Here is a 44,269-nt window from a genome sequence, read left to right as displayed (position 1 = left end):
TCTGCCTAGCGTCAGCCATCGGTAAATTTTGGGAAATTCGCCCAAAATTTGAGTAAAAAATAAAAATTTAGATTGGACTAGTGCAAACTGTCTAGAAATAATATTAAAACTAGAAAAAAGTGGGGTTAATCATAAACCTCTAGATATTTAATAACAGAGTGATTTTATGTCTAAAATCTTAATAGTGGAAGATTATAAAGATTTATCTGAATTTTATCAAGAATTTTTAGAAGGAGATACTTTATTTACTGCTTCAGATGGGGAATCGGCCATATCTATTTACAAAGAACATAAACCAGACATAGTGCTTATGGATTTAAAACTTCCAAAGAAAAGTGGAATTGATGCAACTAAAGAGATTATCCAAATTGATCCTAAAGCAAAAATAATTGCAATCACTGCTTATGGCTCTACTATAGGTTCTAAGGCTTTAGAAGCAGGAGCAAAAGAAGTTTTGAGAAAGCCAGTTAGATTTAATGAGCTAAAAGATATAATAGAGAAATATAAATCTATTTAGTTTTTTAGATATTATTATGCACGGGGTAATGAATTGGTCTCTAATAATGAGGAAAAAGTCTATGATGCACTATGGGACAATACTACCTATAAGACGATAACAAATTATCGAGAAGGTAAGTACAATGAAGCTGCAGAGCTTGCAAAGCTTTCTATCGATATTGCAAAAAAAATCTACGGGAAAGATAGCACTAAAGTTGCCATTTCTATGAACAATCTTTCATTGATATATGATGTGCAAGGAAAGTTTGCCGAGGCTGAATCTCTTTCTATAAATGCATTGGAAATATGGGAAAATAATCTAGGGCCAGAAGATCCCGAAATTGCTACATGTTTAAACAATCTTGCAGGCATATATGTGTCAAGAGGCAAATACAAAGAAGCAGAACCTTTGTACAAAAGATCTTTAGAGATTAAAGAAAAAGCTTTTGGTCAAAATCATCTAGAAACTGCCACAGGGTATAATAATTTGGCTGATCTTTACCGCTTAGAGAAGAGATTTAATGAAGCAGAGTCTCTTTATAGAAAAGCCATAGATATTTTTGAACAAAATAAAAATGTTAAAGATCCAAATATCGGCTCTTCTTTGAACAATCTTGCAGAAATACACAAGATTAAGGGCCAGTATGACGATGCCCTAAAACTATATAAGAGGGCATTTGAAATATGGAAGATTGCCTGTGGTCCCGATCATCCTGACATTGCAACGGCCATAAATAATATCGCTGGAATCTATTATCTCGAGGGAAATTATGAAGAAGCTGAAAAACTTTACAGAGAAGTATTGAAGATTGATGAAAAGACGTATGGGGTAAATCATCACTATAACGCCATGACTTTTAATAATATTGCTTTGGTAAAAGAGGGGTTAGGACAATATGATGATGCAGAGCGTTATTTCAAAGAAGCAATTAATATATGTCAAAATACTTTGGGTGAAAATCATCCTTCTTTTGTAACTTTCTTAAACAATGTTGCAGGATTATACAGGGCAAGAGAAAGATATGAAGAAGCAGAATTTTATTTCAAGAAAGGACTTCTAGTATTAGAGAAAGTTTTTGGCAGTAATAATCCTGATGTAGCAATGGCAATGTTAAATCTTGCTGAGATGTATGAATCTCAAGGTAGAACAGAAGATGCAAAAAGATTCTCTGAAAGTGCAAAAAGTATATACAAAAAAGCCCTTAAGAATAGTTAATATTTTCTATTTAACAAATCTACATTTTGAACTAAGTGGACATTCTTTGCAATTTGGATTTTTTTTCCTACATATGTTCTTTCCCAATAGTACTATGAGGCCATGAAACTCCTGGTAGAGTAGTACTTCTCCAGGGATCTCTCTTATTATATGATTCTTTAGATTATCATATTCAATTTCTTCTTTAATAATCTCTAATCTTGAATATATTCTCTTTGTATATGCATCTACAACAAATTCATTTTTTTCAGCAGCATAAAGAATAATGCTATCGGCAGTTTCTTTACCTATTCCTTTTAATTCTAATAGTTCTTTTCTTAGATTTTCTCTATCTTTGGCAAATAATAAATCAAGATTTCCATTATATTTTTCAATTAGATATTCAGAAACTTTTCTAAGCCTATCTGCCTTTTGATTAAAAAAACCACTAGGTTTAATCAGTTCTTTTAGGGCATTCAAAGGTAGTGATACTATGCCCTCTGGTGTAAGAACATTTGCTTCTTTTAGATTTCGCAATGCCTTTTCTACATTTGTCCAAGTAGATTGTTGAGTTAAGATGGCACCAATAATGACTTCAAAAGGCCCATCTTTGGGCCACCAACTGCCGACTTCGCCAAAATGATTTCTTAAAATTTTGTATAGTTCATAACTATTCATAAGGATGCGTACTCCAATGCAAAGTACGATATTATTAAATCAGCTCCAGCACGCTTTATTCCTAAAAGTAGTTCTTTGATTACTTTATTTTCGTCTATCCAGCCCATTTTTGAAGCGGCTTTTATCATTGAATATTCTCCACTAACATTATATGCCGCAGTTGGCATTTCGAATCTTTCTTTCACCCTATAGATAACATCAAGATAAGGCAGTGCAGGCTTCACCATAATAATATCTGCACCTTCTTTAATATCAAGCTCAACTTCCCTCAAAGCTTCCAATATATTTGCAGGCTCCATTTGGTATGTTCTTCGGTCTCCAAATACAGGTGCGGAATGTGCAGCTTCTCTAAAAGGGCCGTAAAATGAGGATAAGAACTTTGCAGCATAGGACATAATCAAAATATCTTCAAAAGAATTTTTATCCAATTCTGTTCTTATTGCTTTTACTCTTCCATCCATCATGTCAGATGGGGCTACTATATCTGCCCCTGCTTTTGCATGAGAAAGTGCAGTTTTTGACAATAATTTAAGTGTATCATCATTTTTTATAGTTCCGTCACAAACTACTCCACAGTGGCCATGTGAAGTGTATTGACAAAGACAAATATCAGTTAGTATAAGAAGGTCTGTTTTTTCTTTTATTGCCCTTATAGCCTTTTGAACGATTCCTTTATCGCTATATGCTTCACTCCCAAAGTCATCTTTTTTTTCGGGCATACCAAAGAGTAAGACTCCTGGAATTCCAAGATCTTCAACTTTTTTTGTTATGGATTCTAATTCTGATACAGGATATCTAAATTGGCCGGGCATAGAAGGTATCTCTTCTAGTATATTTTTTTCATGAACAAATATGGGATAAATTAGGTCACTTGAATTTACATCGTGTTCTTTAAGTAGTTCTCTCAATTTTTCATTTTTTCTTAGCCTTCTCAATCTAACTTCTGGGAAGATTCTACCGCCTCCAATTTATTGTATACCTTTTCTCTTAAATCTCTGACTGGTTTGTGGAGTACCTTAGAAACGATGGCCTTTGTCAGATCTTCTATAATCATTATATCTTTTTCATCATTGATTTTTAGCATCTTTATAGCCCTATCCACTTCTGTTTTTCTTATATACTCGGCTTTCATCCAGACATCTGCTATATATGGCTCTACAAACATCCCCTTGAGATTAGTTTCAAGTTTGTTTAACTCTTCTTCTACTAATAATGAGGCCTTTTCCGCTTCTTCTCTTCTTATTTCCATATTCTCTTTTGCTATCTCCGAAAGGGAATCAATATTATATAAGTGGACACCTTCAATTTCTCCGACCAATTCATCCACATCTTTTGGTATCGCAATGTCAATAATTACAAGATCTTTATTTCTTTCTTTTATTATTTCTTTAATGTCGCTTGCATGAATTATTGTGTGAGGTGCAGAAGTTGCAGTTATAACAAGATCTGAAACTTTAATGTGATCAATTAAATAGTCAAATTTTAATGCTTGGCCTCCAATTGTTTCTGCAATATTTTTCGCTGTTTCATAATTTCTATTAGAAACATAAACCCCTTCAACACCTTTTGATGAAAGCGACTTTGCAATAAGACAACTCATTTCTCCTGCTCCAACGATTAATATTCTTTTATCAATTAAGGATCCAAATATTTCTTCGGCAAGTTTAACAGCCGCACTGCCAACTGAAACCCCTCCTTTAGAAATATCTGTATCTGTTCTTACAAGTTTTCCTACTCTTATCGCCTGATTAAAGATAATATCTAATAAAGAATCTGTTGAACATTCACTCTTACATTCAAAATAATTATTTTTAACTTGGGATAGAATCTGATTTTCGCCTATTATTAGTGATTCTAAGCCTGAAGAAACTCTAAACAAATGCCTTATTGCTTCATTTCCACTAGAAACTTCTAAATAATTCTCAACATCTTGGCTTATGTCTTTTAAAAGGAGTATGATTCCTTCTATAGATTCTCCTCTGTCCGCTACAGCATATATTTCTGTTCTGTTACATGTATTTAATATGACACATCCTTTTACTCCAGTTTCACAGCATATTTGTCGCATAAGTTCATTTCTATGCTTTTTTGAAAAGGAGAATTTTTCCCTTACATGTACGGGCGCATTTTGATAAGTAATTTTAAAGTTTAGTAGGAACATCTATACTCCCCTCTTTATCCTTCCATAGGTCTCATCAAGGATTTCTCCTTTTTTTCTAGCATTAATCAAGATTTTTGCTTCCCTTTCCTTTCTATCGATAAATTCAGTTAATTCTTCTTTAAGTTTTTTGGAATAGTAAGGGCATTCGCCTTTGGTGGATATTGCCACAAGTAGATTTTCTCTTTCTATGACCGCTGGAAAGATTATATCTGATATGTCTTTATTGTCGACTACATTTGCCATTATATTATAGTTCTTGCATATTTTACAGAGATTTTTATTCAGTTCCTTGTTATTTAATGATAGTATAACAAAACAGATTTCTTCGTTTAGGAGTGTAGGAAAATTTTCTTCATTTATTTCCATTTTTAATTTTTCTATATTTAAATTATCAAAGTCTTTGTGAAATTCTGACGAAACAACTTTGATTTTATCTGTAAATTCTAGAAGTTTTTTTGTTTTTCTTAAGGATACATTGCCTGCACCGATAATTAAAACTTTTTTTTCTGTATTCAGAATTATTGGGAAGTACAATTAACCACGAACAAACAACGTAACCATATTATAAATGTTTTCCCAAAAATCTTTATAAGACAACATTAGAAATTTGTCCAATGGATGTTAAATTAACTCAAATAATTTCTAATGTATCGATTAATCTTGGATTTAGATATAAGGTAGTTTCAGAGTATTATTCTTATAAAAGTATAAAGAATACAGCTAGGGTGAAAAAAGGTATTTTATATGTAAGAGTTTCAGATAAATTGAGGGAGGCACCTCAGGAAGTAAAAGAATCTCTTGCATATATTCTTCTATCTAAGATTAAAGGGATTAGGGTGGCCCCAAGATACAAAAGAACATATAATGATTACATCCACAACCTCATAATAAATGAACCTTTTGATATTATAAATGGAATACATGATCCAGTTGGAAGTTATTTTGACCTAGACGAAATATTTCTTAGAATTAATAATAATTTCTTTTCTAACGAAATATCTAAGCCTTCATTAAGGTGGTCTAAAAGAAGGGCTTATCGAATTTTTGGAAGATACGACCGTTCTAAAAATGAGATAGTAGTTTCAAGTCTTTTAGATGATAAGAGAACGCCTAGATTTGTAGTTGAGTATATAATGTACCATGAGATGTTGCATATTAAATTTGGATTCATTTATAAGAGGGGCAGAAGGAAAATACATACAGGACAATTTAAAAAAGAGGAAGAGAAATTCCCTTTTTATAAAGAATCTATTGACTATTTAAAAAAGATATCTGGAAGAGAAAGGAAATTTCTTTTTTAGAAAGTCTTTTAAGTAGATTTTGAGCTTAAATTACGTATTTGGGGGTCTTTGATGAGAATTGTGATGAAATACGGCGGAACATCTGTTGGCAATGCCGATAGATTCCTTAACACTGCGAATATAGCTATTGATGCATATAATAAAGGAAATGAAGTGGTAGTTGTAGTTTCTGCAATGTCTGGCGTTACTGACATGCTTCTTGGGGCTGCTGATAAATCTCTTAAGGGAGAAGATATTGTCCCCGTTTTAAATGAACTCAGGTCTAAGCATTTTGACTCTTGTAAAAACATTAAAAATGATGAATTATTAGAAGTTACTAAAGAAGGGATTAATACTCTTTTAGTTGATTTAGAAAAAAGTTTGATAGGGGTCCATTATTTAGGAGAACTTTCTTTAAGATCAAAAGACAGAATAGTATCTTTTGGAGAAAGACTCTCGAGTTTAATATTGTCAAAAACAATTGAAGCGCAAGGTGTTTTATCAGATAAAATAGATGCCTTTTCCTTGATTGTAACTGACAATAAATTTGGAGAAGCAGCGGTATTATTTAACGAGAGCTACAAAAAAACATCAGATACTATAATACCCTTACTAAAAAAGGGCATGATTCCAGTAATCACTGGATTCATCGCTAAAAGTAAGGATGGAGATATCACCACTCTGGGCAGAGGTGGTTCTGATTACACTGCATCAATAATCGGAGCAGGGATTGGGGCTGACGAAATATGGATAATGACTGATGTAGATGGAATAATGACTACAAATCCAAAAATATGTAACAAAGCATACACAATTCCTGAAATGTCATATCTTGAAGCAATGGAACTGGCCTATTTTGGTGCAAAAGTATTACATCCCCGAACCATAGAACCAGCAGTATCCAAAAATATTCCAGTCAGAGTAAAAAACAGCATGTCCAACTCTTCAGGTACTTTAATACTTAGAGATACAAAAGCTAATCACAAAGTTGTAAAGGCTATAAGCATAATTGAAAATGCAGCAATAGTTTATGTTTCTGGCGCCGGAATGATTGGAGTTCCAGGAGTTGCTGCAAAAGTATTCAAAGCATTAGGGGACCACAATATTAATGTCTATATGATTTCTCAGGGATCCTCCGAAGCAAATATATCGTTTGTAATCTCTGAAAAAGATACAGAAAAATCTGAAAAAGCTTTGAGGGAAGCATTTCCTACAAAAGATTTAGTAAAGGATATTTCACATATAAGAGGAGTGAACATCATAAGTGTAGTGGGTAAGGGAATGAAAGGCGCAGTAGGAACTGCTGGAAGATTATTTACTGCAATTGCAAATGATAAAGTCAATATACTTATGATTTCTCAAGGATCTTCTGAAGTTTCAATATCTTTTGTGGTATCTAAAGAAGAAGGATACAAAGCAATAAGAGCAATACACAAAGCTTATCTTGAATAGTATTTGTCTAATCTTTCTTTTCAATTTCTTTTAACCTTATTTCAATAGCTTTTTTTCCCTTTTCACTAGGCGCATAAATGGGGATTTTTGTCTTAGTTTTGTAAATATTCTGTTTATCGCCAACTTCTTTTATTTCTTTAGACATGCATGCAGTTATTATGTCTCCTAGTTCCATAAATATAATCGCATCTTCTCTCGAGGAGCCTGTTGTGTGAACTCCAAAAACTAGAACATCGCAAGAATTATTCTTTTCAATTTTTCTTATTTCGGGCAATTCTTTAGCGTTTGATATGGTAACAGCAATATTCTTGTAACCTTTGGATATTGCCATTTTTAACCCTTCAATTTGATTTATCTCAGAGTCTTCAGGATTCAATACATTAGATTTACCTACAAAAGTGATTACGCTATCAATAGGATTTGTTTTAATAACGCCTGATATCCTTCCGGCTATGCCCTCAACTTTTTCGGACTCTGTTAAAATGACGGTCCCACAGCCGTCTCCCACAATAACGACTGCATCCAACAATCCTTTTTTTAATAAAGTAGACATAATCTCACTTGCACCTATGGACAAAAAATCCTGTGAAGGGAATTTTCTCTCTTCAGTGCACATGCCAAAATCTTTAATTCTAAATTCAATATTTTCTTTTATGGATTCTTTAGTTAATTTTTTTATCCCCCTATATTTATCAAAAAGTGGGCAATAATCTATAATAGGATCTTCAACACTTACAACTTTTCCATCCCTTATAACTACCTTTGATTTGCCAAGGGCTTCAATTATATGTTCTCCCATAAAAAGAAGTCAAAAAAAAAGTTTAAAAGTCTGTCGGAAATATCCATTATGATGATGAGCGACCCCTTCTGAGCATTAAGCTATGATGAGGATTTTGAGTTCTGAACTCAAATCTATTAAGGTCGCAGTCACATTAGTATATTCTTTCAAGTGAAAGACATTTTGGACACATATATATGGTAACTATATTTCCTTTTCTTTCCGGAAATTTGTCCATATCAATATGTAGTATCCCAAAATGGCCTTCGTACTCACAACTGCTGCATTTTAATGTTTCTCTTGAAACAAGTCGCTTTTTACTTATCCGATAAAAATTTTTCATATCCCCCATTTTAATGGGCTCTGATAGCAGAATTTCTATCGATTCTTCTAAAGTTTCAGCTTTAACAGTTTTAAATAAATTGAAAACGTACTCTTTCAAAAAATAGAAGAGGTATTGGGTATTGAAAGAATGGAAGAAATTGAAGGTCATATTATAATATGTGGTTACGGCAGAATTGGAAGAGTAATTGTTTCAGAGCTAAAAGAGATGAATTCAAAATTTGTCATTGTAGAGATTAATGAAAATTTAACAAAAATGATTTCTGAAACAACAGATTATAATGTTGTGCTAGGGGATGCCCGAAAAGAAGATATTTTAAGAAAAGCAGGAATTGAAAAAGCCAAAATTATAATCACAGCTTTAAATGAAGATTCCGATAACGTGTTTACTGCAATTACTGCAAAATCAATGAACGATAAAATAAGGATTATTTCCACTTCTGCCAATCTAGAGAATATGGATAAACTCTACAAAATTGGAGTGAATCAGGTTGTATCCCCTCAAGTAGTTACTGGAAAAATACTTGCATATGCCGTCAATATTCCTGATTTCCTGACATTTATTGATAGAATATTCCTCTCTAATAATGAAAATATTTGCATGGTTGCATTAAAGGAAGACCTTTATGGAAAAACTGTTAATTATGTAGGGGACGAAGTATTTGCAATTGTCAGAGATGACAAAATTATAAGAAATCCAAATACAGAAGATAAGTTGCAAAAAGGAGACAAACTCATAATTGTTCACTAGATAAATCTAAACTGGAAATATAAATTGAGAGTGGAATTAGAAGTAAAATTAATGGATAAGGGCTTATTTCTATTGAAACTATAAATATTGACAATATTAGACTGTAATAAGGTATTAATAAGGTATTAGTTTGTGTCTTCTTATATAACTTAAATAGCGATATTGATACAAATAAAGTAAATATCATTACTTCAATAATCCCGCCATCAAAAATCGCTGGACCAAATATAGTTGAAGTAATGTTGTGAGAATAATTTAGTATTTCTTGACTAATTATATACCCAGTTGTAGTTTCTGTCAATAATGAATAATTACCAAATAACTTGAATCCTATTGTAGTGCATATTTTGTCAAAAACATCGAATGTAAATGTGACTCTGTACCATAATAATTCGAAAGGATTTAGTTTCCAATTTTGGGGAAGTAATAATACTGTGATATAACCTAGTACGATAGTTATTATTGAACCGGCTAAACCAAAATACAATGTTTTTTGTTTTTTGCCTAACTGGTAAAAAGTTATCATAGTTGAAATAATTATAAGGATAATATAAGTCCTAAATCCATATAGAACAAATAATAATAATGAAAGAATTGGAAATATTAGAAAATAAGGATATTTACTTTTTAAGATTCCAAAGTTATTTGACACTAACACAAAAGAGTATCCAAGAACAAACAAAGGTGTAAGGGCTAATTCTCTAATTTCTGGATTTAATAGTGGAAGCTTACCCAAAATTAATATATTCAAAAAACATAATAACAATCCTAGAACGTATATTTCTTTGTAGTAAATAGAAAAATAATTTTTCTTAACCATAATAAGAATCATTAGGGCTAGCAAGGATAAAACAATAGAATAATATCCAAATCTTTTGAAAGTAAAAAATACTACAAGAAATAAGATTATGCCTGACAAATAATTTTCGTTTATATCGAGATTAATTTTACTTCCAACAATAAAAGCTGAAATAATTAAGAAGATATATGAAACAGTATAGAATGAAATCCCTGGTTTATAATAATCAACAAAGTAATTTTTTCCCATTAGTCCTATTACACAAAATATAATAAAACCAATGAGAAAAATATAGGGAGAAAATAATTTATCTTTAAATTTCAAAGTAGTCCCCGGGTTCTAATATCTTCACCTCTGCATCTAATTCAAGCTCTTTAACAAGCATCTTCAGTTCACTAGGATTTTGTCTTATTAGAGGTGTTGTATTATAATGCATTGGAACAATAATCTTTGATTTTAAATATTTGGCTGCATAAGCAGCTTCTATTGGCCCCATAGTGTATCTAGATCCTATTGGAAGTAGGGAAACGTCAGGTTTGTAAAGCTCACCAATTATCTTCATATCTTTAAAAAGTCCCGTATCTCCTGCATGGTAGAATGCTTTATTTCCATCCCTTACGACAAAACCAATGGGATTGCCTCCAGAATATCCTCCTTTATCTGTTACATTAATACAGCTGGAATGATCTGCTCTTACTGCAGTTATTTTTATACCCTCGATTTCAATAGTGCCCCCCATGTTCATTCCTTCAGTCTTTGTAATCCCATTTTCTTGAGCATAAAGCGTTATTTCATGTATAGCTACAAATACTGCACCAGTATTCTTACATATCTCTATGGAATCCCCAAGGTGGTCTCCGTGACCGTGAGTTGCTAAAACAATATCTGCATTTCTAATATCGCTTGCTTTTAAACAAGCTCTCGGATTTTTATTTAGAAAAGGATCAACTATTATAGTTTTTGAACCCGTTATTCTAAAAGCCGAGTGGCCCAAATATTCAATTTTCATATTGAACACCAAGTAAATATATTTTTAAGAGTATAAAAAATTTGTTACTAGAATAAGTTTAACAAATTGAAAGTATACCAAATTCCGACACCTATATCTGTTCCAATTTCTATTTGACCTTCAATAAATTTTCTAATTTCCTCTTTTTTTATTAATATTACCTCGATTTCTTCAGATGGTTCAAGTTCCTGTCTAGGTTTAATATTTTCTTTTATATTTTCATCAATTAGAACGGTAGCTATTCTAACTGTTTCATCAGTCAGCCCTGGGTTTGATTTTAAAGGAGGGCTAATAGAGATAATTTCTCCTACGTATCCAGTTTCTTCTTTTAATTCTTTTTTTATATCCGATTCTAACTCTTTTCCTTCGGAAACTCCTGCTGGGAAGCCTATGATGTAATTATTAATTGATATCCTATATTGTTTGATTAATATATACTTTTCAGAAGGAATCAATTTAGCAACAATAACGACTGTTATCTTAGATGTTTTTCTATCGACTGTTTCCCATTTAACTTCATTTCCATTGTTATTATAAAGAGTTTCCTTTAATTGAAGCCAATTTCCTTCATAAAGTATTTTTTCATAAATTTTTTTCATAAAAATTCAATCTCACTTTTTAAGAATTCAAGTTTTGCACATCTTTCAATGGCAATGATTCTATCAATGCTATCTGTATCATCTTATCTAGTATTTTACCTATTTCAAAGTTTCTAATCTCAAGAAATTTTATATCTCCTCCTTCAGAATTAATATTTTCAGACAAATGAGGGAGAACGATAAGTATGTCCTTTCCATTAAAAAGAAATAACAATACTTTTGGCGTAAATGGTAGTACTCTGATATTGTATAGGGGAGATATGTTTTTTAATTCTTTAATTAGTTCTTTATTTAGTATTTCACTTTTAACAAATAGATTTTTTGGAAAATATTTGCTTTTTAATATCAAATTGATTTTCTCAAAAGCAATTGAATTAAAAAATCCAAAAACACAAGTTAATTCTTTCGAGCCATTGCTCAACTCTTCTAATTTCTTATAAAAATTATTCCAATTTCTTTCAACATTTATTGTTGGTAAAAGTTCATATCTATTTTTATCTGAGAGATTCTCTAAATTAAGTTTAATCATTTCTGCTATTTTTTTATTCTCATTAACGTATTCATCCATCCTTTCATTAATATCGCCTAAAATGAATAGTGAAGGCCTTCCTTCTTTTTTCTTTATCCACTCTTTTTTTAGTAAGTCATTTATGGTGTCGTAAATTCTCGAGTAGGGTACGCCTGAATCTATGGAAATATCTTTTGCCGAAGATTCACTATTTTTAATTATAGATAAGAGTACCTTTGATTCATATTCTGTTAATCCAACTCTCATTAGCTGTTCTTCAATTTCCATAGTATGAAATAATACTTTTCATATATTAAAGTTGTGGAAATATTTATATTTTAAATGAAAATCTCGAAAAATATGAACAAAAGACGAATTATTCAAGTTTTGACTTTAGCTATTTCTATAGTGGCTTTTGTAGTATTTATTAAAAATAAAAAAGAATCTATTTTGCTCTTGTGGATGCTAGGATTTTCTTTATCTTCATTAATATTTGGGAAGCTATTCTGTGGTTATTTTTGTCCCTTCCACGCATTTGATAAAGGATGGAGATACATACTTAATAAATTAAATCTCAAAAAAATCAAAACACCTACCACTTTTAAGAAAGGCTTTGTTTATTACCCAATTTCAGCAATATTGCTAGCTTTGATATTATTAAAAATCTCCGGCCTAGTACTCCCAATTAAAATTCCATTTCTAATTGTTGCATTTCCTATACTTGCATTATTTACTTCTGACTTATGGCACAACTATTTATGTCCATTTGGATTAATAATGAGATTACCTTCGATAAAGAGGCCATTAATGCCCAATATAGATAATCTTTCATGCACAAACTGTAATTTATGTAAAAAAGCATGCCCTACAGAAGCAATAGAATTAAATAATGAAAAATTTGATGTAATAGGTAGCAAATGCATTTTATGCTATGAGTGTGAAAAAATCTGTAAATTTGATTCTATAAAAATATAAAGGTGATCAAATGAAAATAGTTAAAGTAAGTGAACAAAAGATAGTTGAAACCCCACATAAAGTGGATGTTAGAAAGTTATATGATTCTGAAAAAGCACAGACAATGCATATAACACTAAAACCAGGGGAGGCCCTTTTAAAACACATAACTCCTGTCGATGTATTCTTCTATGTACTTGAAGGAAAAGGAATCGTAGAAATTGGGGATGAGAAGGAAGAAGTAAGTCCTGATTCACTAATTGAGAGCCCTGCAAAGATTCCACACAGATTAATGAATCAAAGTGATAAAGTATTTCGTTTTCTTGTAGTTAAGATTCCAAGACCGACTGAGCAAACAAAATTACTTTAATAAGATTATAAGAGCGATAAAATGATTGGAAAAATTGAAGGTAAAATACTTGAAGCAATTCTTGAGACCCTTCCACTTGAATTTTCGGTCCTTGATGAAGATGATAAAGTATTAGCTTGGAATAAACATGAGACAAGAATTTTTAAAAGGCCAGAAGCTGCCCTAGGAAGAGATGTTAGACAGTGCCATCCTGAAAGGAGTCTTGACAAAGTTGAGCAAATAATTGGAGAAATGAAAGAAGGTATATGCGATAAGGCAAGATTTTGGATTGACATACCTATTGGGAAAAATGGCGAAGAGGAAAAGGTAATGATTGAATACTATGCCCTAAGAGATAAAGATGGAAACTATTCGGGATGCCTCGAGTCAAGTCAAAATATTGCCTCAATCCAAAAATTAGAAGGGCAGAAAAGACTACTCGATTAACTCCATTATAATTTTTATATTATTTTTGTTTATCAATATACTTTGATTCTAGCGTTCCCATAACAAAGAACAGCCCAAAACAAAATATTAGCGTTGTTATAGCTGTGGGAAGACCAATTAAGGATATTTTAAAGAAGGTAAGTAAGACTGCCATCAAAAATCCTCCTACTATTGTCACAGAACCTGTTAAATCCTTTCCAATATTATAGTGGAATAATCCAAAGATTAGTGGCAATAAGCAAAGTAATATGGTTGAAGATAAAACAGACAATTCAACTATGTAACTTATCTTCTTTGCTGCAAAAAGCCCAATAAATATGGTCATAATAATAATTGAGAGTCTTCCGTAAAAAATTCCCTTTTCTTTTACAATGTCTCTTGAAACCATTGAAGAAAGAGTGAGGACTATTGAATTTGCAGTAGTTATTGCAGCGGCCATTATGCTAAAAGCCAATAAAAGAGATAGCCATTCAGGCATAAGCGAAAGTAAAGTCGGTGTTACATTATCCCTGTATTGAACAACTGGAAATAATCCTTGAAATGTAAGAATCCTAAGTTGGATACCAATAAAACTAACAATAACTGTGTAAACTACGCCAAATAATCCAAAATATACAATCATCTTTCTTAAAGCAGATAAATCCTTTGGAATAAATAATCTTTGCAATACTTGTGGGTTAGTTAATGCAAAGAAAAACCAAGGTACAGTTAATCCTAAGAAAAATTTTGGGGTCCAAATAGCATTAGGAACATACATCAACTCTCCCATTGAGGAAATTGCTGAAAAATCAAATCTGTAAGCTACCCAAATTAGGGCAAATATAGAAACTACTATCATCAAAATCCCTTGGATTGAATCATTCAACGCAACTCCTCTCAATCCACCTAGAAATGCCCACAAGGCAATAAGAATTCCAACAATTAAAATACCTGTGGCAAAACTCAAATTTGCATTAGTTTCAAGTATTAGGGCAACCCCTGTTAATTGAACTGATGTGTAGGGTATTAAAGCTAATAAAGATATAGTGGCTGCTATCTTAGCTGTTTTTGGGCCATATCTTTTTTCGAGTAAGCCAGATGGAGACACAACTCCTTTTTCCTTAGCAATTCTCCATATCTTCGGACCATAATATGATAAAAAGAATAGCGTTCCAACTAGATAAGTTAATTCAAATCCTAAAGCTCCAACCCCAGTTGCATATGATAGTCCGACTAGCCCGACCATCATAAAAGCAGAATAAGTGGTTGCAGCATAGGTAAGTGCTGAAACAACTCCGCTAATATTCCTATCTCCAATAAAGAAACTTTCTTGTGTCTTGGCACCTTTGAAATACAAAGCAATAATCGTACCTATTATGGCGTAAATACCGATTAGTATCAATATGTTATTCATTTGTCCACCTTTTTGTTGAAAAAACAATATAGAATAAGTAACCAACAGTTACAGCAGTCCAATAAATAAAAGTAGTAAAATCCTCCTTTTTGATTAGGAAGAATGGAAGTGACATTATCGCTACAATTACTAATACCTCTAAATTTTTCATTAGCGTTTGTTTAGAAAAAGTATTTATAAACTTTGCTTTTGTCTAGTGGCCTAATTATTTTTGAACAATTATATCTTAGGGCTATATCGTCATAAGATATTTATATTAAAAATAATAATTATTTTTATGTTTGTCTTAGATTCCGATTACAAAACGTTCAACGAAAAAGCATATGTTAGATTAATTCTTAAGAATGATTCAAAAATTGAGGCGTTCTATAAAGACTTTGAGCCATATATTTGGGCAGTGTGCGATCAGAGAGAGATTGAATCTAAAAAGGAGCTAATTGAGGAAATAAGTAAGGGATCACATGGGAAATTCTTAACTATTAAAAAATGTATAATTGAAGAGAGATATATTTTTGGCAATAAAGTGCCTGTCCTAAAAGTAATTTTTAATCACCCCTCGGATGTTCCCAATCTTAGAAAAGAAATAGAGGATATTACAGAGATTTATGAATATGACATTCCCTTTGCTAGAAGGTTTCTTATTGATAAAAATCTTATCCCTGCAATACACTACAATTTTGAAATTGAAAAAGAGGGAGAAATCCCTATTATAAAAAATTTCCAAATAGGAGGAAATCTAAATCTATCACTTAAAGTTCTAGCATTTGATATAGAAGTATACTGCAAGGCAAAACCTGATGCCCAATACGATCCTATCATCATGGTTGGTATTTCCACTAATGATTTTGATAAGGTAATTACTTATAAAAATGTCACAGCAGATTATATCGAGATTGTTGATAATGAGATATCTATGTTAAAGAAATTTTTTGATATTCTTCTAGAGTATAATCCTGACATAATTTATACTTACAACGGGGATACATTTGATTTTCCCTACATATATGAAAGGGCAAAAAAACTAAAAATAACCCACCCCATAATTGACGATATAAGAATTGATAGAAGAGGAATTAATGACAGTAGCAAGATCCCCGGTATGGTACATATTGATCTTTATCCACTAAGTAGAAAATTACTAAGTTTAAACAAATATACTCTTGAAAATGTGTACCTCAATTTTTTGGGCAAAGAGAAAAGTAAAATTCAATTAGCTGAGATGGATCAGTTTTGGGAAGAAGGAACGCAAGAAGGACTTTTAAAAGTTGCATTATACAATAAAGAGGATGCTATAGCAGCAAAGGAAATTGGGGCAGCTATAGGCCCTCTAGAAATAGAACTCTCGAGGATAGTGGGACAGAATATTTTTGATATGTCACGAATGGCATCCTCTAATATGGTTGAATACCTTTTAATGAAAAGAGCATTTGAAGAAAAAACAATTGTTCCTAATAAACCAAAAGGTAGTGAATACCTTGAAAGGTCATCTGAAACTTATGAAGGTGGATTTGTTCTGGACCCTAAAAAAGGACTTCACGAGCACATAGCCGTTTTTGACTTTAGATCCCTATATCCCTCCATAATTATTGCACATAATATAGACCCAAATACAATAGGTTGTGATTGTTGCGATAATATCTCTCCAGAAGGAGTTAATTTTTGTCTTAATAAAAAAGGATTCATTCCTGAAATACTGAAAGAGCTTATCGAAAGGAGGGTACAGATTAAGAAAAAATTAAAGGAAGCTTCTGATAAAAATGAAAAGACTATCTATCAATCCCAACAATGGGCTCTTAAAATTCTTGCTAACTCTTTCTATGGCTATATGGGATACCCCCGTTCAAGATGGTATTCAAAAGAAGCAGCTTCAAGCATCGCTTCATGGGGAAGAGAGTATATCCACAAAGCAATAAAAATTGCCGAAGAGATGGGATTGAATGTTCTTTATGGTGATACTGACAGTTTATTTGTAGGATTAGGATCCGAAGATATGGAAAAATCGAAATATTTTAGGGGCAAAGTTAACTCGATCCTCCCTGATTTCATGGAACTGGAATTTCAAGGATATTACAGACGTGGATTTTTTGTTTCTAAGAAAAGATACGCAATCATTGATAAAGAGAACAATATTACAACTAAAGGCCTAGAAGTTGTAAGGAGAGATTGGGCCGATATCGCGAAGAAGACACAAGAGGAAGTTTTAAGAACTATATTGGAAGGCAAAGGACCAGAAAAAGCAGCGGAAATTGTTAGAAAAATTACTCAAGAGTTAATTGAAGGCAAAACTCCTCTAGATTCACTTATCATATACACTCAATTAACAATGCCCCTATCAAGCTACAAACAAATAGGGCCTCACGTCATCGTAGCACAACGTATGAAAGAAAAAGGAGAGGAAGTTAAAGCAGGTTCAATGATATCATTTATTGTAAAAAGTGGGGACGGTATGGTTAGGGATAGATCTTATGATGTAGAATCTTTCAAAAATGCAGAGTATAAGTACGATGCAGACTATTATATTGACAATCAAGTATTGCCCGCAGTTATGAGAATTCTTAAAGGATTTGGGTACACAGAAGAAAACTTAAAATATTCTAAAAATAAACAGATGACACTTGGGGATTTCTTTTAATCCTTATTTATTTTACACCCTAACAAGAATATTTATTTGAGTTCATTAGACGTTATTAATACTTTCTAGCCCTTCTTTTTTTATAGCAATCCTTACAATAAACTGGCCTTATCCCATCAGGTTTAAATGGAACTTTCGTCATATTGCCACACTCAGAACAGACAGCTTCATGCATTTCCCGGAATTCTCCTCTAAAACCTTCCATCGTTTTTTCACTCATTAATAAAAACTTCCTTTTTGATATTTTTATTCTATTACTATAGGCGAATAATATATTTAAAATTTACTGATGAGGAATTGTAAGAAATCTAACTACGAGATTTTTTGTTATCTATTTCTTGTAGTATTATGCGTTTTAATTTCTTTTTTGTTTTGTAGTCATGTATGACGTTAACTCTTTTCATGCTATTTGGATCTATCCCGGTCCAATAGATACATGTGGAATTTGTCATGGGTGTCGGTGTAAAAACCTGGAAGCTTTCAATGTTCGACAGGTAACTTATTTTTTCCTTTAATTTCATTATTTCTTTTTCATCATCACCTGGGTGGCAAATCATTAGATAATACTTGAGATACTGTTTTTTATCTTTGTTAATACTCTCAAAGAATGAAACAAATTCATCAAATCTTGAATTATCTTTATTCATAAGTGTCAAAACTTTTTCAGAAAAATGTTCAGGTGCTATTTTAAGACAGCCAGATATATGGTGCTCCGAGAGATCTTTGACATATTCCTTACTTTCTATTGCAAGGTCATACCTTATACCACTTCTGACAAATATTTTCTTAACGCCTTTAATTCCTCTAGCTTTTTTTAAAAGCGAGATTAATTTCATATGGCTTCTGTCTAATTTGTTACAGTTAATACAATCTTGGCTGCATTTATCTGCACAATCCATTCCATACATATTTGCAGAAGGACCTCCAAGATCATCTACATATCCTTTAAAATCTGGATGAGATGTTATTGATTCTATTTCTTTTAAGATTGAACCTTCACTCCTTGAAACAATTTTATCTCCCTGGTGGAGTTTAAGTGAGCAAAAATTGCAATTACCTATACACCCTCTATGGGTAACAACTGAAAATTTTGCCATCTTTAAAAGAGAATTAGGGTGAAGTCTCCTTGAATATGGTAGTGAGTATATCCAATCTAGATCTTCTGTTGTGTATTCTGGATAAGAGTATTGAAGAAGGTAGTTATTATCATAGAACTGGGCTAAATTCTTCTTATTTGAAAGTAGTTTCTGCATTTTACAAAACTTTAGAGGATCTTCTTTTACTTCTTCAAACGAAGGAAGCAGCTCGAATCCTTCCTCTAAAATTTTACTTATGATACACGTCCCTGGAATCCCTTTAAGTTCGATGCCTTTTCTTGATCTTTCTGCTATTTCAAGAATTTGTTTTTCCCCGTTCCCGTAAACTAAAATATTTGCTCGAGTATCAAAGATAATGCTCCTTCGGATATCATTGTTCCAGTAATCATAATGGGCAAATCTCCTCATAGAAGCTTCTATTCCGCCTATGACAATTACTGCAGACTTGAAGTACTCTCTAATCTTGTTACAGTATACTATCAAAGCCCTATCAGGCATCAAAGATAAGTTAGAGTGCGGGTCTTCTGATCTCTTTTTTTTTAATGGCGTATAATTATGGAGCATGCTATCTATGGATCCAGAAGTAACAGCAAAGAATAATTTCGGTGATCCAAGTTTTAGGTAATCTTCTTTTGTTAAGGGTTTTTCTATAATTCCAATCTTGTAACCTTTACTTTCTAGAACTCTTGAGATAACTCCTGAAGGTGACAATGGGTGGTCATCGTAATATTCTGCCGTAATTAATATTATGTCAAAGTCTTTACCTGATTTAGATATCACAAAATCCCTCAACTATAATAAAAGAGATTTAAGATATATTTAAAATCTATCTAAACATTGATTAATTTTTGAGTAAAGAAGTTAACATTCTTATTTTGACAATGACTTTGAAAATATAAAAGCTCTATTCTCAAATCCATTTTTTTCATAGAAAATATGGGCTTCTTTGCGATGAAATGCAGAATCTAGCTCTAATCTCTTACAACCATTTTCTCTAGCAATCTTTGTAATTGCATCCAATAGTAGTAATCCCACTCCCATTTTCCTGAAGTTTTTATCAACTATCAATTCATCAATATGCCCAATATTTCCTTCTTGCCACATACTATTCTTAGTACTCAATGAGATAAATCCAACAATGACATTTTTATTTCTAGCAATGAGATATTTATTTGACTTATTTTCTAATCCTTTTTGGAAAATATCTCTTATATTCTCTTTATCAACTATTTTATCTGGCCATAATTGTATTAATAATCCATGGATTTCGTCATGATCTTCATATTTTGCTGGAAGGATTTCAATTTGATCCATAACATTAATTTCTTTTGATTAGATAAAAAATTATGCTTACCTGTAATTTTAGTAAAATTATTAAGCAATTTTTTTCCTATAATTTATACGTTTTTTCTCATTATTTTTACTTCAAAAAAATAAGATTATACACTTTGTATCTCTATCAGAATCAAAATCTTTTCATTGACTGTCGCTTAATTAATAATAATTCTTGGGGATTAAAATGAAGCATAATCTAATTCAAGTTGAAAATCTTTCATTCATTGTTGACGACGTAGTAATATTGGAAAATATTTCTTTTTCAATTAAAGAAGGAGATTCCTTGGGGTTATATGGCCCTACAGGTAGCGGAAAATCAGTATTACTTAATATCTTAAGAGGTACAAAGGGTTACGCCCCTTCAAAAGGAAATGTATACTACTTTGTTTCATATTGCCCAAAATGTAAATATATCAATCTCCCAAGCTACACAGGAAAAAAATGCCTTAAATGTAATTCCGAATACATCTCCAAAAAAATAAATTTTTGGAAAGATGCTGAATTTTTCAATGTGTTGAAGAGAAGAACTGCAATAATGTTCCAGAGAACCTTTGCACTTTTCGGGCAGAGATCTGTAATTGAAAACATGTACGAAGTATTCATAGATATGCAATTACCAGAAAAAGAAATCAATTCAAGAATAATTGAAATTCTTCAGAAAGTTAACTTGATACATAGGATGACTCATGTTGCAAGAGACCTTTCTGGAGGGGAGAAACAAAGACTTGTATTAGCTAGGCAACTCGCATTAGATCCAATGGTATTGTTTGCTGATGAGCCAACAGAAACTCTTGATCCTGTTACTTCGGATATTATTGAAAAGACATTAATTAATATATTTAAAAATGATAGTAAAAGTCTAGTAGTTGCATCTCAAAAATCTTCCATAATTAGCAAAGTTACTGAGAGGACATTAGTTCTTGACAAAGGAAAAATAACTGAAGAATTAGATTCGTTCAAACTAATCGTAAAAGGTATAATCCCTTCAGACGATGATAAATTGATTTTTACAGAAACTGGAAAAGAGATGATATCACTAATCAATGTAAAAAAATACTTTTATTCTATCTCAAGGGGGGTAATTAAAGCCGTTGATAATTTCTCCCTTACTGTAAATGAGAAAGAGATATTTGGTATTGTGGGTAAGAGTGGGGCTGGGAAAACTACCGTTTCTAAGATTATAGGGGGGCTAATTCCTTTTAAAGAAGGAGAATTTAAACTTAGGATTGGTGACGAATGGATTAATATGAAAGAAGATGGCTCTTCAGGTAGGATAAGGGCAGCACCTTATATAGGAATTTTGCACCAGGAATACTCTCTCTATCCAAATAAAACTGTTTTCCACAATTTAACTGAGTCAATTGGATTAAAGCTCCCCTTAGAACTAGCAACAAAAAAGGTATCTGATGTCCTAGAGGCAGTCGGATTTAATAAAAATAAAATCGAAGAAATTATTTATAAAACGCCTGAGTCTCTTTCTGAAGGTGAGAGGCATACAGTTGCTTTGGCACAGATTTTGATAAAAGAACCAAATCTCGTTATTCTTGACGAACCAAGGGGGACAAAAGAAATTGCAGACGCAATAAGGAAATCAAGGGAATATCTAGAACAAACTTTCATTATAATAACTCATGATTCAGACTTTGTTGTCGATGCCTGTGACAGGTCTTGCTTCTTACTTGAAGGAAACATAGTAGAAATTGGACCTCCAGAAAAAATAAAAGAAAAAATGATTTCCTCAGAGCTAGAAGAAATTAGAAAGGAAACAATTAAGATATCTGAAACTATGAAGAAGGACCAAACGACTTTTGAAACAACAGAGAGACAGGATTCAGGTTACTAGAATTTATCCTCTTTCCCACTTTTCTTTATATTCTTTAAACATTGGATTTTTGGTATATTGGTATAATGAATCTAATTGGGCAATATGCATTTCATGGTAGTGATCATTTGCTATATTCCCCATTGCATCGTAGTAACTTTTTTTGTTTCTTGCATCGTATTCTGGCAAATAATGTTCAAGAGAATCTAGACCTTCAAGATAAAGTCTCTCTGCTTTTTTATCAGTTGAAATAAGATAATACTCCCTCAAACGAATAATCACTGTTATAAATCCATTAAGAACATAGGGGGGAGTTTCTTTTGCATACTCTGGGTACCACACATAATACTTGCCTTCGTCTTCTCTAATCATCCTGAGTCCGCCGTCCTTAACCTCAATTTCAAAAGCATTAAGACTTTTGTCAATCATTTGCTTGTATTTTTCGTCCTTAGAATATAAATGTGCAAATGAAAGGGCTTTTATTATTGCCGCTTGATTTAGGGATCCAGTCCAGTCTTCATTAAGATTGTAGGGAGGCCAAGGATAATCGTATGTCCAAACTACAAAAGTCCCATTACCCCTATAATCGGCATCCTCCATAAGCCAGTCTGCTAGATATAATCCCCTATTGAGATAAGATTCATTTCCCGTATCATGGTATCGGTAAAAAGCCTCTAAAGATTTCATGGCAACATTGTGCGGTGCAATCTGGTATCCAAGCTCAACACCATCAATAGTTCCATAATAAGTGAGGGGGATATTAGATTCATCTATTGAATACTTTTTTGGCGAAATAATACTATTCTCTTTAACGCTATAATTTTTTTCATTTGTTTGATTTGGAGTAAATTGTACACATGCCGAAGAAATTATGATTAGTAATAAAAAAAATTCTATTTTTCTCATAATGGCAACTCTTTTACTGCTTCTAACGGATTGGTTTATAAAATTTTATGATAAACTTCTATAAAGACTTTACTCAAACAGATATCAGGATAGGATTAAATGGATAAGAGACGTTTTTATGACTCCCTTTCTCAAGACTACGATTCAAGGTATTCTGATAATTTAAATATAAAAATGAGAATGGAAGAAGAAAAGATTCTTTCAAATTTACCTTTAGGTCTGACTTTGGATATTGGGTGTGGAACAGGGTATCATTCTAGATTATTGAAAAATAAAGGGCACAAAGTAATCTCCGCTGACATATCTTATGAAATGGTTAAAAAAGCAAAGAATGGCGAGAATGGAAACTATTACATAGTAGCAGACATGGAAAAACTTCCATTTAAGGAGAATACTTTCGATAATATTATATCGATTTTTGGCCCCTTGAATCATGCAAATATTTCAAATTTTAAAGAGTCCTCGGACTTCTGCTTAAAAAAAGATGGTTATTTGGCATTTACTGTTGGCAATATCTATAATGTCTCCTGGATAATTAAATCTATTAAAGAAGGAAAAAATCCCCTAAGGGCCATAAAAAAAAGGAAAGGAAAATTATCCGTATACGCTAGTGGAAAGAAAATATCTGTGAGGATAAGATACTATTCAAAAAAGGAAATAGATGCCATATTCAAGGATTATACAAAAAGAATTGGGTCGTTGTATCCAAAATTGACATTTCTACCGGCGCTAAATAGATTTGGGCGATATATTGTCTTCATTGGAAGAAAGTCTTTTTAATTATTAATTCTAAAATATATTTATGAAAGTAGGATTTATCCAGATGAATATAGGGTTACTTGAAGTTAAAAAGAATGTGGACAATGCAATCAAACTGATGGAGAAAAACGAGGCGTCATTGATAGTTTTGCCCGAACTTTTTAATACTGGCTATAATTTTAAAAATAAAAAGGAAGTCTTAGAAGTTTCTGAAAAAATCCCGGACGGTTACACTACAAAAACTTTGAAAGATTTTGCTGAGGATAATGATAAAACAATTGTGTTTGGATTATCTGAAAAAACAGAAAAGGGATTTTATAATTCTCTGGCCGTTGTTAGTAAAGGGGAATATTTGGGAAAATATAGAAAAATCCATCTTTTTTTCGATGAAAAAGATTATTTTCTCCCTGGAGATCTAGGATTTAAAATATTTGAAGTAGATGGAATTAAGATTGGTACAATGATCTGTTTTGATTGGTTTTTTCCTGAGTCTACTAGAACTTTGTCCCTTATGGGCGCAGACATACTATGCCATCCAGCAAATTTAGTCATGCCATACTGTCCAGAAGCGATGAAAACAATATGTCTCCAAAACAGAGTTTACTCTATTACATCAAATAGAGTTGGCGAAGAAAGGGGATTAAAATTTATTGGACAGAGCCAGATCGTAGGTCCCAACGGCAAAATTATTTTTAGAGCTTCAGAAGATAAGCAGGAGATATATGAAGTTGAAATAGATCCACTCAAAGCTAGAGATAAAAACCTTAATCCAAAAAATAACATATTTAATGATAGAAAGCCCGAATTTTATGGAATAATATAGACAAATGATAGTCTCATGCAAAAAGTTTAAAAATATGTTGACATTAAAAAAGAAGGGATAAAATGATAGCATTTATACTTTGTGTTGTACAACCTGGAACAGAAGAGGATGTAACTGAAAAGATTTCAAATATGAAAAACGTTATTGAAGTGCATGAACTTTATGGCGAATATGACATGATTGTTAAAGTCAACATAAAAGAATTAGGTGAACTTGATATTCTCACCAGCTCAATTAGAAGAGTTCCTGGTGTACAAATGTCTTCTACAATGATCAAAAAATGAGCATTACAGTTCTTAGAATTGGCCACAGACCCGAGAGGGATCATCGCATTACTACACATGTCGCATTAGTTTCAAGAGCTTTTGGAGCAGACTCAATTTCTATATGGGAAAAAGATGAGAAGATAAAAAAGAGTCTAGATGGTGTTTCTAAGAGTTGGGGTGGAGAATTCTCTGTTTATTTCGAAACTTATAAACAAGCTTTTAAAAAATTTAAAGGAATCTCCGTGCACCTGACTATGTATGGAACTCCCTTCGAAGATAAGATTGGAGAAATTAAAAATTTAGTTTTCATTGAAAATAAAGATATTATGATCGTAGTTGGGGCAGAGAAAGTTCCAAAAGATATTTACGAACTATCTAGTTACAATCTTTCTGTTACAAATCAGCCACATTCTGAAATCTCAGCACTTGCTCTTTTTTTAGATAGACTATATGATGGAAAAGAGATTAAAAAAGAATATAAAAATGCAAAATTAAAAATTGTTCCTTCTGAAAAAGGTAAAAATATTATTGAGGAACCTGTGAAGTAGCTGTATCTTGCCACATTCTCTGTTCGTATTTCCATACACCGTTTTCCTTTTTGTATAGTTCAACGAATGATCTTGTTTCAGATCCTTGATTGTTCTTTGCAATGATTACTCCTCTAGCTTCTGCGTCGTTTCCTTGAATTGTTATCTGGCTTATGTTTACAATCGTGATATTTGTTCCATCAAATGCGGCTTTGTTCAAGAGATTTGATATATCTTCTAACTTGATTCCATATTTATCTTTGGAATTTTGTGATACTAGATCGTAGTAAGCATCAATGTTTCTGGTATTATAATATTCAATGTGTAATCTGACTGCTTCTTCTACTTTATTTTTGTCACTTTCTTGAGTGTAGTAGAATGCGACTATAGCGGCAATTACTAAAACTATTGCAACTGCTCCAATAATCGCTATTTTCTTGTTTTCCTTTAAGAATGATTTTTCTTTCTTTGCTGAGACGACTTTTTTCTCAGCCTTTGGACTAACTGATTTTTTTGTAGCGGCATTTGTAGTTTTAGTTACCTTTTTCTCAGTAACATCCTTCTTTTTCTTTGTAGCTATTTTATCACCCTGAAAAGAGAGAATTAAGTAAGTTTAAAAGACTTATGTCAATTATTTATAATTCAACGCATTTTTGAGTCTATAAATTGTTGTATTTTATTTTCTTCCCTTTCTCTAAAGCATATAGGTTCTTTATTCTCTTTATATAGTTCATGATTTTCTTCAAAAGTATTTCTTTTATTAATATAGAAAATGCCAAGCGGGAACTTTTCTGTTTCAATAGATCTCTTGAAGGCTTCGATTCTATTGGAAGGGTCATGATTATCCTCAAGATAGTAAGTATTCTGTTTAAACCATTCAAAAGTATTTATTTTATTAAAGGAAGGGCATTGCTGGAATATATCTACTATTGCGTATCCTTTATGTAAAATAGCTTTTTTTAGTATTTCTTTTGTTTTCTCGATATCTCCGACAAATGCACGGGCAACAAAAGAAGCATTTAATGCAATTGCAACTGCTATGGGATTAAATGGCTCAAGCATGACTCCATCAGTTTGTAGTGTAGTTTTGACTCCTAACATTGTAGTAGGTGAAGCTTGCCCTTTAGTTAGGCCATAAACCATGTTATTGTGAATAATATTTGTTATATCTGGATTTCTTCTTATTGCATGAAGGATGTGATTTCCCCCTTCGCCGTACATGTCTCCGTCTCCTCCTTCAGCAATTACTGTTAGATTTGGATTGACTGCTTTTATCGCCGTTGCTATGGGAACAGCTCTGCCATGTAATGTATGAAAAGTATTATTCTTGAAATAGTGGGGGGTTTTTGCCGATTGACCAATTCCTGAAATCACTGCAAGATTTTCCGGTATTATTTGGAGCTCTGCAAATGTTTCTTTTAGTATTTTCAATAAAGTAAAGTTCCCGCATCCAGGGCACCATGAAATATCAATATTTTGAATATCAAAATCTTTAGCTTCCATTTTATTCCTCCAAAATATCTCTTATTTTTGTCACAACGTCCTCAACAGAAAATGGTCTACCGTCATATTTTAAAATCCTGTACTTAATATCAAAACCTGTTTCTTTTTTAATAAGATTTGCAAATTGTCCTGAAGCATTATTTTCAATAGTAATAATTTTTTGAGCATTTATCAAGTACCCCATCATCTCTCTTGGTAGGGGGTAAACTTGTTTGAAATATAGGAATCCTAATCTTGGTTCCTTTAATTCTTTTAAGGCCTCTTCTACGATATTTTTAGTAGATCCCCACCCTATTAAGAGAAACTTGTAAGCTTTCCCACCAAGTAGTTCGGGATAAATGACTTCATTTTTTAGTTGATTAAGCTTCTCTTTGAATCTTTTTTCAACCATCTTTTTTCTGATAATAGCATTTTCAGTTGTATGGCCAGTTTCGTCATGTTCATTCCCAGTTTGGACTATTAATCCTTCCCCAAATCCAGGAATTCCTCTAGGTGAAACACTTGTCGTTGTAAATTGATACCTTTTGTAATCTTTTTCAGTTTTAATTACATATTTCTTTATCCCATATTTCTTGTAGTCTAAAGATGGAATATTATATTGACAATCTAACAAATATTGGTCTGTGAGTATAAAAACAGGGACCTGAAACTTATCTGCTATGGAAAAAGCGTATTTCGATAAATAAAAACAATCTTCAATACTTCCCGGAGATAATATAACCCGTGCAAAATCGCCATGGCCAGCATAAAGTGATAGGTCAAGATCTCCTTGTTCCGTCCTTGTTGGGAGTCCTGTAGCGGGACCTGGCCTCTGCCCTATATGAATAACAACAGGAGTTTCAGACATTCCAGCCAGGCTTAATCCTTCTTCCATTAAAGCAAATCCTCCACCTGAAGTTGTGGTCATTCCCCTTCCACCTGCATACCATGCCCCTATGGCCATGTTAATTGCACTAATTTCATCTTCAGCTTGTTCGGCTATAACTTCCAAGTCTTTTGAATTTGCAGACATAAAAGAAAGAACTCCTGTCGCAGGTGACATTGGATAACCAGAAATAAGATTACACCCTCCTGCGAGAGATCCAAGTGCAACTGCATCTTTGCCTGACATAAGAATATCTTTTCCTAAGTCTCTTGATAATTCATCACTTTTTTTAACTTTTATAGTGACTCCAGAATCTATTATTCTTTTAGCCAGATCATATCCTTCACTAATTGCTTCAAGATTCTTGTTTATTATTTGCTCTCCTTTTTTTTCAAAATATTTTGAGATGAAATTACGCAACTCATATTCTGATACATTTAGTAATCCACAAATTACCCCCGCAGTCACGGTATTTGAATATAAATTGTCGCCTAATTTTTTAGAAGTTTTCGATAAAGGTAGGTCGACTATATTTTGGATATCGCCTATTACTTCTTTATCTCCAAAAATTATTGTATTTTCTGTTATTCTATTTTTTAAATGATCTAGAGATTTATTACTTAAAGCGAATAGTAAATCAATTCTATCCACGTAAGCCCTTATGGGTTTTGGAGACACACGTATTTCTGTAGAATTTATACCTCCCCTAACCCTAGACATATACTCTCTCGCTGAAAAAATGTTGTATCTTGATATCTTAAGTATTCTAGATAAAATGTCTTCTATAGTTTCTATACCTTGGCCGGCTTCACCGCAAAGAACAATAGAAATATCTTTCATCTGTTATCCTCCTACTATGTAAATTCAAAAATCTAAGATTTTATTAAACTATTGCTATTATCTAAACGATATTTTTGCATATATATAAGTTTACTTGAATTATTTATTGACTTTGGTATTTATTCATAAAAACAAATTTATTAACCTGTAATCTTTCTGGCCTTTCCTTTTCAGCTTCTATCTGATCTTCATTCATTAAAGGATTCATATTGGAAGAGTGTTTTCCAACTATAACAAGAGTAATCACGTTCATCTCATCAGGTATTCCTAGGATCTCCCTTATTTTTTTCGGGCTAAATCCTGCGATTGGATGTGCAACTAATCCAATTTCAGTTGCCCTCAATATTATAAATGCAGTAGCCATACCCGTGTCAAATAAATAGTACTCTCTATCTTTTATCAAACAGTCATTTTCTTTTTTAGAAAATACAGCTATAATCATTGATGCAGCTTTGGCCCAATCATTCCCTCGGGAAAGTGCAGAATGCATTTCAATGAGTTTCTTGGGGTCTGTAACGAATACGTATCTCCACGGTTGATTGTTAAAACAAGAAGGTGAAAGTTGAGCACTTTCAGCTAGTGAATTAATAATGTCTGGGGTTATATCTACAGGCTCTAAAGATCTATATGCCCTTCTTTTATTTATGGTTTCTTTTACATCCATGATGAATATTAAATATTCGGATTTATATATTTTTATATAAAATGAGAATTAATAGAAAAATAATATCCACTAAGGTTTCTTATTTTCCTTTTTCGACTTTTTGGACATCTTCTTCATTACCTTGCCCAGAATTCAAATTGTAGAATAATTTATTTTCTGGGACTTTCATAAAGAAGTTATCGGTATAATCAATATATGCTTCTTGGTCTTGAATCATCAATTCTAAAACATGACCTCCAGCTTTTTTATCTTCGGTAATAAAGTGGAAGTGATATCCTGGAACGTTCATATCTCCTACGTATTCAGGCATCCTAAAACCTATTAGTGTTCCCTTGACATTAGTAAATTCAAAAGTCTTTTGTCCTTCAATCGCTTTGACTAAGGGAACATAAGGTGATTGCTGTCTAGGAACGCTTCTAGTCTTAATGTAATCAAAATGACCTCTTACTACTACCATATAGTAGAGATTATTTGTTGGTAGATTTTCATCAAGATATTCTGTAAATTGCTCGTAATTTAATGGGCCATTAATTTCAACGGATTTATCCAGATCAAAAAAGGACACTATCGCAAAGGGTGTTTTTTCGTTATCTTCAATCGGGTAAGCTATCCCGTCAATCTTTATTTGGTAAAATTTACCATCAACTTGAATCATTTCCCCATCTAGGGCATTGACCGTTCCAAGTCCATAGTCTCCATGGGCTTTAAGTTCTCCAAAAGTCATGTTGCCATCATAAATGCCTTCTAAAAGAGCTTCGATAGTAGAGTATTGGTAAATTATATCCTTCTCTATTTTTAGATTAGACCCTTGGCCTATGCACCCTAAACTCAATATCAAACTAATTAAAGTCAATGTTAGTATTAAATTTTTTTTTGTCATATTAATACATTAATAAAAAAATTAATATTTATAGTTTATTATAGTATCTTTGAGATAAATGCCTGAGTTCTTGGATTCTGAGGATTTTCGAATAACTCTTTTGGTCTATTTTCTTCAACGATATATCCCTCATCCATAAAAATAACTCTATCTGCAACTTCTTTTGCAAATCCCATTTCATGAGTAACAACTATCATGGTCATCCCCATTTTTGCAAGTTCTTTCATAGTTTCAAGAACACCTTTAACGAGTTCGGGATCTAAAGCTGATGTTACCTCATCAAATAACATAATTTCAGGATTCATAGCGAGAGCCCTAGCAATTGCGACTCTTTGTTGTTGTCCACCGGATAGTTCATGTGGATATGAATTATATTTGTCTTCAAGTCCCACTTTTTTTAATAATTCCATTGCTTCTGTTCGTGCCTTCTTTTTTGGAACATTTTTCACAAGAGTTGGTGAGAGGATTACGTTATCTATTACCCTCATATGAGGAAACAAGTTAAACTGTTGGAATACCATGCCTACTTTTGCTCTTAGTTTGTGAACATCCACATCGGGAGAGTAAATATCCACCCCGTCTACTAAAATTTCGCCTTCGTCTATTTTCTCTAATCTGTTAATACATCGGATCAATGTGCTTTTTCCAGAGCCTGAAGGTCCAAGAACAACTAAGACTTCACCTTTCTTAATTTCAAGATTGATATCTTTTAAGACAGTTATATCCCCAAAGGATTTTTTCACATGTGTTATTTTGATCATAGAACTTCCGTTAGATGTATTAGTCATTAGCTCTGATTTTTTTCTTCGAATTGTTTTTCGTTTAATCATGGATCTCCCACCTCTTTTCAATAAAGTTAACTACTCTTGAGAGTGGTATTGTTATACATAGATAAATTAAAGCAACACCTAAAAGAGGAGTCCAGGCATCGTAAGTTCTTGAATATACTATCATACCTCTTCTTAATAGTTCAGAAATTGCAATAACTGATACAAGTGAAGAATCTTTTAATAATGCAATAAATTCATTTCCCAAAGCTGGAAGTATATTTCTAGTCGCTTGTGGCAATATTACATATCTCATCGTTTGAATGTAATTCAGACCCAATGATATAGATGCTTCGGTCTGGCCCTTTTTGATTGATTTAATTCCAGCTTTGAATATTTCTGCAATGTACGCTCCACTATTTATGGATAAAGCCAAGATACCAGACGTATATTGATCAAGATTTAATCCTAACGAGGGCAAACCATAATAAACAATCATTATTTGGACCAAAAGTGGTGTTCCTCTTATGATTTCAACATACAGGGTGGAGGGAATATGAAAAATTTTATAACGAGATATCCTCGCTATTCCCATGAATAACCCTATCAGTGTTCCAATAGCCACGGAAAAAGCTGTCAGTTGAATAGTTATTGATGCGCCTCTTAGTAATTCGGGCAATATCCTTGCAAATAAATCAAATTGAAATCCTATTTCCACCACTTTGGTCACCTTTTTTTAGTTATCTGGGTTCCAGTTTATTATGTATTCGTCATAGATCTTATCGTATGTACCGTCGTCCCTTAGTTTTTTCAGTGCAGCATTTATTTTTTGAAGTAGTTCTGGATTGTCTTTTGGAACAGCTATACCGTAGTCTTCTTCAGTAAGTTGTGTCTGAACTATCTTGTAGCTTTGAGGTTCATTGTCTACAATAGGTTTGGATACAGGGTAATCATTGATAACTGCATCTACATTACCATTTTTCATATCTAGGAATGCATCTGGTGCGTGAGCATATCTTTTTATATATTGCTCTGCTACGTCTAGGTCATCTGTTACGTAAAAGTCACTGGTTGTTCCTAATTGTACTGCAATTATTTTTCCATTTAGTAGTTCATCTACACTTGTAATAGAGCTTCCTGTAGGAACAGCTAAACACAATTCAGATTTAAAGTATGAATCAGAGAAGTTTATTGACTTCTTTCTTTCTTCTGTTATGGTCATCGCTGACATAGCAATATCAAACTTTCCAGCATTTAGAGAAGCGATAATTGATGCAAAATCTGTGTCTACAAACTTAGCTTGCAATCCTAGTTCTTTTGCAAGAGCCTCACCCAATGCAATATCGAAACCGTAAAAACTGTCATCAGCCTTCCTTATCTCAAAGGGCGGAAAGAAAGCTTCAGTACCAATAGTAAGATAACCTTCTTCTACGAGTTTTCTACTCTTTGGGCCAGTAGTACACCCACTGGCTGCAACCACAGCCAATATTAAGAGTAGTACAATGCTAATTTGCGCTATTCTTTTCATTTGTAATACCTCCGTTTTCGTACTCCCATGTGGAAGCATGTTAAAAAGTAAAGCTAATCACTAATAAATGTTTCCCTTACCAAATTTAATTAGTCATAATAATACGAAATTCGTATATGAAATAATTTAAAATAGAATAAAATTTATTATAAAAAGATATATTATAATCTATTTCCACAATTAACACAAAACGAAGTATCTCTTTTATTTTGATACCCACACTGGTTACAGAATTTAGTATCCGATAGAGGTGAAGAATTCTCTCTGTTTTGATTTGAGCTTAGAGGTGCTCCAGTTGTTGTCACATTTTGTTGTTGGTTAACAGAAACATTGATTTTGCTTTTATCTTTATCAGAAGAAATGGCGCCACCTATAATACATAAAATAGCACCAACCCATCCTAAATAAAATCCAATTCCTAGCAATCCGAATAATAAATCACCAGCATAAAGAAAACCTGATATGGTTAGTACTACCATTCCTCCAGGGCCTGCTACTGAACCGCCGGCTCTTTTAAAGATTGCAAGTAATCCACCAATTGTAAGCAAGAAAAATCCTGCAACTATCAATGCCAATATCATTGCCCCCATACCATAAGACGGGTTTATTTGAAGTAAGAAATTCTGCATTACTGAATTGTCTGTAAAATTCATAAGTATTGCTAGCGTTATCTGAAAGATTGAATAAATGTCATCAACAAAATAGGAGAATGGCAAAAAAGCAGCTACAATTAGGAGTATACCACCAATTAAACTAATAATACGATTTTTATCCATACATATAATTTTCAATTTAAATATTATATACTTTTCTATTTAGGTCTTCATTTTTCTATTTTTTATCCTTATTAATTTCAATTTTTCACCACTGGTCGATTCGTCTTTAAGAACCTTAGATAAAACTTCGAAATCATCAACGCAAATTATTTCTTTAGGTGAAAAATTATCTCTATCGAAATTCAATTTTTTTATCCTAGAGAATCTAGATTCTGAAGCCCCTCCAACCATTAAACAGCCTCTCTGATTTGTTAATTACAAATCACGATTAATATACGATACCAGATTATTTAATCTTTATGATGAGGTTCAATATGTATCGTAATAATTGTCTCTGGACCTAGATAATCTCTTATTTTGGCTTCGATTGTATCTGAGATTTGATGTGCTTCAACTATATTTAGAGATTTCTCAACTAAAATATGTATGCTCATAGAGTAATAGTGCCCTATATGCCTTATTCTCAATTTATGAAAATCTTTAACTCCCCCTACATTAGAAATTAATTCCAATAATTCTTTTTTCTTTTCTTCAGCCACTGAAGTTTCAATTAACTCATTTACACTATCCCATAATATTTCAATTGCAACTTTTAGGATTAATATACTAACAAAAATGGCAGCTATAGGATCCAAGATTCGCCATTTTTCTCCTAAAAAAATCGCGCCGCCGATACCAATCATAGTTCCTATTGAAGATAAAGCATCAGTTCTGTGATGCCAAGCATTTGCAATAATCAATGAACTATTTATCTCTCTTCCTACCTTTGCCGTATATCTATACATTGATTCTTTGACTATAATAGAGATAATTGCAGCATATAATGCAATAGATTCTGGCCTAGCCAGTATATCTCCCTGCAGAGATCTTGATAGTTTTCCAAGACCCGAGAACACGATAAACAAAGCTACTGTTATAAGCATTAATCCCACAACTGCCGTTGACAAAGTTTCTATTTTCCCATGACCATAGTTATGGGAATCATCTATCGGTTTTTTCACATATCGGAAGCCTAACAGAACTACAATGTCTGATGCAGTATCTGAAATAGAATGTATAGAATCTGCAATCATTGCAGTACTCTGACCAAGTAGTCCTGCAATAAATTTTAATATTGATAAGATTATATTTACAAGAAGTCCTATGTATGTAACTTTTAGGCCTTTCTCTGTCCTTTCTATCCTAAATAAAGCTTCTTGCATATCTAGTAATATGTCAATTGTTTTAAATATTTGTTGTCGTGCAATTATCTATACTATAATGTCTCTTGATTTGTCCACCTTATAATATACTGATTGGAAAAATACCCATAGAGAATAAATCTTCTAAGTACAAATCAATAAATAAAAAGATACTTGACTCAATTTTTTCAAATTCTGCTGGCATAACTGCATATTCTTTTTCTCCTGAGAGTATTATCAATTTAGAAGTCGAAAATTCATTGTTTCTTAATAATAACGCTGGCATTCAAACATTTGGGCCAGTAGAGCTATACTCCAAAAATAATCTTTTTAGTAATAACATAAACGGAATATTATTTCATTTTGGAAATTCTAAAGGCATCTTAATAAACAATACAGTTGATTCGAAAGGAGACGCAATAGGATTTGCAATATCTAATAAAGGCAACATCGAACTCAAAAATAATATTATTTTAAACAATAATTATGATATTTACAACGAAGGTGAAATAATTCAAACTATTATTATATGGGGAAAAAAGTAATTGTGGGATCTCTGAAGACGATTTCTTAGCTTTTGATCCGTTATTCATAATCGGGCCGAATGGGCCTTATTATCTAGACGAACAAAGTAAAGCCATAGATTCTGGCCCAAATACTTCATCTTTTTTTAAATTAAATCGAAAAACAACAATTCCTACTGAAAGCTTTGATAGGGGCATAGTAGATTTAGGATATCAATATACCCCTAACTACAAACCCTCTTCATTCTCCCGTTTAATTGGTTCCTTAGGTAAAACTGTGACATCTAAATATCATTAGATAGTTTTATATTGATTTGAAAATGAAAGAAATCATGGATGATTTGTATAGGAAAGGATTGTCTCTTGAATATTTTACAGTTATATATAACATAATAGAAGCATTTTTTTCAATAATCTTTGGGAGTCTTTCGAATAGCATTGCTTTAGTAGGATTTGGGCTTGACAGTATAGTTGAGTCATTGTCTGGAATTATATTAATTTGGAGATTAAATAAACATGGTTTTGTAGGCGAGGAGGAAGAATTCGACATAGAAAAAAAAGCAACTAAGCTAGTGGGATTTACTTTTTTTATTCTAGGTTTTTACGTCTTAATAGAATCAATCAGAAAATTAATCTTTGTAGAAAAACCAAATCCTTCATTGGTAGGAATAATTATTGCACTGGCATCGCTATTAATAATGCCATTGTTGTATTCTCAAAAAAATAAAATTGGCAAGAAGATCGGAAGCAAAGCTCTTATTGCAGACTCAAAAGAAACTCTTGCATGTGCTTTCTTGTCCTTACCTCTTTTTTTCGGATTAACATTGAATTATATGTTCGGATTCTGGCAGGCCGATCCACTTGTAGGCATATTAATTTTTATATTTCTCATAAAAGAAGGAATTGAAATTATAAAAGGACACGATAATGATTAATATTAGTAAGCTTTTGGTGATTAAATGAAGCCCTTTCCTGAAAGTTATATAAGAAAAATGGCAGATGTGCCAACTATAAAAACTCTAGATTTATGGAGAAAATTATCTGAAGAAATACTTGGTTATAACATTGAAGTAATGATAGGAGATCGAAAGGATAATCCTGAATTGAAACATATACCTGGAGAACTTAATAGTGCATATCCAGGTGTGTTTGACGGAAAAATTGTTTTACCAATATGGCTTGAAAATATAAAATCGTTTGATCCATTATTGATAACACATGAAATAGGTCATTGGATTTTGATGATTAAAGGATTCAAAGGATTGGTCAATAAATATAATAGACAAACTGGCATTGATATTAATATGAACTCCCTTGCTCAACATACTCCCCTTTATAAACTTCAGAGAGAGTTAGGCCATAATCCGCAAAAAATGATTGATACAAGAGCAAAATCCAATCTAAATAATCTAACTAGAGGTCCTGAGATAATCTTAGGTGATCGATGGGCAGAGTTTGCACTTTTATTTGCCGACGATATTTTGAACTGTTCTAACGAAATAAAAAATGATTACGTGGAAATACTTGAAGAAGATTTTCCAGTTACTTTTTCCTTTTTAGAAAAAATACTAAATTTAGTATCTAAATACGATCTTAACGAACCCAAATCAAATCTTTCGTTCTTAAAAAACTTAGTTAACGTAATTTATTTAGGCGAAGGCTGGAAAATAATTGATGAAAAGACAGAATTAAAAGAAATGATAAAAGAATCTCTTGCAAAAAATTAATCTACTTATACTTTATTTTCAATCCCAATACAATTAATACAAAAATTAAAGATATTCCGTTTGCCAAGATAATTGGAAGGTCGTTTTTGAATATCCCATATACTAACCACAAAAATATTCCTCCTGATAAAAAAGACCACATCCAAAAAGAGATATCTTTTGTTTCCTTTAACTTAATAGTTTTAATGACCTGTGGCAATGACGAGACAGTTGTAAGAAAAGCTGCAGCCAGCCCTATAACAGTAAGATTATCCATAAGATATAGAATTATCTTTGAATCAAATATCTTTCGGTATCTTCTTACCTTCAAACCAATATGTCAAAAAACTTAATAAACTTTAATTAGAAGAATAGACTATGGTGTCTTAATGATTCATCCAATTGATAATAGATACGGGTCTCCTGAGATGAGAAAAATATTTGATGAAGAAGAGAGATTAAATAAGATGCTTCTAGTTGAAGGTGCGATAGCAAAAGCTCATTCAGAATTGGGCCATATACCAAAAGAAGCTGGTGAAGAGATTTTCAAAAAAGCTAATACAAGCTATGTTTCCCTTGAAAGAATGAAAGAGATAGAAGAAGAAATAAATCATGATATAATGGCATTAGTCCTCTCACTATCTGAGCAATGTGGCGAGTATGGCAAATATGTGCACCTGGGGGCAACTTCGAATGATATTAATGACTCTGCAACTGCCCTTCAATTTGTTGAAGCTTTTAAGATTATTTTCTCCGATTTAAATAAACTTGAAGAAATACTCACGGAACTATCCAAAAAATATCGCAATACAGTTTGTGTAGGTAGAACTCATGGACAGCACGCCATACCAACTACATATGGAATGAAGTTTGCTATCTTTTTAGATGAAATAAGAAGGGCTAGAGACAGGCTTGAATTTTCGTATAGCAATGTTTGTGGGAAGATCTCTGGTGCAGTTGGAACTATGGCTTCGTACAAAGACGGCCCTGAATTACAAAAAAAAGTTGGACTCATCCTTGGTATTAAAATGGCTAAGATATCAAATCAAGTTGTATCAAGGGATACCTATGCAGATGTGATGTTTGCTCTTGCTTCTTTAGCTTCAACTTTAGATAAATTCGCTTTAGAAATAAGAAATCTTCAAAGAACAGAAATAATGGAAATCGCAGAAGGATTTGGCAAAAAGCAAGTTGGATCTTCAACAATGCCCAACAAAAAGAATCCAGTAACATGTGAAAAGATATGTGGGCTTGCAAGAGTATTATACTCTAATGTATTCCCCGCACTTCTTAATAATCTTTTATGGCACGAAAGAGATCTCACAAATTCTTCTTGTGAGAGGGTCATACATCCAGAATCATTTATACTTGTAGACGAGATGCTTAAAGGAACCATTAAAGTATTATCTAATCTAGCATTTTATGAGTCAAATGTAAAAAAGAATCTAGAACTCACTGGGTATTCGAATTTGGCTGAAGTTTTAATGCTAAAACTTGTTGAGAAAGGCATGGGCCGGCAAGATGCGCATGAAACTATGAGAGTAGTTTCGATGAAAGAAGGGAAATTCATTGATAATGTGAAGAAGGATAGCAAGATAACTAAACTATTATCGGAATCTGAGATTAATAATGCTTTGAATCCTGAGAAGTATATTGGGTATGCCAAAGAGATAGTGGATGATGTCATTGGAAAATAATTTTTCTTTTGAGATTCTCTATGAAGATGGGCATAGGTTAGGCAAAGTAAGTCTAGATAGAAAAATAGAAAATACTCCTTGCCTTCTTCAAAATTATAAGGACTATTTCAAATTTGGTGAGATGACTATTGAAAAACCTGTTTCATATCTTGTCTCTGAAACATATACAAGAGATAATTATGATCTCTCTACAGTTCCGCTGATCCAAATCCCTTTTGATTTGCCAATAAAAGATGCAAAAAAATTGTCAAGTATAAATATCAATATACTTAAACAGGAAAAAGGAGACTGTCTTCCAATTTATCTTACTAAATATAGAGAATTGAATCAAGAGCTTCTTGATTCGATTCCTGAAAAATCTATTTATTTTTTCAGAAGAATACCTGAAGAAAGAATCCTTCTTGACTTCTACTTCAGACTAAAAGATAAATATCCTTCTTCCATGTTTTTCATTGATTCATATAATTATGAAATTCCAATATTTCTCTTCATAGGATTTGATTTATTTCCATATGGCGAAAATAATGAAAGATTTTTTGATGAATATCTTTCAAATCCTTCGCCAGAGTTAGTAGAAATGTATTCAAACGGATCTGTTGATTCGAGGAGACTACTGAGAATTCTTTACAAAGAGTTTTACAACTCTTTTGAGATTCATTTAAGGAGAGAATTTAAGAGGTCTTATTACATAGATGACATTTCTTTGGATAGGCCTCAAGTGGTTAGATGGAGAAAAGAAATAGAAAAGTATTATGCGCCTTCTACAAATTTAATTTTGTTACTTCCTTGTAGTGCCAAAAAACCCTATCGAGCATCTAAGTCACATCTAAAAATTATCTCTTTTCTAAGAGATATTCTAAAAGATAAATACCCTAATTTGTCCCAGTTGATTCTTACATCGCCCTTAGGCGTAGTTCCTAGAGAACTTGAGGATTATGCAGACTATGATATACCTGTTACTGGACACTGGAGTCAAGAAGAATTGGATTCTCTTTCTGGATTACTATCTCCATTACTAGAAAAATGTGATAATCCAATTATTATTGCACATTTTGCGGAAAATAGCCCTTACTTACAAGCTCTTGGAAAACTTCCTTTTGAAATATTATATACCTATGGATCTCTTGAAACATTAAAAAATATCCTTGAGAATAATAGAATTTATTGGGATAAAGAGCCTGTTAATGAAAATAAAACTAAAGCAAAAAAAATGTTTTCATTTCAATTCAAAAAAGAATTTGATTTACCTTTAGATTATCAAGAAAGAAGAAAAAAAACAGATTTTCTCTCCAATAAAAAAATCATAGGTACATTCCAAAATAAAATTAAAGTAAATGTTATTGGCGGTGAACTAATAAAAGACTCTTTGTGGGTAAACATTGATTTTGATTTAAGAGGAGATATATTTTCGAAAGGTATAATTAGTAATTCTGAAAATATTAGGTCTGGAGATGATGTAATAGTTCAGAAGAATAATAAATGCGTTGGAGTGGGAGAAGCAGTAGTTTCAGGAGAAATAATGAAAAAACTTTCTAGGGGAAAAGTTGTTAAAATTAGAATGAGAGGATAGATTGAACCATATACTAAACTTAAAAACAAATAAGAGAATAGAAACAATAGAAATAACAAAAGAAATAAAAGAGCTTATTTCTAAATCAAATTTTTATTCTGGATTATGTGTAATTTACTCGCCACATACTACTTCTGGGATTATGATTAATGAAAGCTATGACCCTTCAGTGATAGAAGACATAAACAACTTTCTCTCAAAATTAGCACCACACAAAAAAGATTACCTGCACCTTGAAGGAAACTCGGACGCACATATAAAAAGTTCTATAATTGGCCCATCGAAAACCGTCATCATCGAAGATGAAAAGCTTGTTCTTGGATCATGGCAAGGAATCTTCTTTATGGAATTCGACGGCCCTAGATCAAGAAATATATACATAAAATTAATTAAAGGCTGATTTATGATACAAACTGCTTTCAAGGCCGCAAAAGAATCGGGGGAAATTCTCAAAAAATATTACAGAAGTGATTGTAGGATATATAAAAAAGGAGTGAATGACCTAGTAACTGATGCTGATTATGAATCTGAAAGAAAAGTCATGGAGATAATTAAACAAAAATTTCCAAACCACTCATTTATATGTGAAGAATGTGGATATTCAGGAAATGAAGATTCTGAATACAAATGGTTAGTTGATGCACTTGACGGCACAATCAATTTTTCTAGATGTGTTCCTTTATTCTCCGTTTCGATAGCCTTACTAAAAAAAGATATCCCTATAGTTTCTGTAATTTATAATCCAATAACTGAAGATTTCTATTATGCGGAAAAGGGAAAAGGTGCTTATCTCAACGATAAAAGACTATATATTTCTAAGAATAGCAGTCTTAAAGAGTCCATTATAGTCACTGATTTAACAAAAGATAGAGCGTTCCATGATGAATTCTTCAATATGCTTCTATCCTTGTCTAAAGACGTTTTGGGGATTCGTTTAACTCAATCAACTTCTCTCAATCTAGCATTTGTTGCAGAAGGAAGATATGATATTTTTATAAAAAATAAAATCAACTATTATGATGGAATAGCTGGTGCATTGATATGTGAAGAAGCAGGAGGAAATGCAATTGATTTTTCTGGGAAAAGAATTTCTAAATCTTCTCAAGGGATAATAGTTTCTAATAATCTACTAAATGAGAAAATATTAGAAAAAATCAAATTGTCATGAGACTATTTTGTCTTTTTATCCAATAATTTAATAAAATCAGTCACTAGAGATATATGTGCCCACATTTTACCTTTTTCCCAAAGATCTATGGCGTTACCACCATAACCAGAATATCTATAATACATCTTTTCTCTGTTCCACACTTGTAATAAACAATCATTTTTGTCAATTAGAAATGTCATAGGAAGAATTTTTTTCTCTTCATTTTTATCAAAAAAGATTACTCCGTATTCTTCTGACACCTTGTAATCCAGGTCACTTAGCAATATAATCTGGATGTGGTGTTCAGAGCAGAATTGACTAATTTCTTTTTCTGAAACAGGACCTATTCCAATTAATTCTGTATTTAAATTATTAAAATCATTTTTAGTTTTTGAATAATACAAAATCTCGGAATTAGAAGATTCAAGGCTACTTTTATCAAAAAAGAAAATTACCCTCCATTTAGTCTTAAACTCATCAAGACAAACAGTATTCTTATTTTTATCTTTTAAACAGAAATTAATTGCCGTATCTCCTTCCACAAGCTTTTCATATTCCATATTAATAGTAAAATCTCTTTTTATTTATCTCTTTTGTAAATAAAATCAAACATAATCTAGGATTTACTACATAAAATATATAAGGAGTTTTTGAAGAGGAGTTCTATAATTAAAAAAGTGACTAAAATGATACTTAAAATCGGATTACCAAAAGGTAGCCTACAGGAATCTACTCTAAACATGTTTAAAAAAGCAGGATATTCAATTAATATTTCTTCAAGATCTTATAAACCATCCATCGATGATACAAATATGGAATGCTTATTGATTAGGGCACAGGAAATACCAAGATATGTCGAGAAGGGAATAATAGACATCGGGTTGACTGGAATGGACTGGGTAATTGAAAATGATGCAGATGTAGTGAATGTAGGAAAACTTGTCTATGCTAAACAAGGATTAAAACCGGTAAAATGGGTTTTAGCTGTTTCCGAATCTTCAAAAATAAAGAAGCTTCAAGATCTAAACGGAAAGAGAATTGCAACAGAAGTAGTAAATATAACAAAGAAATACCTAAATGAGAAAGGAATTGATGCGTCAGTAGAATTTTCGTGGGGGGCAACAGAAGTAAAAGTTCCAGAACTTGCAGACGCAATAGTGGAGCTCACTGAAACTGGCTCATCACTCAAAGCACATAATCTTAAGATTTTAGATACTCTTTTAGAATCCACAACAGTCTTGATAAGTAACAAAGAATCTTGGAGAAGTAGTTGGAAAAGAAAGAAAACTGAAGATCTTTTCTTGCTACTAAGAGGGGCATTGGCAGCAGAATCAATGGTCGGTGTCAAAATGAACGTTCAAAAAGTAAATCTTGAAGAAGTAATATCCGTTCTCCCCGCATTAAGAAAACCAACTATCTCTAATCTGAGTTCTGATGGATGGGTCGCTGTTGAAATAATCGTGGATGAAAAAATAATTAGAGAATTAATCCCCAAATTAAAAACTGCAGGAGCAGAAGGAATAATAGAATATCCTCTAAATAAATTAATATATTAATATTTGCCGAGAGGTTCTTTTCTTAAAGGTCTAATTTGTTCTGCAGAGGGCCTTGATATTGGCTGTTGAGAAGGTCTAGTATTTTGTTGTTGCGAAGGTCTAGTAATTTTTCCTTTTAGATTGAGTTTTCTACCACCGCTTCCACCTTTTCCCCTTATTAGAATAATCAATAATATTGCGACAATTAATGCTAGAACAATTTCGATTATTGTGTGGATAGAAAATGTAGTTATACTTTCCCCTCCAGAACCGGATACTCCACCTAGAATTCCTCCAAGAGGCCTATTGGCAGCTCTCATAGCATCATCACATAATTGAACTGCTTGGCAATCATTTATCTCGGTATAAAGGGTCTTTGCTTCAGAATAATAAGTAACGGCGTTTTTTAAGTCACCTGCAAAGAACCTATTCTGGCCTTGCATAAACTTATCGTTGGCATCCATTCTTTTTATTAACTTATCAATTTCCTGTACAATCAATATGTTGTTATTCTCTTCATATATTTCTCTAGCCTGACTCAACGAGATTTTTGCATTTTCATAGTCACATGCGTCATAGTATAGTCTTCCTTGGTCATAGTGGTTTTTACCAACGTTCTTTACAGTTGCGCTAATCTCTCTGAACATATCATAGTCCGCACCATATTTGTCAGCGTATGTGAGTCTTACTCTTATTACCTGATTCCCAATCGGCGCTTCATATGAAGCTCGAATGTACAAAGATCCAGTTATCTGCCCACCAGGCTGAAGTACACTTTGATTTACTGGCGGATCAATAATTCCTCTAACCATAGAGGTGTCCTGGACAACAGTCATCCGGAGATTATATGCAGATTCAGTATTATTAATATTTGTAATTCTAAAAGGAATATTTGGTAAGTAAGGTACTACTAGTTCAACTTCACAAACGCCCTGTTCAATATCTATCTGATATTTATCAAACTCTAGTGTAATCAAAGGATCATTTCTTTTAATCGTAATAGTGGAGAATACTGTTAATAGAGATGGCTCACATCCCTCCCTACATCCTCCAATACCTGTAGCTACTACTATAGGAAGTAAATATTCTCCACCTAAAGCTTGGGGGGTAATTTTTATTGTAAGGATAACAGTTTCTTCTTGGTCCGGATCCATCCTGATCGGGAATAATTTTTTACCTTCAATTATCTGAAAAGCAGATTTAGCTTCTTTAGTCATTGAATCTTCATCGACATATGCAAGTGTATCCCACATGACATCTTGAACTGTGTTTTTTACTTTAACACTAACTTTAATTTCTTGATTTGGGGTTACATCAGTAGGATAATCTAGTGCAACTTCAGGAATTAAACTTTTTGTATCTTCTTGTGCGCCGATATAAGTCCCAAAAGTAGAAAATAATATTAATAACAACAAGAAACTAGTTATTGCTTTCTTCATACTATATAAATAAGCATTAAATTTCTTTATAAACGTTTTGTATTTATCTGCATGGCTGAATAATTGTGGTTCAGTGGAAATGGGGGTATTTTTTTCACCGTATTTTTTCCTACACTTCAAATTTTTCTCATAGTTCTTGCCTTCTTAGCAAGAATTTTGGACAGCGCTATAAAGGATAAACTTTAACATCGCCTCCTTCTTGGCCATGTCAAACCTCTTAGCATTTACACTTTCGCCATAAGCCCGCTTTACAGCTGAAAAACAGGACTCTACCAACCATCGCT

Annotated in this window: 53 protein-coding genes; 22 read left to right on the top strand and 31 right to left on the bottom strand. The window is 32.5% G+C overall.

The window, feature by feature from the left end; all coding sequences use genetic code 11:
* Window positions 1-166: 166 nt before the first annotated feature.
* A complete protein-coding gene (locus tag KO464_04240; protein ID MCC7572583.1) occupies window positions 167-517 on the top strand; it encodes a response regulator in 351 nt (116 codons plus the stop codon).
* A 33-nt stretch (window positions 518-550) separates the two neighbouring features.
* Window positions 551-1,714, top strand: a complete 1,164-nt coding sequence (locus KO464_04235; GenBank protein ID MCC7572582.1) for a tetratricopeptide repeat protein — start codon at window positions 551-553, stop codon at window positions 1,712-1,714.
* A 6-nt stretch (window positions 1,715-1,720) separates the two neighbouring features.
* On the opposite strand, the gene KO464_04230 is transcribed toward KO464_04235, so the two are convergent.
* The 4 genes from KO464_04230 to KO464_04215 are packed head-to-tail and all read right to left on the bottom strand — an operon-like array spanning window position 1,721 to window position 5,066.
* A complete protein-coding gene (locus tag KO464_04230) occupies window positions 1,721-2,371 on the bottom strand; it encodes a hypothetical protein (GenBank protein MCC7572581.1) in 651 nt (216 codons plus the stop codon).
* Window positions 2,368-3,324, bottom strand: coding sequence for a porphobilinogen synthase (gene hemB, locus KO464_04225; GenBank protein ID MCC7572580.1), 957 nt, complete (start codon window positions 3,322-3,324; stop codon window positions 2,368-2,370). Before hemB ends, KO464_04230 begins: the two co-directional genes overlap by 4 nt.
* Window positions 3,303-4,532 carry a glutamyl-tRNA reductase gene (gene hemA, locus KO464_04220; protein MCC7572579.1) on the bottom strand — a complete coding sequence of 410 codons (1,230 nt, stop codon included), beginning with the start codon at window positions 4,530-4,532 and terminating at the stop codon, window positions 3,303-3,305. Before hemA ends, hemB begins: the two co-directional genes overlap by 22 nt.
* Complete coding sequence (locus tag KO464_04215; GenBank protein ID MCC7572578.1) at window positions 4,533-5,066, bottom strand: bifunctional precorrin-2 dehydrogenase/sirohydrochlorin ferrochelatase; 534 nt, start codon at window positions 5,064-5,066, stop codon at window positions 4,533-4,535. It lies immediately after the preceding gene.
* Between the two features lie 80 nt (window positions 5,067-5,146).
* Here KO464_04215 and KO464_04210 point away from each other — a divergent pair, with 80 nt between their 5' ends.
* Together KO464_04210 and KO464_04205 are read left to right on the top strand one after the other, a co-directional pair.
* Complete coding sequence (locus KO464_04210; GenBank protein MCC7572577.1) at window positions 5,147-5,833, top strand: SprT-like domain-containing protein; 687 nt, start codon at window positions 5,147-5,149, stop codon at window positions 5,831-5,833.
* 51 nt (window positions 5,834-5,884) lie between these two features.
* A complete protein-coding gene (locus KO464_04205) occupies window positions 5,885-7,264 on the top strand; it encodes an aspartate kinase (GenBank protein MCC7572576.1) in 1,380 nt (459 codons plus the stop codon).
* 7 nt (window positions 7,265-7,271) lie between these two features.
* Here the strand turns inward: KO464_04205 and KO464_04200 are convergent, their stop codons facing one another.
* Window positions 7,272-8,063, bottom strand: a complete 792-nt coding sequence (locus KO464_04200; protein MCC7572575.1) for a DUF2099 family protein — start codon at window positions 8,061-8,063, stop codon at window positions 7,272-7,274.
* Window positions 8,064-8,196: 133 nt separating this feature from the next.
* Window positions 8,197-8,484: a hypothetical protein gene (locus tag KO464_04195; protein ID MCC7572574.1), complete on the bottom strand. Its 288-nt coding sequence runs from the start codon at window positions 8,482-8,484 to the stop codon at window positions 8,197-8,199.
* A 15-nt stretch (window positions 8,485-8,499) separates the two neighbouring features.
* On the opposite strand from KO464_04195, the gene KO464_04190 reads away from it, so the two are divergent.
* Window positions 8,500-9,135: an NAD-binding protein gene (locus KO464_04190; GenBank protein ID MCC7572573.1), complete on the top strand. Its 636-nt coding sequence runs from the start codon at window positions 8,500-8,502 to the stop codon at window positions 9,133-9,135.
* On the opposite strand, the gene KO464_04185 is transcribed toward KO464_04190, so the two are convergent.
* The 4 genes from KO464_04185 to KO464_04170 are packed head-to-tail and all read right to left on the bottom strand — an operon-like array spanning window position 9,119 to window position 12,338.
* A complete protein-coding gene (locus tag KO464_04185; GenBank protein ID MCC7572572.1) occupies window positions 9,119-10,258 on the bottom strand; it encodes an oligosaccharide repeat unit polymerase family protein in 1,140 nt (379 codons plus the stop codon). The genes KO464_04190 and KO464_04185 overlap by 17 nt on opposite strands.
* Entirely contained in the window at window positions 10,248-10,943 is a 696-nt protein-coding gene (locus KO464_04180) for a metal-dependent hydrolase (protein ID MCC7572571.1), read from the bottom strand. Before KO464_04180 ends, KO464_04185 begins: the two co-directional genes overlap by 11 nt.
* Window positions 10,944-10,990: 47 nt before the next feature.
* The gene (locus tag KO464_04175; protein MCC7572570.1) at window positions 10,991-11,542 is read right to left on the bottom strand and encodes an NUDIX hydrolase; all 552 of its coding nucleotides are present in this window, start codon (window positions 11,540-11,542) and stop codon (window positions 10,991-10,993) included.
* A gap of 19 nt (window positions 11,543-11,561) precedes the next feature.
* The gene (locus KO464_04170; GenBank protein ID MCC7572569.1) at window positions 11,562-12,338 is read right to left on the bottom strand and encodes a hypothetical protein; all 777 of its coding nucleotides are present in this window, start codon (window positions 12,336-12,338) and stop codon (window positions 11,562-11,564) included.
* A gap of 72 nt (window positions 12,339-12,410) precedes the next feature.
* On the opposite strand from KO464_04170, the gene KO464_04165 reads away from it, so the two are divergent.
* Genes KO464_04165 through KO464_04155 form a run of 3 tightly spaced genes read left to right on the top strand, consistent with a single transcriptional unit; the run spans window position 12,411 to window position 13,800 of the window.
* A complete protein-coding gene (locus KO464_04165) occupies window positions 12,411-13,025 on the top strand; it encodes a 4Fe-4S binding protein (protein MCC7572568.1) in 615 nt (204 codons plus the stop codon).
* A 10-nt stretch (window positions 13,026-13,035) separates the two neighbouring features.
* Window positions 13,036-13,374 (top strand): cupin domain-containing protein, encoded by a 339-nt coding sequence (locus tag KO464_04160; protein MCC7572567.1) that lies wholly within the window; start codon window positions 13,036-13,038, stop codon window positions 13,372-13,374.
* Window positions 13,375-13,395: 21 nt separating this feature from the next.
* A complete protein-coding gene (locus tag KO464_04155) occupies window positions 13,396-13,800 on the top strand; it encodes a PAS domain-containing protein (protein ID MCC7572566.1) in 405 nt (134 codons plus the stop codon).
* A 19-nt stretch (window positions 13,801-13,819) separates the two neighbouring features.
* Here KO464_04155 and KO464_04150 read toward each other — a convergent pair whose 3' ends face one another.
* Window positions 13,820-15,193: a sodium:solute symporter family protein gene (locus KO464_04150; GenBank protein ID MCC7572565.1), complete on the bottom strand. Its 1,374-nt coding sequence runs from the start codon at window positions 15,191-15,193 to the stop codon at window positions 13,820-13,822.
* Window positions 15,186-15,344 carry a hypothetical protein gene (locus KO464_04145; GenBank protein ID MCC7572564.1) on the bottom strand — a complete coding sequence of 53 codons (159 nt, stop codon included), beginning with the start codon at window positions 15,342-15,344 and terminating at the stop codon, window positions 15,186-15,188. The genes KO464_04150 and KO464_04145 overlap by 8 nt, the downstream gene beginning before the upstream one ends.
* 126 nt (window positions 15,345-15,470) lie before the next feature.
* Between KO464_04145 and KO464_04140 the strand changes: the two genes are divergently transcribed.
* Window positions 15,471-17,825: a DNA-directed DNA polymerase gene (locus tag KO464_04140; GenBank protein MCC7572563.1), complete on the top strand. Its 2,355-nt coding sequence runs from the start codon at window positions 15,471-15,473 to the stop codon at window positions 17,823-17,825.
* A gap of 55 nt (window positions 17,826-17,880) precedes the next feature.
* On the opposite strand, the gene KO464_04135 is transcribed toward KO464_04140, so the two are convergent.
* From KO464_04135 to KO464_04125, 3 genes are all read right to left on the bottom strand, one after another.
* Window positions 17,881-18,045, bottom strand: coding sequence for a DNA-directed RNA polymerase (locus KO464_04135; GenBank protein MCC7572562.1), 165 nt, complete (start codon window positions 18,043-18,045; stop codon window positions 17,881-17,883).
* Window positions 18,046-18,133: 88 nt separating this feature from the next.
* Window positions 18,134-19,702: a YgiQ family radical SAM protein gene (locus KO464_04130; protein ID MCC7572561.1), complete on the bottom strand. Its 1,569-nt coding sequence runs from the start codon at window positions 19,700-19,702 to the stop codon at window positions 18,134-18,136.
* Between the two features lie 90 nt (window positions 19,703-19,792).
* Window positions 19,793-20,236 carry a GNAT family N-acetyltransferase gene (locus tag KO464_04125; GenBank protein MCC7572560.1) on the bottom strand — a complete coding sequence of 148 codons (444 nt, stop codon included), beginning with the start codon at window positions 20,234-20,236 and terminating at the stop codon, window positions 19,793-19,795.
* Window positions 20,237-20,441: 205 nt separating this feature from the next.
* On the opposite strand from KO464_04125, the gene atwA reads away from it, so the two are divergent.
* Window positions 20,442-22,100: a methyl coenzyme M reductase system, component A2 gene (gene atwA, locus KO464_04120; GenBank protein ID MCC7572559.1), complete on the top strand. Its 1,659-nt coding sequence runs from the start codon at window positions 20,442-20,444 to the stop codon at window positions 22,098-22,100.
* Between the two features lie 3 nt (window positions 22,101-22,103).
* On the opposite strand, the gene KO464_04115 is transcribed toward atwA, so the two are convergent.
* A complete protein-coding gene (locus KO464_04115) occupies window positions 22,104-22,985 on the bottom strand; it encodes a D-glucuronyl C5-epimerase family protein (protein ID MCC7572558.1) in 882 nt (293 codons plus the stop codon).
* Between the two features lie 99 nt (window positions 22,986-23,084).
* Between KO464_04115 and KO464_04110 the strand changes: the two genes are divergently transcribed.
* From KO464_04110 to KO464_04095, 4 genes are all read left to right on the top strand, one after another.
* A complete protein-coding gene (locus tag KO464_04110) occupies window positions 23,085-23,765 on the top strand; it encodes a class I SAM-dependent methyltransferase (GenBank protein MCC7572557.1) in 681 nt (226 codons plus the stop codon).
* Between the two features lie 22 nt (window positions 23,766-23,787).
* On the top strand, window positions 23,788-24,567 hold the full coding sequence (locus KO464_04105) for an acyltransferase (protein ID MCC7572556.1): 780 nt from the start codon (window positions 23,788-23,790) through the stop codon (window positions 24,565-24,567).
* Between the two features lie 62 nt (window positions 24,568-24,629).
* A complete protein-coding gene (locus tag KO464_04100; protein ID MCC7572555.1) occupies window positions 24,630-24,851 on the top strand; it encodes an Lrp/AsnC ligand binding domain-containing protein in 222 nt (73 codons plus the stop codon).
* A complete protein-coding gene (locus KO464_04095; GenBank protein ID MCC7572554.1) occupies window positions 24,848-25,381 on the top strand; it encodes a tRNA (cytidine(56)-2'-O)-methyltransferase in 534 nt (177 codons plus the stop codon). Before KO464_04100 ends, KO464_04095 begins: the two co-directional genes overlap by 4 nt.
* Here KO464_04095 and KO464_04090 read toward each other — a convergent pair.
* The 11 genes from KO464_04090 to KO464_04040 all read right to left on the bottom strand — a co-directional run bounded on the left by KO464_04090 (window position 25,359) and on the right by KO464_04040 (window position 34,385).
* Window positions 25,359-25,580, bottom strand: coding sequence for a hypothetical protein (locus KO464_04090; GenBank protein MCC7572553.1), 222 nt, complete (start codon window positions 25,578-25,580; stop codon window positions 25,359-25,361). The two genes, KO464_04095 and KO464_04090, sit on opposite strands and share 23 nt — an antisense overlap.
* A gap of 422 nt (window positions 25,581-26,002) precedes the next feature.
* Window positions 26,003-26,863: a 2-oxoacid ferredoxin oxidoreductase gene (locus tag KO464_04085; protein MCC7572552.1), complete on the bottom strand. Its 861-nt coding sequence runs from the start codon at window positions 26,861-26,863 to the stop codon at window positions 26,003-26,005.
* Between the two features lies 1 nt (window position 26,864).
* Window positions 26,865-28,568 (bottom strand): 2-oxoacid:acceptor oxidoreductase subunit alpha, encoded by a 1,704-nt coding sequence (locus KO464_04080; GenBank protein ID MCC7572551.1) that lies wholly within the window; start codon window positions 28,566-28,568, stop codon window positions 26,865-26,867.
* A gap of 103 nt (window positions 28,569-28,671) precedes the next feature.
* Complete coding sequence (locus KO464_04075) at window positions 28,672-29,232, bottom strand: nitroreductase family protein (protein MCC7572550.1); 561 nt, start codon at window positions 29,230-29,232, stop codon at window positions 28,672-28,674.
* 79 nt (window positions 29,233-29,311) lie between these two features.
* Window positions 29,312-30,112, bottom strand: coding sequence for an acetolactate decarboxylase (gene budA / locus KO464_04070; protein MCC7572549.1), 801 nt, complete (start codon window positions 30,110-30,112; stop codon window positions 29,312-29,314).
* A gap of 38 nt (window positions 30,113-30,150) precedes the next feature.
* Window positions 30,151-30,873, bottom strand: a complete 723-nt coding sequence (locus KO464_04065; GenBank protein MCC7572548.1) for an amino acid ABC transporter ATP-binding protein — start codon at window positions 30,871-30,873, stop codon at window positions 30,151-30,153.
* Window positions 30,874-30,934: 61 nt separating this feature from the next.
* Window positions 30,935-31,591 (bottom strand): amino acid ABC transporter permease, encoded by a 657-nt coding sequence (locus KO464_04060; GenBank protein ID MCC7572547.1) that lies wholly within the window; start codon window positions 31,589-31,591, stop codon window positions 30,935-30,937.
* A gap of 24 nt (window positions 31,592-31,615) precedes the next feature.
* Window positions 31,616-32,407 (bottom strand): basic amino acid ABC transporter substrate-binding protein, encoded by a 792-nt coding sequence (locus tag KO464_04055; protein MCC7572546.1) that lies wholly within the window; start codon window positions 32,405-32,407, stop codon window positions 31,616-31,618.
* A 161-nt stretch (window positions 32,408-32,568) separates the two neighbouring features.
* A complete protein-coding gene (locus KO464_04050; protein MCC7572545.1) occupies window positions 32,569-33,183 on the bottom strand; it encodes a zinc ribbon domain-containing protein in 615 nt (204 codons plus the stop codon).
* A gap of 39 nt (window positions 33,184-33,222) precedes the next feature.
* The gene (locus tag KO464_04045; GenBank protein MCC7572544.1) at window positions 33,223-33,414 is read right to left on the bottom strand and encodes a hypothetical protein; all 192 of its coding nucleotides are present in this window, start codon (window positions 33,412-33,414) and stop codon (window positions 33,223-33,225) included.
* A gap of 59 nt (window positions 33,415-33,473) precedes the next feature.
* Complete coding sequence (locus KO464_04040; GenBank protein ID MCC7572543.1) at window positions 33,474-34,385, bottom strand: cation diffusion facilitator family transporter; 912 nt, start codon at window positions 34,383-34,385, stop codon at window positions 33,474-33,476.
* A gap of 65 nt (window positions 34,386-34,450) precedes the next feature.
* Between KO464_04040 and KO464_04035 the strand changes: the two genes are divergently transcribed.
* From KO464_04035 to KO464_04025, 3 genes are all read left to right on the top strand, one after another.
* Complete coding sequence (locus tag KO464_04035) at window positions 34,451-34,909, top strand: right-handed parallel beta-helix repeat-containing protein (GenBank protein MCC7572542.1); 459 nt, start codon at window positions 34,451-34,453, stop codon at window positions 34,907-34,909.
* Window positions 34,910-35,220: 311 nt separating this feature from the next.
* Window positions 35,221-35,823, top strand: coding sequence for a cation transporter (locus KO464_04030; GenBank protein MCC7572541.1), 603 nt, complete (start codon window positions 35,221-35,223; stop codon window positions 35,821-35,823).
* A 24-nt stretch (window positions 35,824-35,847) separates the two neighbouring features.
* Window positions 35,848-36,615, top strand: coding sequence for a hypothetical protein (locus KO464_04025; protein MCC7572540.1), 768 nt, complete (start codon window positions 35,848-35,850; stop codon window positions 36,613-36,615).
* A 1-nt stretch (window position 36,616) separates the two neighbouring features.
* Here KO464_04025 and KO464_04020 read toward each other — a convergent pair whose 3' ends face one another.
* A complete protein-coding gene (locus KO464_04020; protein ID MCC7572539.1) occupies window positions 36,617-36,871 on the bottom strand; it encodes a SemiSWEET transporter in 255 nt (84 codons plus the stop codon).
* A gap of 112 nt (window positions 36,872-36,983) precedes the next feature.
* Here KO464_04020 and KO464_04015 point away from each other — a divergent pair, with 112 nt between their 5' ends.
* Genes KO464_04015 through KO464_04000 form a run of 4 tightly spaced genes read left to right on the top strand, consistent with a single transcriptional unit; the run spans window position 36,984 to window position 41,029 of the window.
* The gene (locus KO464_04015) at window positions 36,984-38,291 is read left to right on the top strand and encodes an adenylosuccinate lyase (GenBank protein ID MCC7572538.1); all 1,308 of its coding nucleotides are present in this window, start codon (window positions 36,984-36,986) and stop codon (window positions 38,289-38,291) included.
* Complete coding sequence (locus KO464_04010) at window positions 38,272-39,861, top strand: DUF5591 domain-containing protein (GenBank protein MCC7572537.1); 1,590 nt, start codon at window positions 38,272-38,274, stop codon at window positions 39,859-39,861. Before KO464_04015 ends, KO464_04010 begins: the two co-directional genes overlap by 20 nt.
* Window position 39,862: 1 nt before the next feature.
* Entirely contained in the window at window positions 39,863-40,261 is a 399-nt protein-coding gene (locus KO464_04005) for a secondary thiamine-phosphate synthase enzyme YjbQ (protein MCC7572536.1), read from the top strand.
* A gap of 3 nt (window positions 40,262-40,264) precedes the next feature.
* Window positions 40,265-41,029, top strand: a complete 765-nt coding sequence (locus KO464_04000) for an inositol monophosphatase (GenBank protein MCC7572535.1) — start codon at window positions 40,265-40,267, stop codon at window positions 41,027-41,029.
* Between the two features lie 2 nt (window positions 41,030-41,031).
* On the opposite strand, the gene KO464_03995 is transcribed toward KO464_04000, so the two are convergent.
* Window positions 41,032-41,571, bottom strand: a complete 540-nt coding sequence (locus KO464_03995) for a redoxin domain-containing protein (GenBank protein ID MCC7572534.1) — start codon at window positions 41,569-41,571, stop codon at window positions 41,032-41,034.
* 126 nt (window positions 41,572-41,697) lie between these two features.
* Here KO464_03995 and KO464_03990 point away from each other — a divergent pair, with 126 nt between their 5' ends.
* Entirely contained in the window at window positions 41,698-42,567 is an 870-nt protein-coding gene (locus KO464_03990; protein MCC7572533.1) for an ATP phosphoribosyltransferase, read from the top strand.
* Here the strand turns inward: KO464_03990 and KO464_03985 are convergent.
* Together KO464_03985 and KO464_03980 are read right to left on the bottom strand one after the other, a co-directional pair.
* Complete coding sequence (locus KO464_03985; GenBank protein ID MCC7572532.1) at window positions 42,564-43,985, bottom strand: hypothetical protein; 1,422 nt, start codon at window positions 43,983-43,985, stop codon at window positions 42,564-42,566. The two genes, KO464_03990 and KO464_03985, sit on opposite strands and share 4 nt — an antisense overlap.
* A 144-nt stretch (window positions 43,986-44,129) precedes the next feature.
* On the bottom strand, window positions 44,130-44,269 hold a 140-nt coding region (locus KO464_03980; GenBank protein MCC7572531.1), incomplete at its 5' end, for an IS5/IS1182 family transposase.

This window comes from Methanofastidiosum sp. (assembly GCA_020854815.1).
Taxonomy (GTDB): Archaea; Methanobacteriota_B; Thermococci; order Methanofastidiosales; family Methanofastidiosaceae; genus Methanofastidiosum.
Note: the sequence above shows the minus strand (reverse complement) of the source record. Positions and strands in the feature narration are given on the sequence as shown.

Excerpts from the sequence above, each read along its gene's own strand:
- KO464_04045 (MCC7572544.1), bottom strand. The coding sequence starts at position 33,414 with ATGGTTGGAGGGGCTTCAGAATCTAGATTCTCTAGGATAAAAAAATTG.
- KO464_04000 (MCC7572535.1), top strand. The coding sequence starts at position 40,265 with ATGATACAAACTGCTTTCAAGGCCGCAAAAGAATCGGGGGAAATTCTC.
- KO464_04015 (MCC7572538.1), top strand. The coding sequence starts at position 36,984 with ATGATTCATCCAATTGATAATAGATACGGGTCTCCTGAGATGAGAAAA.
- KO464_04135 (MCC7572562.1), bottom strand. The coding sequence starts at position 18,045 with ATGAGTGAAAAAACGATGGAAGGTTTTAGAGGAGAATTCCGGGAAATG.
- KO464_04200 (MCC7572575.1), bottom strand. The coding sequence starts at position 8,063 with ATGGGAGAACATATAATTGAAGCCCTTGGCAAATCAAAGGTAGTTATA.
- KO464_04165 (MCC7572568.1), top strand. The coding sequence starts at position 12,411 with ATGAACAAAAGACGAATTATTCAAGTTTTGACTTTAGCTATTTCTATA.
- budA (MCC7572549.1), bottom strand. The coding sequence starts at position 30,112 with ATGACAAAAAAAAATTTAATACTAACATTGACTTTAATTAGTTTGATA.
- KO464_04065 (MCC7572548.1), bottom strand. The coding sequence starts at position 30,873 with ATGATCAAAATAACACATGTGAAAAAATCCTTTGGGGATATAACTGTC.
- KO464_03985 (MCC7572532.1), bottom strand. The coding sequence starts at position 43,985 with ATGAAGAAAGCAATAACTAGTTTCTTGTTGTTATTAATATTATTTTCT.
- KO464_03995 (MCC7572534.1), bottom strand. The coding sequence starts at position 41,571 with ATGGAATATGAAAAGCTTGTGGAAGGAGATACGGCAATTAATTTCTGT.
- atwA (MCC7572559.1), top strand. The coding sequence starts at position 20,442 with ATGAAGCATAATCTAATTCAAGTTGAAAATCTTTCATTCATTGTTGAC.
- KO464_03990 (MCC7572533.1), top strand. The coding sequence starts at position 41,698 with ATGATACTTAAAATCGGATTACCAAAAGGTAGCCTACAGGAATCTACT.
- KO464_04175 (MCC7572570.1), bottom strand. The coding sequence starts at position 11,542 with ATGAAAAAAATTTATGAAAAAATACTTTATGAAGGAAATTGGCTTCAA.
- KO464_04240 (MCC7572583.1), top strand. The coding sequence starts at position 167 with ATGTCTAAAATCTTAATAGTGGAAGATTATAAAGATTTATCTGAATTT.
- KO464_04145 (MCC7572564.1), bottom strand. The coding sequence starts at position 15,344 with ATGAAAAATTTAGAGGTATTAGTAATTGTAGCGATAATGTCACTTCCA.
- KO464_04010 (MCC7572537.1), top strand. The coding sequence starts at position 38,272 with ATGATGTCATTGGAAAATAATTTTTCTTTTGAGATTCTCTATGAAGAT.
- KO464_04050 (MCC7572545.1), bottom strand. The coding sequence starts at position 33,183 with ATGGATAAAAATCGTATTATTAGTTTAATTGGTGGTATACTCCTAATT.
- KO464_04020 (MCC7572539.1), bottom strand. The coding sequence starts at position 36,871 with ATGGATAATCTTACTGTTATAGGGCTGGCTGCAGCTTTTCTTACAACT.
- KO464_04170 (MCC7572569.1), bottom strand. The coding sequence starts at position 12,338 with ATGGAAATTGAAGAACAGCTAATGAGAGTTGGATTAACAGAATATGAA.
- KO464_04115 (MCC7572558.1), bottom strand. The coding sequence starts at position 22,985 with ATGAGAAAAATAGAATTTTTTTTATTACTAATCATAATTTCTTCGGCA.
- KO464_04140 (MCC7572563.1), top strand. The coding sequence starts at position 15,471 with ATGTTTGTCTTAGATTCCGATTACAAAACGTTCAACGAAAAAGCATAT.
- KO464_04080 (MCC7572551.1), bottom strand. The coding sequence starts at position 28,568 with ATGAAAGATATTTCTATTGTTCTTTGCGGTGAAGCCGGCCAAGGTATA.
- KO464_04180 (MCC7572571.1), bottom strand. The coding sequence starts at position 10,943 with ATGAAAATTGAATATTTGGGCCACTCGGCTTTTAGAATAACGGGTTCA.
- KO464_04040 (MCC7572543.1), bottom strand. The coding sequence starts at position 34,385 with ATGCAAGAAGCTTTATTTAGGATAGAAAGGACAGAGAAAGGCCTAAAA.
- KO464_04055 (MCC7572546.1), bottom strand. The coding sequence starts at position 32,407 with ATGAAAAGAATAGCGCAAATTAGCATTGTACTACTCTTAATATTGGCT.
- KO464_04230 (MCC7572581.1), bottom strand. The coding sequence starts at position 2,371 with ATGAATAGTTATGAACTATACAAAATTTTAAGAAATCATTTTGGCGAA.
- KO464_04150 (MCC7572565.1), bottom strand. The coding sequence starts at position 15,193 with ATGAATAACATATTGATACTAATCGGTATTTACGCCATAATAGGTACG.
- KO464_04160 (MCC7572567.1), top strand. The coding sequence starts at position 13,036 with ATGAAAATAGTTAAAGTAAGTGAACAAAAGATAGTTGAAACCCCACAT.
- KO464_04125 (MCC7572560.1), bottom strand. The coding sequence starts at position 20,236 with ATGGATCAAATTGAAATCCTTCCAGCAAAATATGAAGATCATGACGAA.
- KO464_04110 (MCC7572557.1), top strand. The coding sequence starts at position 23,085 with ATGGATAAGAGACGTTTTTATGACTCCCTTTCTCAAGACTACGATTCA.
- KO464_04085 (MCC7572552.1), bottom strand. The coding sequence starts at position 26,863 with ATGGAAGCTAAAGATTTTGATATTCAAAATATTGATATTTCATGGTGC.
- KO464_04155 (MCC7572566.1), top strand. The coding sequence starts at position 13,396 with ATGATTGGAAAAATTGAAGGTAAAATACTTGAAGCAATTCTTGAGACC.
- KO464_04030 (MCC7572541.1), top strand. The coding sequence starts at position 35,221 with ATGGATGATTTGTATAGGAAAGGATTGTCTCTTGAATATTTTACAGTT.
- KO464_04205 (MCC7572576.1), top strand. The coding sequence starts at position 5,885 with ATGAGAATTGTGATGAAATACGGCGGAACATCTGTTGGCAATGCCGAT.
- KO464_04025 (MCC7572540.1), top strand. The coding sequence starts at position 35,848 with ATGAAGCCCTTTCCTGAAAGTTATATAAGAAAAATGGCAGATGTGCCA.
- hemA (MCC7572579.1), bottom strand. The coding sequence starts at position 4,532 with ATGTTCCTACTAAACTTTAAAATTACTTATCAAAATGCGCCCGTACAT.
- KO464_04105 (MCC7572556.1), top strand. The coding sequence starts at position 23,788 with ATGAAAGTAGGATTTATCCAGATGAATATAGGGTTACTTGAAGTTAAA.
- KO464_04210 (MCC7572577.1), top strand. The coding sequence starts at position 5,147 with ATGGATGTTAAATTAACTCAAATAATTTCTAATGTATCGATTAATCTT.
- KO464_04100 (MCC7572555.1), top strand. The coding sequence starts at position 24,630 with ATGATAGCATTTATACTTTGTGTTGTACAACCTGGAACAGAAGAGGAT.
- KO464_04095 (MCC7572554.1), top strand. The coding sequence starts at position 24,848 with ATGAGCATTACAGTTCTTAGAATTGGCCACAGACCCGAGAGGGATCAT.
- KO464_04075 (MCC7572550.1), bottom strand. The coding sequence starts at position 29,232 with ATGGATGTAAAAGAAACCATAAATAAAAGAAGGGCATATAGATCTTTA.